Raw genomic sequence first — 44,392 nt, forward strand, 5'->3', positions numbered from 1 at the left:
AGGTGACGGTCTTCCCCGTGATCTCCGGGACGACCGGCGTGGACCGGATCTTCGACGGTGCCGACGACTTCGACCTCGAACTGCTCGACGCCCGGACCTTCGACGGCCACACGCAGGTGCTGACCTACCGGCCGACCCGACACGGTTGATCGACGACGGGCCGGCGTTGAGTCAAGCCGGGATCGCCATCCTCGCCGCGTGCGTGGTGTACACGGGGCTGTGCTCCTGACGTCGACACGTCGCTGCCCGAGACCGGCGGATTCAGATCCCAGTTATTCATGAAGAGCCGCTTTCGGCACCACTCCTCCCTTCTGCTGCCTGCGGCTCCGAAATCTCGTGCTGTCCGCCCACGCCCGCGCCACCGCGGATCACGATCAACGGCTCAAGCATTGAGCCACTCCCTGATGCCCAGGCCGGTCCGCTTGGCGTACCAGCCGGACCACGCCACCAACGCCGGGACCGCGACGACGAGCAGCACTTGGGCCGGCACGACGGCGACATCGACCGGCAGCAGATAGACGATCAGCACCCGGACCACGGAGTCAGCCAGCAGACCCAGGCCCCAGCCGAGCGCGAGGATCCGCATCGCGTGCCGGAACGCCAGACCCTCACGCCAGGCCTGCCGCCAGAACGGCTCACTCGCCGGATTCTTCGCGGTGAGAACGGGCATCAAAAGAAAGTAGACGAGCGGCCGTCCGACCAGGGACACCAGGAACGCGACGCCGAACACGCCGGTAAGCAAGGAGTCCTTGACCAGCACGAAACGACCATCACCGGTCAACAACGACGTCAGCAGCCCCAGCGCGAAGAGTACGAGCACGATGAGCGCCACCGCGTCGACGCGGCGCCGGCGCACCACGCCGATGACGACGCCGATCCCCGAGACCGCGCCTCCAGCGCACAGCGCGAGCGCCGGCGCGACGCCGAAGCCCTGCAGCACGTAGTACACGATGATCGGCAGCGCGATGTCCACGAGCACCGTCACGGTGATGCTCGAACGCTCACGCATCGCGCGCCGCCCGCGCCCGATCGAGGTAGTCGACGAGCTCGGCGTACGCGCTGCCACCATGCCGCAGCCACACGGCGCGGACGCCCGCGTGCGGCCGCGGCTCCCCCTCGTTGAACAGCGCGCTCAGCTCATCCATGCGATCGACGATGGCGCGCACCTCCGGCGCTTCCGCCGGGGTGCCGGCTTCCATCTCAGCCTGCGCCCTGGCGTAGAGCTGCGGCCACTCCACGCCGATGGCGTGCTGCCCGACCACACCCAGGCTCGCGGTGTGCCGGCTCAGCCTGGCGACTTCCTCCTCGCCCAGATGTTCATGGAGCGCCTCCTGACTGAAGGTAGTCTCCTTGATCAGCGGCACCACGTCGATCGTTTCACCGGCGTCGAGCCGCGCCAGCGCGGATACCAGTGTCTCGCGCAGTTGCCTTCCGACCGCGAGCCGGCGCTCGACCTGCCGGAGTTGCTCGGCGAGCACATCCCGCGCGTCGGGCGGCGAGGCGCCGAAGTCCTTGATCTGGTCGAGCCGGAGCCCGAGCCCGCGCAGCGAGATGATCCGGTACAGGGCGACGACATCGGCCTCAAGGTAGACCCGGTGGCCACCGGTGTTGCGCGCCGACGGCTTCAGCAGGCCGATGTGGTCGTAGTGGTGCAGCGTGCGCACGGTCAGTCCGGTTGCCTGCGCGAGCTCGCCGACCCTCCAGCCTCGGTCGTTGGTCATGGAACCACGATGGCACCTGACGTAACGTCAGGTTCAAGCCCGGTCTCTCTTTCGGTACTGCGATATCCCCGAGAACTTCGGGCTGTCACAAGGGCGGGACCCGCCACAGGCGCGCGTCCCCAACGCGCTACACCTAAGTCCCGATCATCCCGAAAGCGGTGAGCATCGATGGACATCTTCGCAAGATCAAGCATGAGAAGCGGCGGCTACCGACTCCTCGCGAGGTCGTTGATCAAGAACGACGGGAACGCGTGGCGGTGGAACGCACCGCTCAGTATCACCCAGACAGCGCCGACCCAGGCGAGCAAGCGTCTGGGGCCTTGCTGTCAGCCTGGGAATCACAGGGACCTTGTCTCGTAGGGGCGATGTCCTGCGGCTAAGGCCGGTCGTGAGTGACCGCGGTTGACCCTTCGTGACCGCCCTTAATAGGACGCTAATGGCACGACAATCAGCCCGCGACCTGGTGTTGCCCGCACGACGCGCGCACAATGACCGCCTTAACCCTCCATAGCCCTCAGGACTGTACGGCGATCATCCCGGAGCCGCCCACTGGAGGCGTAGGTTTGTCTGCCGCTTCCACTAACGTCTAGGCCGTGGCACAGAACCCCGCGCCCCTGAATCAGCTCGTCGCCCTGGTTCCTCCGCCCTCCTCACCGCACTTCGGCACTCGCGGATGGGATGAGCTCTTCGCCGATATCGGGATCCGGCTTCCAGACGACTACGTCGCTTTCATCGAACGCTACGGTAGCTGTCAGTTTGCTCGCTGGCTGGGCGTCGTCGATATGCGTGTGCTCAGCAAAGAGGCCTGGGCTCAACTACCTCACGAGATGGACTATTACCGAGAATGGCGAGAGGACTCCCCCGAAGAGTATTCGCTGGCCATGTGGCCTGAGCCTGGCGGATTCTTCCAGTGGGGTAGCACGATCGACGGTGATGCGATCGGCTGGTTGACCATAGATGGACCTGAAGAGTGGCCTGTGATCGTCGTCCCTCACGACTCTGATCAAGGGCCGGCCATCGCGGAGACCATGACCGAGTGGCTGGTGGGATGGGCCTCCGGTAACCGATATGACAGTAGCGGATTCGCCGAAGGCCACCCGCTGGTGTGCGAAAGATGGTGAGGAGCCTTCTCAATCGCGGCCCGAGTGGCGGGTGCGCGCGAGCACGGCCCCGGACCGCATGCGCAGCGTGCGGCCTGCAAGTTCGAGCCGCGCGGCGGGGCTGGCGCCGCCGCTTTGATCCTTATGAGTGCTAGTCGGCAGCGATCGGCCGAGCCGAATCCGCCCTGGTGCTGCACGATCTCCCTTGCCCACGGATTGCGGTCGCGGTTCGGGGGACGCGCACCTGTGGACGGCGCTTCAAAGCCAGGATTGCAGAGCCGGGTGACCCCTGCCGTCAGTTCCTGCGCTCGTACTTGGCAGACCGAGCACGCCTATCCCGCCCACACTGCTTATTACTGACGGAGGAACCCAGGCTCACCCATGGGCAAGGAGTCCAATCCCCTTACCGCTCCCAGGGTTGGAGCTGCAGTTGGCGGCTTGATTTTGCGGATGTCGGCGATATTGCCCAGGTGGACGATCGGCGCCGCTCAAGGACACCACCCACTGCTCGCCACGTGGTAGATGTTGCCGTCCGCTAGCGCGGTAACCAGGTAGCAGGCGGGTGCGACAGCGCCGTAGGCGCGGGGGGTGCGACAGCGCAGCGGGCGCGGGGGGCGCGGGGGGTGCGCCGTAGGCGCCTAAACGAGAACGCCTGAGCCCCGTGCGCGAAGCGCTTCCGTGTGAAGACCTTTGTTCGGGCCGAAGGCACGCCCCAAGAAGAACGCCCGAGCGGAGCGAGGACCGCTCGGGGCGGGATCCCGCCAGGCAACCACCCAGACGGGCAACGGGTGGGCGGAGCCCGGCCCACCTACACGCGCGAAGGAAGAGGTGGAGCCTAGGAGATTCGAACTCATGACTTCCTGCCTGCAAAGACGCGTGGCGATCTTGACGGCCTGCGAAGACGCAGCTCTACACACTGATCGCGTCCCCCGTGACTCCCCGCAGTTCCCCCATGTTCCCCGCCCCATCGGGCACGTGACGGGCACGACTACAACCGACAGCCCCTGTCTCAGGGGCCTTTCTGACCTTGATCGGCTCCGGTACGCTCCGGCCATGGAAGTCCGCTCCGGGTTCATGAAGGTCATCGCCGGTCTGACGGTAGCGGCTCTGCTGCTGGGCGGGCTCGCGTACATGACCCTGATGACATTCACCGGTCCAGAGTGCACTTCTGAAGAGGAAGACCTGATCACGGTGCTGGCAGCACAGGAGATCCTCACCGCCCACCCGCAAGAGGCCGTGGCCCACGACGCTTACACCGGGTGCTTCCAGGACGACCCGTTCCCCTACGCGGGCACGTTCTACGAGTTCCCCGGCACATGGGAGGAGTACACCTCCTTCTACGAGACGGCGGCCAAAGCGGACGGATGGCGGCCGGTCGTCACCGAAGAACCCGCAACGGACATCTGCTACACCAAGAAGATCGGAAGAGCCAAGGCCTTCCTCACGGTCGGAGGGCACCGCGTGGACGACATCGAGGGATACGGCATCGACATTTCCGCCTCCTATAGTGACGTCCCTGAGAACGGCGGGCTCCTGTGCTGAAGCCGCCTCATGAAAGTGGAGCGACGTCTATACCTTGCGCGGGGTTCTGACCTGCGGCCTTTGGACGCGCACCCGCATGCTCCTCCCCTGCCGGATGCAGCTTGAGCGGTCACCGCGACGGCCAGGCGACTCATGTGCGGCGGCGTGGCGCTGGGGCCAGCGAGTTCGTGCGGTACGGCGGGCGCGGTGGTCGGCGTGGCGGCCCGGTGCTGCTGCCGCCCGGGACCAGCCCCCAGGCCGCACGCCCGGGCGGCGGTAAGCGCCGGGCCACTGTACGGCGACACGGCGCGCCGCCTCTTGACAAGCCATCGGGCACGCAACGGCGCGAGGCCCTGAACAGCCCCACTGAAGATCAAAAGCCCAGGTCGATGACCTGGGCTTTTGTATGCGTGGAGCCTAGGAGATTCGAACTCCTGACTTCCTGCTTGCAAAGCAGGCGCTCTGCCAACTGAGCTAAGGCCCCTTCGACGAAGATAGCTTACCGGGCCGAAGAGGCTATCTGCGTCGTCCCCAGGTCGTCGCTCAGCACCAGGCTCGGGAAGTCGGCGATCGAGTCGAGGATGTGGGTCGCGCCGCCCTTGAGTAGGCGCTCCCTGCTGTGGACGCCGGTCATCACGCCCGCCACGATCGATGCGCCGGCGCGTTTGCCGCAGAGCATGTCGCTTTCCGAGTCGCCGATGACCGCCACGTTGCGTACGTCCTCCACGCCGAGCCGGAGCACCGCGTGCAGGACCATGTCCGGCCAGGGGCGGCCGCGGCCGCCGGCGTCCTCTGGGCAGATGGCCAGGTCGATCTTGTCGTGCCAGCCGAGCATGCTCAGGACGCGGCTCAGGGTGGTCCGGCTGAAGCCGGTGATCAGGGCGAGCTTGATGCCGGTGCCGCGGAGTTTGTCGAGGACCTCCAGGACTCCGGGCACGGGGACGAGACCTGCACGCTCCAGCGCACCTTCATAGGAGCGCTCGAACGTCAGGTTCGCCGCCTGGGCCTGGGCTTCGTTTCCAGGGAAGATCCCGCGGAAGACATCGATCTTGGGGCAGCCCCGGGACCGGTGCACGTGAACCATGGCACGTGCGTACGCTCCGGTCCCGGGCACTATGCCCTGAGTCGCGATCGCCTCGGCGAATGCGCGCTCGACCATGGCGATGTCACCGACTGTGGTGCCTGCCAGGTCCAGGCACGCCAGCTTGATGGGGATGATGTCACTCATCGCCTCGCCGGTCGGTTAGTTCTCGCTGCCGGTCGCCTCGGTCCAGAGATCGAGCTCTGCGCGGTCGGCCTGCACCTTACGCCAGATCAGCAACCCCCCAAGGGCGATCAGCGCCAGAACGAGCAGCTTCTTCACGGTGTGACCCCACTTCTTCGACGGCCTCACCTGCCGGGGTGAGACCCAACGGTTGACATGCAGCCTAGCAAGGGTTGGCTGCGGTCCCTGTGTTGTGCACGGACCAGATGTGCGGAATGTGCGGAGAACGAGCGATGGACGAGCGTTCCGCCCCTGGTGGGGGCGCTATACCCGTCCGATCTTGGACAGCGAGCCCGGCTTTCAGGCTCCGGTGCGAAGTACGTTTGGCTTCGGTGCGTTCCGGTTCGAGGCCGGGGTTGTTCAAGGGTCGTAAGGGCTTCAGGTGTTGGGTTGATTGTTGTGTTCCAGGTGGCCGGTCGGTTCGTGGCGGTTGCCGACGTCCCCGACCTCATCTGGACAACATCTCGATCATGCCGCATATCCCGCCGAGATGCGTGAAGGCGAGGGTTTGGTTTCGGGAGGTCAGGGCGTCCGGAGTCTTCTGGAAGTGCAGGTTTGTTCTGGAGGTGCGGGTTTGTTCCGATGCGCAGGGTCGCCGTGCTCGCTGCTGTTCGGTGAACGTTCTCCGTGCGACCCGCGTACCTGGACGTGTGAGCTTAATCTCATCGGTGGCTGAGGAGATCGGCGAGGTGGCGGGGGTGACTTCCGTGGAGGTGGAGGTGGAGGTGGAGGTGGACGTGGAGGTGGAGGTGGACGTGGAGGTGGAGGTGGACGTGGCCGATGTCGGCGCCGCCGTTCAAGAGGCCGGGCCGGCGGGCCGGTCATGAATGCGGCTGCCAGGCTTGGCACCTATGCCCTGGGGCTGGCCGTGATCTTCGGGGGCGCCGTGGGGGCGGGGCGGATCGCGAATCCGGCGCAAGAGCCCGCGCAGCAGGCCAGTGGCGAACAAGCGGCAGGGGTAGGGGCGGCGGGGCACGGTGACCACAGCGGGCATGCCGCACAACCGGTGAAGGCCGTTACACCCGGTGGGCTCCAGGTGTCGCAGGACGGCTACACGCTTAATCCGCTCACCACGATGGTCAGCACCGGGACCCCCTCGGACTTCAAGTTCACCGTGACGGGCCCCGACGGCAAGCCGGTCACCGCCTATCAGGTCGAGCACGACAAGAAGCTCCACTTCATCGTCGCCTCCCGCGACCTGACGAGCTTCCAGCACGTACACCCCGCCATGGCTCCCGACGGCACCTGGTCGGTACGGCTGACGCTGCCGAAGCCGGGCACGTACCGCGCGTTCGCCGACTTCATCCCCACCGGCGGCGGGAAGCTGACGCTCGGCGCGGATCTGCAGGTCGCGGGTGACTTCCGGCCCGAGCCGCTGCCCCATGTCAGCCGTACGGCCACGGTCGGCGACTACACGGTCAACCTCGCGGGAGACCTGGTACCCGGTCGGGCCAGCAAGCTCACGCTCACGGTCAGCAAGGGCGGCGAGCCGGTGACGGACCTCCAGCCGTACCTCGGCGCCTTCGGCCACCTGGTCGCGTTGCGCGCCGGGGACCTCGCCTATCTGCACGTGCACCCGGAAGACGGCGGTAAGGCGGGACCGGAGATCACCTTCCAAGCGGAGGCGCCGAGTGGCGGCGACTACCGGCTGTTCCTCGACTTCCGGCACGATGACCAGGTGCGTACGGCGGGTTTCACCGCCACGGCCACCCTGTCCGACGGGCACGCTCCGTCCCCGACCCACGACCACAGCCACTGACACGCATTCCGGCCATCGTGGCTGAGGTGATCTACGAGGTGCCGGGCGAAGGACGTGCCGGGCGAAGGACGTGCCGGGCGAAGGAAGAAGGCTTAGGCATGTCCTTGCTGGGCAACAGGGCGTTCGCGTAGTGCCCATCGCACGGCCGGGGCCATCGCGGCGCCCGCCGTCGCGAACGCCGCCCCGAGCAGCAGCCAGCCCAGCGTCCCGCCCCCGAGCACGAGCGTGGTCAGGACGACGGGCCCGAGCATCCTGGCCACGGCCACGCCCGTACCGAAGAACGCCTGGTACTGGCCCTGCCTGTCGTCCGGCGCGAGCCCGAAGCTGATCTCCCAGGCCCCCGCGGCCAGCAGCAGCTCGCTGCCGACCTGCAGGAGTGCGGCCACGAGCAGGAACACCCACCCGTACGGGCTGAGCGCGAACACCGCGCAGGCCGCGAACATCACCAGCCCCGCATACCGTACGGACACCGACGCGTCGCGCAGGTTCTGCACCCGCCGGGCCACCCGTACCTGGAACAACACCACGCCGCCCGTGTTGACCAGCAGCAGGACGGAGACCATCCAGGTGGGAGCCGAGGTACGGGTGGCGATCCAGAGCGGCACGATCAGGCTGAGCAGCGGCATGTAGAACAGCAGCACCGCGTTGATCAGGGTGACGAGCGCGTAGGGGCGGTCCCTGAGCACCGCCAGCCTGGGCCCGGCGACGGAGGACACGGCCGGCACGGCGGGGAGTCTGAGCAGCAGGGCGGCGGCGGCGAGAAAGCTCAGTGCGTCGAGCGCGAACAGCGCCAGATACGCGGGCCGGCTGTCGAGGTGCAGCGCCAGGCCGCCCAGCGCGGCGCCGACGGCCAGGCCGCCGTTGAGCGTGGCCTGGAGGAGCGCCCGCACCGCGGTGCGCTGCGCCGGCTCGATCAGCCCGGCCAGCAGCGCCTGCCGGGCCGCCGCCAGGCCGGTCTGCGCGGTCCCGTAGAGGCAGGCGACCAGCACGAACAGCCCGAACGAGCGGACGAACATGAACGAGCCGACCGCCGTCGCCGTCGTCAGCGCGAGGAGCACGGCGACGCCACGCGGGCCGCGCCGGTCGGCCAGGTGCCCCAGCGGTACGCCGGCCACCGTGCCGACCGCCCAGCCCAGCGTGAGGCCGAGGCCGATCTCGGTGGCCGGCAGGCCGACGATCCTGGCGAAGTAGAACGCGGAGGTGACGAGGTAGACGCCGTCGCCGAGCGAGTTCACAAGCTGCGCTTGTACCAGGATCTGCCGATTTTTCATGACTTGTGGGACTCTGGGGTCATCCGTGTGGCGACACCCATCCGGTTCCAGGCGTTGATCGCGGCCACGGCCACGACGAGCGCGGCCAGCTCCACCTCGCTGAAGACGGCGGCGGCCCGCTCCCAGACCTCGTCCGTGACGTCGTCCGTGGTAAGCCTGGTGGCGGCCTCGGTGAAGGCCAGGGCGGCGCGCTCCTGCTCGGTGAAGAACGGCGCCTCGCGCCAGACCGCGACCCCGTGCAGGCGGGCGTCGCTCTCCCCCGCCTGCTTGGCGTCCGAGCTGTGCATGTCCACGCAGTAGACGCAGCCGTTGAGCTGGCTGGCGCGCAGCCGTACCAGCTCCAGAAGGGGCTTGGGCAGGGTGCTGCGGGCGACGAACCCGTCCAGCCCGGCCATCCCCTTGTACGCCTCGTGGGCCAGCGATCCGAGATCCATGCGTTCTGTCATGCACCCATCTTGGATCCCACCTTGTCCCGATATAAGCTCCAATTTCCGGCTAGATGATTGGGCCAAGATGGACGTTCACATCAGCCTCGGCGGCCGGGGTGACCTGGCCGCACAGGTCTACCGGCAACTGCTCGACGCCATACTCGACGGCCGGCTCAGGTCGGGCGAGCGGCTGCCCCCGACCAGAGAGCTGGCGAGCCGGCTGGAGATCTCCAGGAACACGGTCGCGCTCGCCTACGACCGCCTGGTCGCCGACGGGTTCCTGGTGGGGAGGGCGGGGGCGGGGACGTTCGTGTCGGCGGAGCCGGTGCGCGGCAGGGCCGCCCCGAAGGGCGTCGTACGGCCCAGAGCGGTCTGGCGGCAGATCGAGGAGCCGCGGCCGGTGCCGCCCGTCGCGTACGACTTCCGGGTCGGCGTGCCGGACCCGCGCCTGTTCCCGATGGAGACGTGGCGCCGGCTCGTGGCCCGCGAGCTGCGGGTGAGCGCCGCCGGGTACGGCGAGCCGTCCGGCTACGCACCCTTAAGAGAGGCTATTTCGCGGCATATCGGCATCAGTCGCTCGGTCCATGCCGGCCCCGACGACGTGCTGATCACAAACGGCGCCCAGCAGGCCCTCGACCTCGTCGGCCGCGTCCTGATCGAGCCGGGCGCCTGCGTGGCCGTCGAAGAGCCCGGCTACCCGCCCGCCCGCGAGCTGTTCCGCTCACTCGGCGCCCGCGTGGCCGGCGTCCCCGTGGACGCCGAGGGCCTGGTCGTCGAGGCCATCCCCGGCTCCGCCCGGATCGTGTACGTGACCCCTTCGCACCAGTTCCCCCTGGGCACGCCCATGTCGCTGGCCCGCCGCGCCGCCCTGCTGGCCTGGGCCGAGCGCCGCAACGCCGTCGTGATCGAGGACGACTACGACAGCGAGTTCCGGTTCGGCGAGCGCCCCCTCGAACCCCTCCAGAGCCTCGACCGCGCGGGCCGCGTCATCTACGTCGGCTCGTTCTCCAAGACCCTGCTCCCGATGCTCAGGCTCGGCTTCCTGGTCGCGCCCGCCTCGCTGGGACCCGCGCTGCGCGCGGCCAAGCGGCTCTCCGACTGGCACGGCGAGCTGCCCACGCAGGCGGCGCTGGCCCGTTTCATCGACGAAGGGCTGCTGGCCAGGCACATCAGGAAGGCGACCCGCGAGTACGCCGCCCGGCACGCCCTGATCGCCGAGACGCTGGCCGGTGACGACCGCCTGGACCTGATCCCCTCGACGGCCGGACTGCACCTGTGCGCCCGGCTCTGCCCCGGCGTGTCCGTACGGCCGATGCCGGGCCTGGCGGTGGAGCGGCTGGAGGCGTACTGCGGGGAGAACCCGGCGCAGCCCGGCATCGTCCTGGGCTACGGCGCGATCACGCAAGAGGCCATCCCCGGAGGACTCCGGCAGCTCAGGTCAGGGATGTCGGCGGGACCAGAACCGGCGCGCCCGCTCCCCTGACAGCTGCGGATCGTCGGGCGGCGACGGCTGTTGCACGATCACGACGGTGGTCCTCGCGTGACGCGCGCAGTACATGCTGGTGGAAGGCAGGAACATCCGGCTCATCACGCCGCGCCGCCCCCTCCCGAGCACCAGCAGGTCGCCTTCGCGGGCCAGATCCACGAGGTGGTAGCCGGGGTCGCCGACCTTGCCGACCATGGCCGTCGTCAGATCCTCCGGCACCCCGCCCGCCACGTCGTCGAACACACCGGTGATCACCTCGGTGCAGCGCGCCTCCTCGCCCAGCCTGACGGCGTGCTGCACGGGCAGCGCCTCGGGGAAGGGATGGACGGGCGCGCGACTGACATGCACGGCCACCAGAGCCATCCGGTGCAGCCTGGCCGCGCCGATGGCCCAGGCAAGCGCCCAGCGTGAGGCCGGGGACTCGTCCACCCCCACGATCAGCCTCACACCTCCGGGCAGTTCCTGTTCCACGGTGCCTCCTGTTGAGAAGTACGACCATAGTGCGCCCACCGGCCGGTTACCGGGAGGTGGCAATTTGCGAACTCTGGAGTCCCTCAGGCGGCCCGGCGTAGCATGCGGGGGTGGAACGAGGGTGGGTGCGCTCCCGTCCCGCCCTCGACCGGCGGCTCGACGGAGCGCTTACGCACAGGCTCACCTCACTGGTGGCCGCCACGGGCTACGGGAAGTCGACCGCGCTGGCCGGTTGGAGCGCGGACGTGGGCGCGGTGCTGCACCGGCTCGGGCCCGCCGACCGAGACCTCCCCACGCTGGCCGGAGCGGTGGCCGCCGCGCTGTCCGCCAAGGTGCCCGGGCTGCCCGCCGACCTGGTCACCACCGCGCAGGCGCCCCTCGGACCCGACGCGGACGAGCTGTCCAGGGCCGCGGCGCTGGCGGGCGCGCTGGCCGAGTCGCTGACCAGGCGGCTGCGGCGCGGGCTGGCGCTGGTGTTCGACGGCATCGACGCGATCGCGGGCGCGCCGGGCTCCGTACGATACGTGGAGACCCTGGTCCGCGTCGCGCCCCGGCATCTGCACCTGGTCATGGCCGCGCGGGCGCCGCTGCCGTTCCCGACCGCCCGGCTGCGCCAGGACCACGAGGTGCTCGACCTCGACGCCACCGACCTCGCCCTCACCCAGGAGGAGACCGCCGCCTGGGCGCGCGAGCTGCTCGGCGAGCCCGGCTCGGCGGTCGCGGGGGCGCTGCACGAGGCCTGTGGCGGCTGGCCCGCCGCCGTACGGGCCGCGCTGGACGCCCTGGCCCGCGAGGATCCCCGTACGTGGCGGCGCACGGCGGCCGGGCTGGCGGCGAACTCGGCCACCCTCGAACGCCTCACCCTGGCCGCCTTCAACGACCTGCCCGCCGGCATGCGCGACCTGCTGCGGGCCGCCACCGTGCTGCCCGTGCTGACCGCCGGGCTGAGCGCCACGCTCGGCGCGCCGCCCGGCACGCTCGGCTCGCTGACCAGCCGCGGTCTCTTCCTCGAAGCCGGGGCCCAGCCCTTCGGCCAGGACGAACAGGACGGCCATCGCCTGACGCAGACCAGCAGGCACGTGCTGGCCAGGCACGCCCCGCTCGACCGGCACGAGGCCCATGACATCGCGGCGGTCGCCGCCCGCTGGTACGTCGAGCACGACCAGCCCGAGCTGGCCCTGCGCGCGGCCGTCGCCACCGGGCACCCCGTGCTCGCGATCTCGCTCCTCGACGCCCACGGCCTGCGCCTGGCCGAGCGCGGTGACGTGATCGCCGCGCTGGAGCTGCTGCCCGAGGCCGCCAGACGCTCGCCGCCGATGCTCAAGCTGGCCGGCATCGCCGAGCAGAACCGCGGCGACTGGGGCCGCGCCCGCGACCTGCTCGCCCAGGCCGCCGAGGGCCCCGCCTTCGACGCGTTCGTGGCCAGACGGCTGGGTCTCATCCACCACCTGCGCGGCGACCTCGACGCGGCCATCGCCCTGTACGCCCGCGGCCACGAGTACGGCCTCCCGCCCGCCGACGCCGCCATGTGCGCCGCCTCCACCGCGTCCGTGCTCTGGCTCAAGGGCGACAGGGCGGCCTGCGCCGAGCTCGCGGACCAGGCGCTCGACCAGGCCAGGAGCATCGGCGACCCGAGTGCGCTGGCGATGGCGAACACGGTGCTGGCCATGCTCGCCGCCCTCGACGGCGACCGCCGCGCGAACGACGCCCACTACCTCAGAGCCTTGGAGTACGCCGACCGGGCCGGCGACGCCGTCCAGCTCATCCGGATCCACGCCAACCGGGCCTCCCACTACCTGGACGAGGGCGACTACACCAGCGCCCTGGCCGAGACGGAGATCGCGGGCCGGCTGTCGGACCTGGTGTCGTTCGCCCCCTACGCCGCCCTGAACATCGCCAACCGCGCCAAGGCCCTGATCGGCCTCGGCCGCCTGGAGGAGGCCGCCACCGAGGCCGCCGACGCGGTGGCCAGGTGGGAGGCGATGGGCTCCAGGCTGGTCGGCTCCGCCCTGAACAGGCTGGCCGCCATTCACGCGCTGCGCGGCGACCGCAGGGCGGCGGCGGCCATCTACCGGCGGGTGATCGCGGACGCGGCCCCCACCGGCGAGGTCCAGTCGCTGTCGAACGCGCTCAACGGGCTCGCCGAGCTGCTGGCCGGCGAGGATCCCGACGAGGCCGCGCGTGTCGCGGAGCAGGCGCTCAAGCACGCGGAGGGCATCGCGGGCGTGACCGCGAGAGTGGTGGGCGCCCGCGTGGCGCTGGCCGGGGGCCGGCCGGACGACGCCAGGGCGCTGCTCGACGAGACCGAGCCGGTCGCCGTGCGCCGCAGGGACCACGCGGCCCAGGCCGCCATCGCCGAGGTGCGGGCCGAGCTCGGCGGCGACGTCGCGGCGGCCGACGAGGCGGTGCGCCGGTGGACGCTGCTCGGCGACCCGATCGGGCAGGCCAGGGCCGAGCTGGTACGCGCCGCGCTGGCCGATCCCGGCACCGGCGGCGAGACGGCCGTCAGGGTGCGCGAGCACATGCACGCGATCGGCTGCCGGGCGCTGGACGGCAGGATCGACGCGCTGCTCGCCCGCGCCGCGCCCGCCCCGGGGACCGCGGTGGTCGTCGAGACCATGGGAACGTTCCGGTTGCTGCGGGGCACGGTGCCCGTCTCGCGTACGGCGTGGCAGTCGCGCAAGGCCCGTGACCTGCTGAAGATCCTCATCAGCCGCAGGGGCGCGGGGATCAGCAGGGAGCGCCTGGTCGAGATCCTCTGGCCCGACCAGGAGGGCGAGGCGGTCGGCCTGCGGCGGCTCAACGTCATGGTGTCCACGCTGCGTGCGGTGCTCGACCCCGGCCGCGAGCGGCCCGCGGACGCGATCGTGGTCTCAGACGAGGGCGCGTTGCGGCTCGACCTGTCCAACATCAACGTCGATGTCGAGAAATTTCTTGATCTGGTGGCTGGGGCCGCCCGGCTCGACCAGGCCGGCCGGACGGCCGAGGCGCTGGAACGGTGGGCGGCGGCCGAGAGCGCGTACGGCGGGGAGTTCTGCGAGGAGGACCCGTACGCGGACTGGGCCGTGGGGCTGCGCGAGCAGGCGCGGCTGGCGTACGTGCAGGCGGCGGCCAGGCTGGCCGGCGCGCGGACCGCCGAGGGCCGCCACGACGACGCCGCCCGCCTCTGGCTGCGGCTGCTCGAACGCGACCGTTACGACGAGCGCGCCCATCTCGGGCTGGTGCGGGTGCTCGACCTGGCGGGCCGCCGCGGCGACGCGCGCAGGCGCTATCAGCTGTACGCGGAACGCATGCGTGAGCTGGAGGTCGAGCCCGCGCCCTACCCCACCTGAACCAGACCTGAACCGACCGGCGAGATGGTGACCAGATGAGAACGGTCATCGTCCGGCTGGTCGAGCCCGAGCAATCCGGCGGCCAGCTCCGCGGGCTGCTCGAAGAGGTGGGCGGCGAGCCGGTCGCGTTCAGCGGGACCGAGGCGATCGTCGACCTGCTGCTCACCGCGGCGGGGCTGAAGCGAGATCCGGCCTGAACCTCCCGCGAACCTCCGTCGCCACCATGGGTGATGAGAGGAGGCGCGATGAGCGAGCAGGGGAGCTGTTGGCCGTTCGTCGGCCGTGGGGGGCCGCTCGGGACCGTGCGCCAGGCGTTGCGGTCGGGGGCGGGCGTGATGATCGCCGGCGCGGCGGGTGTGGGCAAGAGCAGGCTGGCGGCGCAGGCGCTGGCCGGGCTGGACGGCTACGAGGTCGTACGGGCGCTGGGCACGGAGACGGCGTCGATGATCCCGTTCGGCGCGTTCGCGCACGTGCTGACCGGGCCGCCGCAGGGCGGCGAGAACCTGCTGCGCTGGGCGGCCAGGCATCTGCGGGCCCGCGCTCGCGGCGCGGAGCTGCTGGTGAGCGTGGACGACGCGCACCGGCTGGACCCGGCCTCGGCGGCGCTGGTGCACTATCTGGCGGGCAGCGGCGCGGCCAGGCTGCTGGTGACGGTCGGGTCGGGCGAGCCGCAGCCGCCTCCCGTGGCCGCGCTGTGGAAGGACGAGCTGCTCGCCAGGATCGAGCTGCCGCCGCTGAACGGGCGCGAGGTCGGGCTGGTGCTCGCGGGGGCGCTCGGGGGCGAGGTGGCCGCGGCGACCGTACGGCATCTGGCTCGGGTCAGCGCGGGGAACGTGCTCTACCTGCGCGAGATCGTGCACGCGGGGCGGACCACGGGCCGGCTCGCCGAGCGGGACGGGCAGTGGCGGTGGCAGGGCGAGCTGGCCGTGACCACCAGGCTGCGCGAGCTGGTCGGCGCCCGGATCGGGCATCTCGACCAGGACGAGCGCGAGGTGCTGGAGCTGGTGGCGTTCGGGGAGCCGCTGGAGACCGAGCTGCTGGTGTCGCTGACGTCCGCGCAGGCGGTCGAACGGGTGGAGGAGCGCGGCCTGGTCACCGCTGTACCGGATGGTGAGCGGCCCGCCGCCGGCACGCGTGCGCACCTGCGTCTCGGGCATCCGCTCTACGGCGAGGTGGTTCGCGGCGACTGCGGGACGCTGCGGACGCGGCGGCGGCTGCGGATGCTGGCCGGCGCGCTGGAGTCGAGCGGGCTGCGGCGGCGCGAGGACGAGCTGCGGGCGGCCGTGTGGCTGCTGGACAGCGGCTCGGCCGCCGCGCCCGGCACGCTCGTCTCGGCCGCGCGGCTGGCCTGGGCCAGGCAGGATCCCCGGCTGGCCGAGCGGCTGGCCAGGGCCGCGATCGACGCGGGGGCGGGCGTGTCCGCGGTCGCGCTGCTCGGCGAGGTGCTCATGGTGCTGGGCGACGCGGACTCGGCGCTGGCCGCGCTGCGGCGCGCGGCCAGGGACGCGGTCACCGAGGGCGAACGTGCCCAGCACGCGCTCAGCCTGGGCATCAACCTCGCGTGGGCGGGCGCGGACGCCGAGGCGTGCCGGGTGCTCGACGTGGCCGCGCGTACGCTGACCGAGCCAGGATGGCGGCAGGAGGCGCACGTCTACCGTGCGGTCGCCGACAGTTTCGCCGGGCGGCTGACCGGTGCGGCGCGGTCGCTGGTGCGGGCCCGTTCGTCCGGGCCGATGACGGTACGCGGCGACGCGCACGCGGCGTCCATGGAGGCGTGGGTCGCGGCGTACTCGGGGCGGACCGAGCGCAGCCTGGAGATCTCCGAGCGGGCGCTGGCCGGCGTGGCGGACTGGCGGGACGAGGCGCCGCACGCGCTGCCGACGTTCCTGGACGCGTTGTGCGCGGCGCAGACGTTCTCCGGGCGGCTGGGGGCGGCGGCGCGGACCGCGGAGCGCGGCATGGGGCTGCCCGCGGCCGAGCTGTCGGTGTCCGGGTTCGGGGCGTATCGGGCGCTGGTCAGCAGGCTGCGCGGCGACGCCGAGGGCGCGCTGCGCTGGTGCGCGGACGACATGGCCAGGCTTCCGGTACGCGAGCCGTACCTGGGCCGGTGCGCGGCCGAGCAGGCGCACGCGCTGGCGCTGCTGGGCCGGACGGCGCAGGCCAGACAGGCGCTCGCCGAGGCCGGCGAGCTGGCGTCCAGGTGGGCGTTCACCCGCCAGGTCGCGTCGCAGGCCGCGGTCTGGGTCGCGGCGGCGGGCGGCGACCTTCCCGGGGCGCTGCGCCTGTGCCTGGCCTCTGCCGACCATGCGGAGCGGCACGAGCTGCTCGGCAATCTGATGTTCGCGCTGCACGATCTGGTGCGGCTCGGAGCGCCGGAGGCGGCGGCGGACCGGCTCTCCGCGCTGGCGGAGCGGATGGAGGGAACGCTGGCGCCGCTGCTGGCCAGGCACGCGCGGGCCATGGGGAGTCCGGACGAGCTGCGGGTCGTGGCGGGCGAGTTCGAGCGGAGGGGTCTGGTGCTGTACGCGGCCGAGGCCACCGCCCAGGAGGCGGCCGCCCATCGGGACGCGGGGCGCGGCACCCTGGCCAGGGGCGCGCAGACCAGGGCGTGGGCGCTGGCCAAGCTCTGCCCGGGGGTCTCGACTCCCGCGCTGGTCGAGCTGGCCACGCCCGCGCTCACGCCGCGCCAGCGGGAGATCGTCCAGCTCGCCGCCGCCGGGCTGACGAACAGGCAGATCGCCGACCGGCTGACGCTGTCCACCAGGACGGCGGCCAACCATCTGCAGGCCGCTTACGAGAAGCTCGGGGTGAACGACCGCACGCAGGTGGGCCGCCTGCTGACCGCCCTCTGAGCCGCTGTACAGGGGCCCGGCTGGAGGAATTTCCGCAGGCCGTCGTACAGGGCGGGCTAGATGAGTTTCAGCAAGCCGTCGTACAGGGTCTGGCGCTCTTCCGGCGTCAGCACCCCGTACGGCGCCGCGGCCCGCAGGTTCGTCCGCGTCTCGATCCTGGCGCGCTGCGGCCCGGCACGCAGGCCGACGATGGCGGCGGCCGACAGGCCCTCCGCCTGCCAGGCCGCGGCGTGCGCGTCGGCGCGGTGGTGGCGCAGCGCGGCGAGCCGGTTGAACAGCAGCAGCCCCGGCGCCGCGCCCGCCGGCTCGTAGGGCGGCGTGACGAGCTCGAACGCGCCGCCCGGCAGGCGCTCGGCCCCGTCGAGCACCCGGCCCGCCAGTCCGGCCAGGCCCGGCAGGTCGTGGCCCGGCCAGACGCGTTCGGTCGTGGCGGCGTGCAGGGCGTAGAGGGCGTCGACGAACGTCCTGCCCTTGGCCGTCAGGCGCAGCCTCCCGTCGCCGTCCGCTTCGAGGGCGCCTTCGCGTAGATGGTCGCGCAGGTCGGCGTCGCGTCCCGGCACGTCGCCGTAGCGGTAGATCGTGGCCAGCGCGGGCCTGGTCAGCGGGCGTAGCGGGAGGGTGAAGCGCAGGTCGGACAGGAGGCCCGGGGTCAGGCCCGACGTGACGGCGAGGTCGGTGGCCGCTCTGAGGGCGGCGGCGTGCACGTTGACGTGGGCCGCGTCGATGACCGGGGCGATCGCCGCCGCATATTCCGACAGGTCCTGAAATTTAGGCATCGGGGGCGATTATGCCGGTTATCCGTAGCGGACCCGCAGCGAATCATCACCTCCGGACTTCAGGGTGGGGTCAACCGCTCGGCGCCCGGCGGTGTTCTCCCACCGTCTTCTCGCTCAGCCCTCCCATTCGCCCTCCCGTTCGCCCTCCCCTTCGTCATGTCTGGAGTCCCCATGACTGCCCGCCGCTGGGTGGCTCTGCCTGTTCTGCTGGCCGCGGTCTTCGTGACCACGCTCGACTTCTTCGTGGCCAACCTGGCTGTGCCGTCGATCCGCGCCGACCTGCGCGCGGACGACGCCGGCGTCCAGCTCGTGATCGCCGGATACGGGCTGGCCTACGCCGCCGGTCTGATCGTGGCCGGGCGGCTCGGCGACCTCTACGGGCATCGCCGGGTGTTCGCGCTCGGGCTGGCCCTGTTCACGCTGGCCTCGGCGGGGTGCGGGCTGGCGTACGACATCGGGGTGCTGGTGGCGGCGCGGGTCGCGCAGGGCGCGGCGGCGGCGCTGCTCGCGCCGCAGGTCCTCACCCTGCTCGGCGCGTTGTACCAGGGGGCCGACCGGGCCAGGGCGTTCGGCTGGTACGGGGCCGCCGTCGGCCTGGCCGGGGTGAGCGGCCAGGTGGCGGGCGGGCTGCTGGTGGCGGCCGATCCGCTGGGGCTGGGCTGGCGGGCCTGCTTCCTGGTCAACGTGCCCGCCGGGGTGGCGGCACTGGCGCTGATCGGGCGGCTGCTGCCCCGTACCGGCAGGTCGGGCACGCGGCGGGACCTCGACCTGGTGGGGGCGGCGCTGGTCGCGGCCGGTCTCGCGGTCGTCGTGCTGACGCTGGTCGAGGGGCGGGAGCAGGGCTGGCCGCCGTGGACGTGGTGGTGCCTGGCCGCGTCGGGACCGATCCTGGGCGCGTTCGTACGACGGCAGCGGCGGCTGGCGGCCGACGGGCGGGTGCCGTTGCTGGATCTGGCGGTGTTCGGGGAGAAGGGGTTCGCGGGCGGGCTGGTGGCGGTGGCGCTGCTGTTCGGGACGTCGGCGGGGCTGTCGTTCGTGCTCGCCCTCTACGCGCAGGAAGGGCTCGGGCTCGGGCCGCTCGCCGCCGGGGTCATGTGCACCGCGCTGAACGCCGGGTTCCTGGTGGCTTCGCTGCGTCCCCGGCCGATGGGGGCTCCGGCGTTGCTGCTGGGGCTCGTGCTCCTGTACTGCGGGGTGGCGTGGGGCTGGGGGCCGTACGGGGTGGCGGCGGCCCTGCTGGTGACGGGGGCCGGGATGGGCTGGCTGATGTCGCCGCTGATCTCGTCGGTCCTGTCAGCCGTACGCGCTGAGCGAGCCGGAGCCGCGGCCGGGGTGCTCGGGACCGTGCAGGAGACCGGCGGGGTGCTGGGCGGGACGTTGACCGGAGCCGCGTTCTTCGGCGCGCTGGACGGCGGGTGGGACGCCGCCGCGCAGGCCGGGATCGTGGTGCTGATCGTGGGTGCGGGCGGCGTGCTGGCCCACTCCGCCCTGCGGCTCCGGCGTGACGCGGCAGCCTCGGCGGTGGCGAGGTTTCACGTGAAGCAGGAGTGCCCAGCCGACCGCCCGTAAGGCGTGGAATGCTATGCCCATGGCGCCGCCGTTCCGCTTAGCCCGCACCGCGGTTTTCGCCGTGGTCTGCCTGGGGCTCGGCGTGGCGGCGCACCTGCTCGCCGGTGCCACCGTCGCTCCCCCGGTCGCGCTGGGCGGCCTGGGGCTGGCGTTCGCGGCGGCGTTCCCGCTGTCGGGGCGTGAGCGTCCGCTGGCGGTGATCCTTTCGCTGCTCGCCGCGCTGCAGGTGGTCATGCACCTGCTGTTCTCGCTGTCCCACGCCACCTCTCCGCACCAGCTGGCCGGCCACCTGCACTCCGGTCTGATGCCCAGCGCGGGCATGCTCGTGGCCCACGGCTGGGCCATCGTGCTGACCGCGCTCTGGCTGGCGCGCGGCGAGGCCGCGCTCTGGGGGCTGCTGCGCCGCCTGGCCATCCGGCTGCTGGTCATCTGGCTGCCGCTCCTCACCACACCTTTTTCCACACCCCTGTGGACGGCGGAGCCGCGCGTGCTCCGCCCGGCCGTGCTGCGGCACGTCGTCAGCAGGAGGGGCCCTCCGCCGGTCGTCGCCGCCTGACCTGCGGGTCCAGGCAAGACGCTTCCCTCCATCTCGATGACCCCCGCGCCCGGCAGGGCCTGTTTCGGCATGCCGGGCGGAGAAAGGCCTTCCCGTGTTCTCTCGTCATGCCCTCATGCTCACCGCTGCGATGGTGGTGGCTCTGGCCGGTTGCGGCGGCTCCCCCACCTCCACTACTGCGGCGGTCCCGTCGCCCGCTCCTTCAGCCGCTGGGCTGTCCATCACCGACCCCTGGGTGAAGACCACCAAGAAGGGGATGACCGCCGCGTTCGGCACGCTGGTCAACGACGGCGACACCGCGGTGACCATCGTGTCCGGCGCGACGCCCCTCTCGCCGATGGTCGAGCTGCACGAGGTGGTCGAGTCCGGCGGCAAGATGGTCATGCGGCCGAAGGCGGGCGGCTTCGTCGTCCCGCCGCACGGCACGCACCAGCTCCAGCCGGGCGGCGACCACATCATGCTGATGGGGGTCGCGCAGGCGGTGCGGCCCGGGGCCAGGATCTCGTTCACGCTCCAGGTCAAGGACGGCAAGCCGTTCGAGTTCACCGCCGTCGGCAAGGACTTCGCCGGTGGCGAGGAGGACTACCAGCCGGGGCACAAGTGATCAGCCGCAGAGGGCTGTTCGCCGGGGGCGCCGCCACTGCGGCCGGCGCCCTCGCACGCCGCGACACCCCGCAGCCGAGCAGCACCCTGGTCGAGCCGTTTCATGGCGCGCACCAGGCCGGCGTGGCCACGGCGGCACAGGCGTACGCGGTGTTCCTCGGGTTCGACCTGCTGCCCGGCACGCGCAAGGAGGCGATCGTCCGGCTGCTCCAGCTGCTCACCGACGACGCGGCCCGGCTCACCCAGGGGCGGCCCGCCCTGGCCGACACCGAGCCTGAGCTGGCGGTGACCCCGGCCAGGCTGACGATCACGTTCGGGTTCGGCCCTGGGCTGTTCAAGGCGGCCAAGGCGGACTCGCCGGTGGCCGGGCTGCCCGCGTTCGCCACGGACAAGCTGGACAAGCGGTGGAGCGGCGGCGATCTGCTCGTACAGGTGTGCGCGGAGGACAGCCTGACGGTCGCGCACGCCGTACGCATGATCGTGAAGGACGCGCGGTCCTTCACGCGGGTGCGGTGGACCCAGCGCGGGTTCCGCGGGCAGACGGCGGGCAAGACGCAGCGCAACCTGATGGGCCAGGTGGACGGCACGGTCAATCCGACGGACCTGGACAGTGCCGTGTGGATCGGCCAGGCCGGCCCCGCCTGGCTGCGCGGCGGCACCACCATGGTGCTGCGCAGGATCCGCATGCAGCTGGAGACCTGGGACGCCGCCGATCGGGTGGCCAGGGAGTTCACGATCGGCCGCCGGCTGGACACCGGGGCGCCGCTGACCGGCCGGGCCGAGCACGACGAACCCGACTACAACCGCCTGAACCGGATCGGTTTCCCGGTCATCTCGGAGTTCGCGCACATCAGGCGGGCGCACGTGTCGGATCCGGCCCGGCGGATCCTGCGCCGCCCGTACAACTACGACGAGGGTCTCGCCCGGGACGGCACGTCGGACTCCGGGCTGCTGTTCGCCTCCTACCAGGCCGACATCGCCCGGCAGTTCGTGCCCGTCCAACGCAGTTTGGCCGAGGGCGACCTGCTCAACGAGTGGACGACCGCGATCGGCTCCGCCGTCTTCGCCCTGCCGCCGGGATGCGCGCCCGGCGGGTGGATCGGTGAGGGCCTGCTGTCCTGAACGCCCCCGCGCCGAGCGGACCGGTCAGCCGTACCGGCCGCTCGGCGCGGGACGCAGGGCGGCGGCGAGGTCGCCGGCGAGCGCCGGGATCTCGCCGGGGCTCAGGGACGACACGGTGAGGCGCAGCGCGGGCGGCGTACTGACGCGGTTGCGTGCGCCCGGCGCGGCGGCCCAGCCGCGGGCGAGCAGGCCGGTGATCGCGCTGGCCTCGTCCGCGACCGGGACCCACACGTTGAGCCCGCTGCGGCCGTGCGCGGGGACGCCGCGCTCGGCCAGCGCCGCCACCAGGCCGTCCCTGCGCATCCTGTACGCGGCCCCGACCTCGGCCCGGTCGACCGCTTCCGTCCGCCACAGGTGGGCGACGGCGCGTTGCAGCAGATGGCTGACCCAGCCCGAGGCCAGCCGCTGGCGGCCGCGCAGCCGCCCGAGCGTGACCGGGTCGCCGGTGATCAGGGCCAGGCGCAGGTCGGGCCCGAGGTCCTTGGCCGTCGAGCGGGTGTGGATCCAGCTCTCGGTCACGCCCGCCAGCGGATGGGCGGGAACGTCCACGAAACCCGCGCCGTGGTCGTCCTCGATGAACAGCACCTCAGGACGGGCGGCCAGCTCCGCGCGCAGCGCCCGCGCCCGCTCTGCGGTGATGGCGGCGCCGGTCGGGTTCTGCGCGCGGGAGGTGATCACCACGGCACGCACGCCTGTCCGCAGCGCCCGCCCGAGCTCGTCGGGTAGCGGCCCGTCGTCGTCGATCCGCACCGGCACCGGGCGCAGCCGCAGGGCGGCGACCAGGTCGAGCAGCGCCGTCCAGCCCGGGTCCTCCACCGCGATCGCGTCGCCCGGCCGTAGATAGGCGGCCAGCACGCGCTCCACCGCGTCCAAGGTGCCCGAGGTGATCGCCAGCGGCCCCGGGGCGATCCCGTCGGCCCGCAGCCGCGCGCCGGCCAGGTCGAGCAGCTCTTCGTCGTCGTCCGTGCCGTACATGGCGGGCCGCTCCGCATGCGCCCTGGCCGCCGCCGCCAGCGCCTCGTGCAGGGGCGGGAGCAGGGCGGGGTCCGGGTTGCCCTTGGCCAGGTCGCGCACCCCCGGCGGCACCTCGACGCGGATCTCCTCGCGGGACGTGCTGGCCGGACGTGCCCTGACCCGGGTCCCGCGCCGCCCAGCCGTCTCCACGATGCCGCGCTCACGCAGCAGCCGGTACGCCGCCGCCGCCGTGTTGGGGCTGACCCGCGCCTGCGTCGCCGCCTCGCGGACCGGGGGCAGCGACGCGCCGGGCGGCAGCCTGCCTCCCGACACCGCCGACTCGACCTCGGCCGCAATCTCGCTGGCAGTGCTACCGGCGATCAGGTATGTTTCTGGCACAATTTCCATTATGTACTAATACAAAGGGAGTGGCAAATGCTGATCCATCCTTGGGACGCGGCCCGGGACGAGCACGAATGGCGGGACTGGCTGCGTACCCGCGATTTCGGCCAGCTCGCGGCGAACGGCGTGAACGGCGGCCCGCCGGTCGTGGTGCCCACGCATTTCCTGTTCGACGGCGACCGGATCCTGCTGCACCTCGCCAGGCCGAACCCGATCTGGGCGGCGGTGGAGGCCGCCCCGCGGGTCGTGGTGAGCGTGTACGACGACTACGCCTACATCCCCTCGGGATGGCGCTCCGACGTTCCCGAGAACGGCGTGCCGACCAGCTATTACGCATCGGTGCAGCTCACCTGCGAGGCCCACGTCGTGGACGACAAGGAAGGTAAGGCGGAGATCCTGCGCAGGCAGCTGGCCCACCACGAGCCCGAGGGCGGGTACGGGGAGGTCGCCGCCGACGCGGGGCCGTACCACCGGAATCTGTCGGCCATCCGGGGGCTGCGGCTGGACGTGGTGGGGGTGCGGGCCAAGTTCAAGTACGACGACCGGCGACCGGTCGAGTTCCGCGAGCGGATCTCCGCCGGGCTCGCCGAGCGGGACCTTCCGGGGGACGCGAGCGCCAGGACGCAGCAGCGCCGGCGGATGCATTTCAGTTGAGGCTGAAATGACCAGTCAAGACGGTGGACGTTAGGATGTTCCACATGACTGCGCAGGACGGCCCCGATCGCGAGCAGGTGCTCGCCTGGGTCGAGCGGGTGGCGACGTTCGTCTCCGAGGAGTGGGGGCTCGCCCCGATCACCGGTCGCGTCCTGGGCTGGCTGATGGCCTGCGACCCGCCTGAGCAGACCGCCGGCGAGATCGCGGAGGCCATCGGCGCCAGCCGCGCCTCGCTGACGACGAACATGCACCTGCTGACGTCCATCCGGCTGATCCGCAGGTTCCGCAAGGCCGGCGAGCGGAACGTCTACTACCAGATCGAGGACGACGCCTGGTCCAAGGTCATCCGGCAGAAGCTCGCCGCGTTCACCGCGTTCGACGAGCTGGCGGCGGAGGGCCTGCGGCTCGGCTGGGGCGATGAGGCGCACACCGCGCGCATCCGCTCGGCCAGGACCTCCATCGCCGCCCTGGCCAACGTGCTCGACCAGGCCGCCGGCAGCCACGGCCCCGGAGACTCGATGTCCGATCGTCACTAGTCGGACCGGCCGCGCACCGGGAAGAGTGGGCGCATGCTCGCAGACGACGACGCCTACTCCGTGCTCAGGAGCCGTGACGGCCGTTTCGACGGCCGGTTCTTCGTCGCCGTCGTGACCACCGGTGTCTACTGCCGCCCGAGCTGCCCGGCCGCCCTGCCCAAGCGGGAGAACGTCCGCTTCTACCCCTCCTCCGCCGCCGCGCTGGAGGCGGGGTTCCGCGCCTGCAAGCGCTGCCGTCCCGACACCACCCCCGGCTCCCCCGAGTGGGACGTGCGCGCGGACGTCGCCGGTCGCGCCATGCGGCTGATCGCCGACGGTCTCGTGGACCGCGAAGGGGTCGCGGGCCTGGCCGCCCGGCTCGGCTACAGCGAGCGCCAGCTCCGCCGCCAGCTCGTCGCCGACCTGGGCGCGGGCCCGCAGGCACTGGCCAGGGCGCAGCGAGCGGCCAACGCCAGAACGCTCCTGGAGACCACCGACCTGCCGGCCGGCGAGATCGCGTTCGCGGCGGGGTTCGCCACGATCCGGCAGTTCAACGACACCTTGCGCCAGGTGTACGGCACGACGCCCACCGCGCTGCGCGGCTCCCGCCACACTCGCCGCTCTCCCGGGACGTTGTGCCTGCGCCTCACGTACCGGCCGCCTCTGGAGGCGGCCCGTCTGTTCGGGTTCCTCGCCGCACGCGCGGTCCCCGGGCTGGAGGAGGCGGGCGACGGCCGTTACCGCCGGGTCCTGGCGCTTCCGCACGGTCTGGGCGTCGTGGCGCTGCGGCCTGCTCATGGGTACGTGTCCTGCGAGCTGCGCCTGGAGGACCTGAAGGACCTCTCGGCGGCGGTGGGCCGGTGCCGACGGCTGCTCGACCTGGACGCCGATCCCCGGGACGTGGCCGACCGCCTCGGCCGGGACCCGGTGCTCGGGCCCGTGGTGGCGGCCGCTCCCGGCCTGCGGGTGCCCGGTCACGTGGATCCGGCCGAGATGGCGGTACGCGCGATCGCCCGGGAGGAGACCGCCGGCGGCCGGGCCCTGCTCGCCGGGCTGGTCCAGCGGTACGGCACGCCGTTGAGCGCGCCTGTGGACGGGCTCACCCACGCCTTCCCCCGCATGGAGGTCCTGGCCGAGGCGGACGTGCCCGCGCCAGTCGCCGCGCTGGCCGAAGCGGTTTCGGCCGGCCGGCTCGACCTGGGTTTCGGGGCCGGCCGTGAGCAGGCCGGACGTGAGCTGCTGGCGGTGCCGGGCGTCGATGCGGAGGTGGCGGGGCGGGTCCGGCTGCGGGCGCTCGGCGATCCCGACGTCTTCCTGCCCTCTGACCCGGCTGTGCGGGACGGGCTGAGCCGCCTCGGGCTGACGGTTGAGGACGCGCGACGGTGGCGGCCGTGGCGCTCGTACGCGATGAGCCACCTGACCGCGATCCGCCCCTAAGACGCGCGGAACCCCGCGCCTCCCCTGAGACGCCCGGCACCCCCCGCCCGCCCCTGAAACGCGCGCCCGCACTCCGAGGCGCGCCCCCTTCCGTTAAGGAACCCCTTTGTCCATCTACCTGTCCCTGCTCAGGACCAGGCGTGACTTCCGTCGCCTGTGGCTGGGCGCGTCCGTGTCCGTGATGGGCGACAGCATGACGTTCATCGCCCTGTCCTGGCTCGTCCTGGACCAACGGGACGGCACCGCGAAACTGGGTGTGCTGGCGGTCTGCTACACCGCTCCGGTGCTGGTCGGCGGCCTGGTCGCGGGCCCGCTGCTCGACCGGTTCGACAAGCGGGCGGCCCTGATCGCCGACAGCGTCCTGCGCGGCCTCGCCGTGGCGTCCGTCCCGCTCACGGCCGTGGCCGGTGGCGTGCCGTCGTGGCTGCCCTTCCTCGTCGCGGCACTCTACGGCCTGCTGAAGATGGTCCCGATGGCCGCCGTTCCCGCCGCCATCCCGGACCTCGTCGCCCCCGGCGAACGCGACGCCGCCAACGCCCTCGAATCCGTGAGCTACTCCCTGTCGGGGATCATCGGCTTCACCCTCGCCGCCCCGCTGCTCGGTGCCGTGGGCCCGGCGACGCTGCTGGCCGTGGACGCCGTCACCTACGCGTGCTTCGCGATCGCCGTGACCCTGATCCGCAGCCCGCTGCGCCCGCACGAGAGGCCACATTCGCCCGCCCCCTCGCGAACGGTCTTTCGCGACAAGGTCCTCATCGGCACGACGCTGGCCTTCATGGCCTTCAACATCGCCGAAGGCGCGATGACCATGGTGGTGGCTCCCTGGCTGGCCAAGGAGCAGCTTCCGGGCGACGGCGCCGCGCTGTCCCTGCTCATGGCCGCGCTGTCGGCCGGTGAGCTGCTGGGCGGGTTCGCGGCGGGAGCGTGGCGGCCCAGGATCGGCCGGCTGGCCGCCATCGCCGTGGTCGAGCTGGTGGCGGCGGCCGGTTTCCTGGCGGTGCTCGGCAGCCCTCATCTGGTCCCGGTGGCCGTGGGCTTCCTGATCATCGGCGCCTTCAGCGCACCCATGACGGTCTGGGCGCAGTCGCTGCGCATGGAACGCATCCCGCCGTCCCAGCGCGGCCGCGTCTTCGGCGTCTTCCGTACGATGATGCAAGCCACTCCGCCGATCGGCGCCGCCCTCATCACCCCGATGCTGGTGACCGGCGACCTGACGGAAGCGGTGATCCTGATGACCGCGCTGGCCGCTCTCCCCGCCCTCGCCCTCTTCCTGCTGCGCGAATCCCCCATCTCTGAGCAGACCCCCCAGCCCGAGCTGCGGCCGGCCGGCGACCCTTGACCCACAACCTGTGGATAACCGGCCCCTCCTGTGGATAACCCCTCCACCGGATCGGCCCATACCAGGCGCCGCGGTCACCCTCCGCAGGCACCTGGCCGACCGCCGCCCACCACCCTCGAACAGGCCCTGAACTGGGACTTCACCCTGCTGGTCGGCGATCGGGGAGCCGCCGCGTCACGGCGTGAGACCATCCCGTCGCGACGTGGTATCACTACGTGAGAAATCGTCACCAGCCTGTGGACGAAGCGGGCGCATTCCGCGCCCTGGATCACCAGTTCCAGTACGAGCGGGCCTCCGACTGCCAGCTCTTCGGGTAGTACTGCTGGATCTTGAACGCCATGCCGCGCCCGCGCGCGATGTACTGGTCGCGCTCCAGTCTCCTGGCGATCGGCTTGCCCGGGCTGCCCTGGTTGTCCCACCAGGACTCCCACTGCTTGATGCACGTCTGCGCGCCCAGATAGCGGTTGGAGCAGGCGGCGGGCGGCGTCCAGATCTGGGTGTGGCCGAAGTCGACGACCTTCCCCGAGGACTCCTCGGTGATCGTCCCCCATGCCTTCAGGCAGTATCCCGCCGCGGGAATGTCCCACTTCACGTAGTGCTGACGGCCGGACGTGGCGAGCGTCCGCAGATTTCCGCACTTGGCGTCACCGATCTGCTCCTTGGTGACCCTGACCGAGTAGTAGGTGCCGTTGTCCCGCCAGCCGTCCAGCATGAGCCAGCCGCCGTCGTGCACGAACTTCTCCGCGTACGACGGCGGCCACTTCTTCGGGTCGCCCCAGCTGATCTCCGAGGTCGTCGCCGACAACGGCTTCCACGTCCACTGACCGGCGGCCTGCCCGTCCGCCCAGTGCTGGCCGGCGCTGCGCGCCGCGAACTGGGAGTACTGGCCGTAGTTCTCCGCGGCCTGCGCGGGGCCGGTCATCCCCGCGAGCACCGTCACCATCGCCGCTCCCGACACGAGAACGGGCCGCAAGCTGGTCTTTTTCCTCATCACGGCAGGCACGTTACCCACGCCTGCCGGACGAGCCCGCTCAGATCAAGAAACTTGGAAACGTACCCGGCGGAGCTACTTCTTCTCCTCCATGACGACGGTGGCGGTCTCGGTCTTGCCGTCCCTCAGGTAGGCGATCTCCACCCGCTGCCCCACCTTGAAGCCGCGCACCTGGCCCACGACCGTGTCGCCGCCCTGGACCGCCGTGTCGCCGACCTTGGTGATCAGGTCACCCTGCTTCAGCCCCGCCTTCTCGGCCGGGCTGCCCGCGGTCACCTGGCGGATCAGCGCGCCGGGCACGTCGCCCGTGGCGTCGGTGACGCTCACCCCGAGGAAGGCATGGCTCACCTTGCCGCTGCTGATGAGCTGGTCGGACACCTGCTTGGCGGTGTTCACCGGGATGGCGAAGCCGAGGTTGACGCCGTCCGCGGCGATCGCGCTGTTGATGCCGATCAGCTCGCCGGCCGCGTTCACCAGGGCGCCGCCGGAGTTGCCGGGGTTGATCGCCGCGTCGGTCTGGATCATGCCGCCGATCGTGGTCGTCTCGGCCTGCTCCTGTTGCTGCTGCCCCTGGTTGCCCCAGCCCGGCGGGAGCTGCTGCTCGCTCTGGTTGCCCCCCGCGGTCACCGTACGGTCGAGCGCGCTGACGATGCCCGAGGTCACCGTGCCGTCGAGGCCGAGCGGGCTGCCGATGGCCAGCACGTCGTCACCGACCTTGAGCTGGTCGCTGTCGCCCAGCGTGACCTTGGCCAGGTCCGACACGCCCTCGGCCTTGATGACGGCGAGGTCGGTGGCCGGGTCGGTGCCCACCACGGTGGCCTTGGCGGTCTTGCCGTCGTTGAACTTCACCGTCAGCCCGCCGCTCTGCCCCTGCACGACGTGGTTGTTGGTGAGGATCAGCCCGTCCGCCGACAGCACGACGCCCGAGCCCTCTGCGGTCTGCCCCTGGATCATCACGACCGAGGGCTGCACCTTCTCCGCCACCTGAGCGACCGTGAGCTGGTCGGCCGCCGTGCGGAAGACCGGGCTCGCGGCGCTCGTGGTGGTAACGACAGGAGACGGGCTGTTGGCGCCGGCGATGTAGGCCCCCATGGCTCCGCCGCCGAGCGCCGCCGCCGACAAGGCGGCCACCGCCGCGATCGCCAGCCCCGCGATGGCCTTTCTTGTGAGCGTCAGACCTCGCCTGGCCGGCGGCGGAGGCGGGGGCAGCGTGGGCGGAAGCGCGCCCGGCCGGGTGAAACCGCCCACGGAGGGCGGCCGCTCGCCGAATTGGCTCCAACCGCCGGCATTCTGCTCGCGAGGCTCGTTCGCGTCCATGTCATCTCCTAGATCCCGATGACACAAGAGTGCTGAAAGGCAGGTAAATCCCGGCTAAGCCCCAGGTTGCGCCGGCTGGAAACCCCTGACACCGGCCTTATCACCGCTGGCTGTGGTCGATCATGGCCGCCGAAAATAAATTTCCCTTCCTACAGCGGGTGCTCCAGCCAGTGCCGCATGCGCTGTCGGCACCACGCGTTATCGGGCGGGTGGGCCGTAGGTCGCGGTCAGCAGGTCGCGGGCGAAGCCTTGGGGGTCGTGCAGCCCGGTGGCCGCCAGGGTGCGGGGGGCGTGGGCGAGCAGGTGCGGGAGCGCGCCGTGCAGGGCGAGCGTCACGGCGGTCGCGCGTTCGGGCGTGACCGGCAGCCCCGCCGCCCGTTGGGCCTGCTCGAAGGCGGCGAAATCGGCGGCCGCGATGCCGTCCACGATGGCGGCCAGCCAGGGCAGCCGGGCCGCCTCGGCCTGCAGCTCCAGGTAGGCCAGCAGCCGCGTACGGCCGGCGCCCGCGACGTCGGCCAGCAGCGCGCCCATCAGCGCCACCAGGCTCTCCCGATCGGCGGGCACCGGCCTGGGGACCTCGTCGTACAGCTCGACGCACCGCTCGGCCGCTGCGCGCAGCACGGCCTGCCGGGTCGGGAAGTAGTTCTTGGCCGTCCCGGGTGGCACGGCGGCGGCCGTGTCGACGGCGCGGTGCGTCAGCCCGCGCCCGCCCTGGTCGGCCAGCACCTCGATGGCCGCGTCCTGCAGCCGTTGCCGCCGGTCCTGATTGCGCACGAAGGCAATGCTACCGTAAGTGTGGTACCACAGTTGTGGTGGTTAAGGTCGAGGAGGGGAACGTCGTGGCCGGATCGGCGGTAGTGGTGGGCGCGGGCGTGGGCGGGCTGGCGACGGCGATCGGGCTGCGCCGGGCGGGCTGGCGGGTGACGATCCTCGATCGGCGGGCCGAGCTGGAGCGGTACGGCACGGCGTTCGGCATCCATCCCACCGCACAGGCCGCGCTCGACCGCCTCGGCGTCGGTGACGCCTTTCGCGCGCGGGCGGTGCCGTACCGCGACGGGCGCATCCGCACGCCGGACGGGCGCGTGCTGGCGAGCCTCCCGCTGGAGCGCATCGAGCGCAGAGCGGGCCGGCCCGAGCTGCTGATCTCACGTCCCTACCTGCTCGACGTGCTGCAAGCGGCGCTGGACGTGCCGGTGACCTACCTGGAGAACGTCTCGGACGCCACCTCCCTGGCCGGCGCGCACGACCTGGTGGTCGGCGCCGACGGCATCAACAGCGCCGTACGGGCCACGCTGTTCGGCAGCCGCGGCGAGGTCCGGCGCGTCGGCACCGTCACCTGGATCGGCGTCGCCGACTTCGAGTCGGCGGTGCACGGCGAGACCTGGGGCCGCGGGCGCTTCTTCGGCCTGACCCCGATCGAGCCAGGCCGCACCAATTGGTACGCCGCGGTGCCCGAGGCGACCGACGCCGGCGACCTGCGCGCGCTCTTCGCGGGATGGCACGACCCGATCCCGCGCATCCTGTCCGGGACCGACCCCGATTCGTGGATCCGGTACGAGATGCGGCACCTGTTCCCGGCCCTGCCGACGTTCGTCCACGGCGGCAAGGTCGCCCTGGTCGGTGACGCCGCCCACGCCATGACGCCGAACCTCGGGCAGGGCGCCTGCACGGCGATCCTCGACGCGGAGGCGCTCACCCGCGCCGTCGCCCGCCACGGCGTGTCCGGCCTGCCGCCGGCCCTGCGCGCCTACGACGCCGAGCGCCGCCGCAGCGCCCAGCGGGTCGCGTTCGGCTCGCGTACCCTGCACCGCTTCGTCCGCACCGAGCGCTCCGGGCTGCGTGACTCGCTCGTCCGCCTGCTTCCGTCCTGAGCGATCGGGCCCCGCACGGCGGCAAACGATAAATTACTATCGTTTCCAGAAAGGTCGGCAGTCGATCCCTCTCCAGGAGATGACATGAGCGATCCCATGACGTTGCCCCTGCACATGCGGCGCACCATGTTCGATCCCGATCCTGAGCTCATGACGGCGCGCGACGAGGAAGGCGTCCGGCAGGTTCGTACGGCGTTCGGCATCGACGCCTGGCTGGTCACCCGCTACGCCGACGTGCGCGAGGTGCTCGGGGACGCCGAGCGGTTCAGCAACGCCCGCGGGATCGGCATCCAATTCCCCGGCATGCCGCAGGCCAGCGTGGAGCAGCGCAAGAAGATGCGGGCGGGCAACCTGCTGACGTTCGACCCGCCCGAGCACACGCGGCTGCGCCGGATGCTGACGCCGGAGTTCACCATGCGCAGGATGCGCCGGCTGGAGCCGCGTATCCACGACATCGTCACCGATCACCTCGACGCCATGGAGCGCACCGGGCCGCCGGCCGACCTGGTCACGGCCTTCGCCCTGCCGATCCCGTCCCTGGTGATCAGCGAGCTGCTCGGCGTCCCGTACGAGGACAGGGACGACTTCCAGCGGCGTACCAACCGGCTGCTGGACATCTCCCAGCCGCCGGAAGTGCGGCTCGCGGCGCAGCTGGAGTCCCGCGCGTACATGACCGAACTGGTCGGCCGCACCAGGGCCGAGCCCGGCGACGACATGCTGGGCATGCTCGTCCGCGAGCACGGCCACGACCTGTCGACCGACGAGCTGAGCGGCGTCGCCAACCTGCTGCTGCTGGCCGGCCACGAGACCACCTCGAACATGCTCGGCCTCGGCACCCTCACCCTCCTGCGCCATCCCGACCAGCTCGACCTGCTCAGGAAGGAGCCCGAGCGGATCGGCGCCGCGGTGGAGGAGCTGATGCGCTGGCTCAGCATCATCCACTCGGGCATGTCCAAGGTCACCACCACCGAGGTCGAGCTGTCGGGCACGCGCATCCCCGCGGGCGAGGTGCTGGTCTGCTCGCTGCCGGCGGCGAACCGCGACCCGGAGTTCATCCAGAACCCCGAACGCTTCGACATCGGCCGCGGCGATCTGGGGCACCTCGCGTTCGGCCACGGCGTGCACCACTGCCTGGGCGCGCCCCTGGCCAGGATGGAGATGCGGATCGCCTTCCCCGCCCTGTTCGAGCGCTTCCCGGGCCTGCGCGAGACGGAGACCCCGGCGGAGTTCCGTTCCTTCCACATCGTGTACGGCCTGACCAGCTTCCCGGTGACCTGGTGACTACCGTGCGCCCTTGCCTGCGGGGAGCCGGCTGCTAGCGTTCAGCCTGTGCACGAGCAGCGACAGAGAGCCGACGCGCTGCGCAATGCCGACAAAATCATCCGGGCCGCGATCGCCGTCTTGCGCGAGAGCGGCCCCGAGGTTTCCCTTGACGAGATCGCCCGGCACGCGGGGATCGGGATCGCCACCGTCTACCGGCGGTTCGGCGACCGCGACGGGGTGATCAGGGCGGCCTTCCAGACGTACTTCGCCGAAGAGGTCGAACCGCTCGTGCTCGCCACGAGCGGCGCCACCGACGCGGGCCGCGCGCTGGCCGAGGCGCTCAGCGGGACGGTCGACACCCTGGTCACCCACCACGGGCTGCTGAAGGCGGCCAGGGAGTCGGGCGCGTTCACGGTGGACATCGCCGAGCGCTTCATCGGGCCGCTCGGCATCGTGCTGGACAGGGCTCAACGACACGGCCAGGTACGCGCCGACCTGGTCGTCAGGGATCTGGCGGCGATCCTGGTCATGGTGCTGGCCACCGTGCATCCGTCGGACCCCGGCCACGACGACTCCCGCCGCTACCTGGCCCTGCTGCTGTCGGGCCTGCGCCCGTCGGCCGACGAGCTGCCCCCGCCCTCCGCCCACCGGCTGCGTCCGGGCGGCGCGCCCGCGCAGGGCCCGCCCTGGCCGGCCTGAAGCTGCGCGGGGCCGGGTGAGCCCTGGAGTGCCCAGACCTCGGTCAGGGCCGCTACTCCCCGGTGAGGCCGTCCACCGACTCCCGGATGAGGTCGGCATGACCGTTGTGCCGGGAGTATTCCTCGATCATGTGGACCAGGATCCAGCGCAGACTGGGCGCCCGGCCGTCGGCCCACGTGCGCCGGGCGAGCTGGTCCAGGCCCCCGTCGGCCAGCGCCTTGTCGACCAGATCGCGGGAGCGGGCCACGGTGTCCCGCCAGAGCGTGCGGAGCTGCTCGGGCGAGTCGCCGGCCGCCGAGTGCCAGTCCCAGTCGGGGTCCGCGGCCCAGTCCACCGTGTCCCACGGGGGCTGGCGGTCCTGCCCGTGCAGGAAGTGCGAGAACCAGTGGTCCTCGACGTAGGACAGGTGCTTGAGCATCCCGCCCAGGGTCAGCGACGAGCCGCCGACCGTCGCCGCCAGCCCGGCCGCGTCCAGTCCCGCGCTCTTCCACTCCAGGGTCGCGCGATGGAACTCCAGGAAGCCCAGGAGCGTGGCGGTCTCGTCGGCGGAAACGGGCGGCTCGGGACGGCCCTGCTCGTCTAGGTCGGTCATGGACGGTGAGTCTAGAGGCCCTACCGGTAACCTCAGCCGATCGTGAAAACCCGGCACTCCATCCGGACACGCAAAAGCGCGCGCCCTCGAAAGGGCGCGCGCTTCCAGGTGTTCCCGGTCAGGCGGCGTAGTGGGGGTAGCCGTAGCCGACGACCTGCGAGGTCGGACGGACCCGCTGCTCGACCTTGCCGTTGCCGGTGTTGCCCTCGATCGTGGAGATCGTGCCGTCGCCGTTGTCCTTGACCACGAAGCCGACGTGGTTGATGGCGCTCAGGCTCTTGCTGCCGCTCCACGAGAAGAAGACCACGGCGCCGGGCTTGGCCTCGGTGCCCCAGCGGTCGTTGGCGGCGAACCACTTCGCGTGCGCGACGGTGTAGGCGTCCCAGCCGACCTGCGGACGGGCGCCGCTCTCCTCGCCGACCCACGAGACGAACATCGAGCACCAGGCGGCGTTCAGGTAGTCCTGCCTGCTGCCGCCGTCACGCTGGGCGGTCTCGGCGCCACGCTGCGAACCGGCGTACCACTGCTGGAACTTGGTGCCGCCACCGGCGGCGTTCTCGGACGTGCCGACCTGGGCCTTGGCCAGGCTCAGCACCTGCTGGGCGGTGACGTTCACCTTGGCCTCGTGGCCCTTGGCGGCGCGCTGCTCGGGCCCGCCATTGGCCTGTACGGCCTGGGTCTCGGCGCTGTGCTGCGCGGAGGCGTACACGGCGGCGTTGGCGCCCAGGGCGGCGGCGACGACGGTCGCGCCGAGCGCGATCTTGGCGATCTTCGGGGCGTTGATGAAACGGTGCTCAGCCATCAGGCGATCTACTCCTTGCTTCCATACCGCTTACCGGGTTAGCTGACGGATTCGGGCGTGGAAGCTGCCCTACGGCACGTTGACGTGCCGATTCACCCCGTTGAGACATGGGTCCCCGGTTCCGCGCACAGGCGGATTCAGCGGTCACAGGCGATTTCCCTGTGATGCGTGTGATGGGTGTGACGTCCGCAGACTGCGTGACGTCGGTAGCGCGGTCCGGTGTAGATACTCGCTGCGATGGCTGCGGCCTCGGCTCCGCGTACGGGATGTACAACAAGCCCCTGACCTGGGTAATTCCCAGGTCACGAAATTTCCACGCCAGGCACTCAGAACGCCGCGAAAGCCCATGGAATCCCCCAGCCGGGAGCGTCCTGGGGTCAGGCCGGCGGGATGCCCGATTCGGCGTGATCGGCGTCGATGAGGTCGTCGAACGGGCGGCGGGCCTGCGCTCCAGCGGCAACCCGGTGGACGTACCCCCTGTCCGTCTTCGCCCGGTACGAGGCCAAGCACCGTACCCTGGTCGACCCCAGGCAGGGCAACGTCGCGCTGATGGTCCCCGCGACCCGTACCGGAATCGCGGCCAGGAACCTGGCCACCCGCCTGTGGCCCGCCGCCGCCACTGCAGGCCGGCTGCGCAACCTCCTGACGAGTACGGCTACGGCGTCCCCGTGACCGCCGGCCGGTCGCCGGCCACGGCCGGCGAGGGCAGCCGGAGCAGGAGGGGCAGCGCCGCGGCGGTCAGCAGCCCACCGGCGAGGAACGCGCCCCGCACCCCCAGGAGAGGCAGGATGACCCCTCCGGCGAGGGCGCCCACGGCGACCCCCACGTTGAAGGCGGCCGAGTTCGCCGCGAGGGCGATCTCCGTCCGGCCCGGCGCCAGCCGCAGGACCTGGTTCTGGGTGGCCATGAAGACCGGCCCCACCGAGGCCCCGAGGAGCGCCAGCATGGCGACCGCCACGGCCCGCACGCCACCGGCCGCGGACAGCGCGAGCAGCGCCACCGCCTGCCCGGCCACCGGGACCGCCAGCGTCGCGAGGGGGAACCGGTCGAGCAGCGGCCCGGTGAGGGTGACCGCCACGATCCCCGCGACCCCGAACACCAGCAGCAGGGCACTGACCGAGTCGCCGGAGAAGCCGCTCACCTGCCCGAGGAACGTCACGACATAGGTGAATCCCGCGAACGCCCCCGTCACCGACAGACCCGTGATCGCCAGCACGATCGCGAACCGGCGGGCGTCCGGGGTGACGCCACGGGCGGCGTGCCTATCCTCGGGACGCGAGGCGGGCAGCAGCGCGGCGATGAGGACGAGCGATACCAGGGCGAGCCCGCCCACCACCAGGAAGGGGGCCTGCCAGCCGGCGTGGCGGCCCAGCCACGTACCGGCCGGGACGCCGAGCACGGAGGCGAGCGACCCGCCGACGGACAGCACGCCGATGATCCGGCCGCGCATCCGCGGCGGGAACAGTCCCACCGCCACCGGCCCCATCACCGCCCAGAAGAGTGCCTGGGCCGCCGCGGTCGCCACCCGGAGCGCGAGCAGCAGCTCGTAGGAGGACACCAGCGTGGACGCCAGGCTGGCGAGGACGAGCACCGCCAGCACGCCCGGCAGCAGGTACCGGCGCGGGATCCCCCGGGTGAGCCGCGCGACGGGCAGGGACAGGACCGCCACCGTCAGGCCGTACCCGGTCACGAGGTGGCCGACGGCCGTCGGGGTCACGCGCAGGTCCGCCGAGAGGAGTTCGAGCAGCCCGATCGGCAGGTTCTCGGTGGTGTTGAAGGTGAACGCGGCCAGCATGAGCGCCGCGACCACGACGACCGCGCGCCAGGAGGCCAGGAAGGGTGGTGGCACCCGGCAAGGATGCCGAGCCGGTCACACCGTCTTCTACTCTTTCGGATGAGGACGAATCAGGCTGGGAGGCAGAGTGCCGCTGCGGATGCGTCTCGGCGTCGATGATCTGCTGCGTTGCCGGTTCGCGGTCTCACCGCTCTGCCAGACGCACGAGGCGCTGCGGATGTTGCGGCGGCCGGAGCGGCACGGCTATCACCGTTCGTGGCTGCGGCGCATGCGTGCCGCCGTGGCGGGACTCGACCTGGCCCCCATGTGGCTCTTCCTGCCGCCGCGTGGCGGTTACACCCCTGATTTCCTCGGGGCGCCGCCCGGCGAACCGTCCCCTGCCTTCGCCGACGAGCTGGCGCGCATGCGGTCCACCGACCCCGCCATGGCGCGGCGGGAGATGGCCCGCTCGCTGGCGTGCACGCCGGGCGCCGCGGAATCCCCGGCCGGGCGGCGGGTGCTCGCCGACCCGGCGCGAGCCGTACAAGAGCTGGCCGATCTCACCGAACGTGCCTGGCATGCCCTGCTGGCCCCGGACTGGGCGAGGGTGCGGGCCCTGCTGGAGGCGGACATCGCCCACCGGACGAGCCGGCTGGCGGCGGGCGGGTGGGAGGCGCTCTTCACCGACCTGCACCCGGACCTGGCCTGGGCGGACCGCACGCTCATCCACCGCACCCCGCACCACTCTCCCGCCGCCCAGGAGGTCGACGGGCGCGGCGTGCTGCTGATGCCCAGCGTCTTCGTCTGGCCGGACGTGGTGAGCGGCTTCGCCGCGCCGTGGCAGCCCACGGTGATCTACCCGGCCCGGGCGATGGGCACGCTCTGGCAGGAGCCCGCCGCGGGCGCGCCCGACGCGCTCGTCCGGCTCGTCGGCCGGACCAGGGCCGCCATCCTCGCCGCCCTGGACGGGCCCGCCTCGACGACGACGCTCGCCCAGCGTCACGGCCTGGCGCCCTCCTCGGTGTCGGCCCACCTGTCGGTGCTGCGCGACGCCGGTCTCCTGACCTCGCGCCGGCACGGCTACCGGGTCCTGTACGAACGCCTGCCGCTCGCGGTGGCGCTGCTGGACGGCCGCACCGGGTAGACGGCCGAGTGCAAACTCTCGCGTCGATCTCGTATGGACGTCCTCAAACGAGGGTTGCGCCGGGCCACGCCTGGAGATCTACGCAGCACAGCGCGCTGTGATCACCTTCCGCGAGGAAGCCACGATCTCGGGGGGCAAGATGTGTGAATATCCACCGTCCGCGTTCGTCCGTAGTGCACCGGCCAGTCCCCGGCGAGCCCGTAATCCGCTCTGTATCGCGCTCGCCTTCGCCATCGGCATGGGGTTCAGCGCCGGTCTCGGCTTTTCGGTCGGCCATGCCGTACAGCCGGACCGGGCCATCGCCCAGCCGGTCGCGGCAAGACCGGCTCCTCTCCTGGAACCTGCGAAGCCGGCGGCATCGTCGGTCCAGCCGGTGAAGCAAGTCGCGGCGCCCAAGAAGAAGCGAATCGTGGTTCACCGGCCGGTGGCCGCCGCCAGGAAGCACATCCAGCACGTGGCCGCTCACCGGCCCGTGGCCGCCGCCAGGCAGCACGTCCGCGCTGAGCGTCCGCGCCACGGCGGGATCGGCGCGCTGCGCAGGCACCTCCGCAGAGCCATCCAGGTACGGGTGCTGAAGCAGCTGGGCGCGCGGTTCGGCGGGTAGCGCGAAGGTTGTCCGGGGCCCAAGATCCCTCCATACTGCTCTGATGGCGCGGTGGCGGTGATGGTGCTGGGACGCGCGTTCCGGCTTGCGGCGGCCGGGCTGGCCGTCGCGCTGGCCTCGGGCGGCAGCACATCTGCGCTGGTCAAGCCCGCGCCTGTGCTCACGGAGGCGACCGCGACCAGGATCACCCTTCAGGAAAAGGCCGGCTTCCTGTACGAGCACCCCTCCGACCCGGTGCGGCTCACCGCGTACCGGGTCGAGGACGATCCCTCCCACGACGACAAGACGCTCCGGCCGAGGTCCTACGCCCGCTGGGACTCCACCTTCACCAAGGTCGCCGAGGGCGATCAGGTGGCGACCGTCTCGCCCGACAGCGACCGGCTGGCGGTGATCGACGAGATGCCCTTCCGGCGGAACGCCGCCCCTGTCGTACGCGTCACCGACCGGATCACCGGTGAGACCCACTCCGTCCCGGTGGGACTGGCCGCATGGCAGGGTCTGTCGGACCCGCGCTGGTCCCCCGACGGCAGACGGCTGCTGTTCACCACCCGGGACCACGCACGTGGTACGGAGTCCCCCGTCACCGTGGGGTTCGTCATCGTGGACGTGGCCACCCGCCGGGCATCGATCGTCCGGACGTTCACGCCCGATGAAGACGAAGACCCGGACGGCAGCTACCGATGGAGTCCCGACGGCACGTCCGTGGCCACCATCTGGCACCATGACCTGAAATTTCGTGATCTGTCGGGTCGGCCGATTCGCGTCATCCCCGGAGTCGCCCAGGAGGCGGGACTCCTCGAATTCTCCCCCACGGGACAGTCGTTCATCACGAGCTGCGATATCGGGGACATGACGCCACAACCGTGTGTACGACTCCTCAGCACCGGCGAACGCCTGGCCATCGCGCACCTCAACCGCGATCCCGGCGACCGCTACGTCGCCGTCGTCGGCTGGTACGACAACGACCGCCTGGTCGCCGAGCGACGGGAGGGCCGGACCTACACCGTCTTCGTCCAGGACCTGAGCGGAAAGGACGTCAAAGTGCTCGCCAGGATCTCGCTCGGGTCCCCGGAGCATCAGGTGCGTGTCCACTACAGCCGCCGCTGACCGCTATTTCGTGCGCCAGAGCGCCCCTCGGTCACGCTGGTCGAACGAAGCGTTCGGATCTTCGGCCTCGCTGACGTAGCCGCTCACGTACACCTCGGCCTTTCCCGGGCGTTTGACCAGCTGTTCGGGGTGGGCGTACCGGCCCTGGGGCGCGGGCAGCCCTTCCTTGGTCCATCGCCCGTCCGACAGGTGCCACAGCTCGCTGGGCTTGGACCGCGTCTCGGCCACCACCCACAAGCCGCCCCTGCCGTCCGGCTCGGCCTGGCCGAAGGTCCGGTGCATCGGCCCCCAGACGCACCGCCAGCGCGAGCCGTTCCCATGCAGCGCCACGGGCCGGGCACGGACCGGCTCGCCCTCGTGCTCCTCGCTGTCGACGCCCCAGCCCACGTTGGCGATCGCCCAGACGTCGTCGGGACCGAGCACCGCCAGGCCCGTCATCCACGGCTCCGGCAGGCTGTCCAGCGCGGGCCCGCCCAGCTCGGGCAGCCGTACCTGCCGCCAGCCATCGCTTTGCCGGCGCATAGCTCCGCTTTCCCCGAGCCCCCACACGGTGTCGCCCTCGCCGCGCAGGATGGAGATCGGGCTGCTCAGCTCTTCGCGCCGCCACGTCTTGCCGGTCCAGCGCAGCAGGGTCGTCGGGCCGACCACCGCCCAGGCGCCCCGGGCGTCCATGGTCTCCGGGTCCAGCTCGAATTTCTCCTCGTCGGTGAAGACGACGTCGCGCCACCGATCGTCGTGCAGGGTGCCGAGGAACAGCCGGAGTTCTTCGCCGATCAAAGTGGTGCCGCCGAACACCCAGGCCTGCCGCGCCGAGGTGGCGCTGAGGGCAACCGCCTCGTCCTGGCTGCCGTACTCGATGGGCTCGCGGTCGAAGGTGCGCCAGGCACCCCGGTGCCACCTCCGCACCCCGGTCTCCTCCTCGTCCGGCCCCCACGTGGACCGCACCCAGACCGCCCCGTCCGCCGCCACGTCCAGATCCCAGAACCGCTGATCCCGCTCATCGACCCACAGCGTCCGCCAGCTCGGGCTTGTGCTCGGTACGGCGCGCATCTGGTCGGCCTCCGGTCCCGGCTGCACACAGGACGCCGGCTCGGCGGGAACGGCGGCCAGCCGTCGCCGGCCGGCGGCCTCGGGCATCGCGACCTGGGCGGCCCGCGACGCGGCGGAACGACTGGGCTCCGCACTCGGCGCCGGCCAGCCGGTGAGCTTGGGCTTGGGCGGTGACGCCACCGGCTCGGCCGTACAGGAGGAGAGAACGAGCACGAGTCCCACTACCGCCGCCAGCGATCTCTGCATAAGACATCGTAGGACCGGGCGCGTGCGCCGGGTCTCAGGACGGGTTGCAGTTAGCCGGGCAGAACGTGACCTCGGGGTAGCGTGCTGACGGCTTGTCCAGGATGGCCTGGCGCTTGGCCTTCAGGTGCTGGTCGAGGAAGGCCGCCACGTACGTGCGGGTGAGTTCGGAGGCGCGCGCCGCCGGCAGGACACCTGTGGCAGGCTTGATGCCGAGGGCGCCCGCCAGCAGCGAGGCGTCGGTGAAGGACTGGTGTTCGGCGCCCGTCAGCACGAGCCAGCGTTTCCACCCGGTCAGCAGCTTCCAGTCGCGGTCCCAGGTGGGGGCGCCACCGCCGGGAGTGTGCTGCGCCGAGCCCAGGAACATGAACGGCCGGGAGAACCCGCCCTTCGGGATCCGGGCGTAGGTGGTGCCGTCCATGTCGATCCCGGCCCGCACCCGGGGGTCCTTCACCATGGCCGCCATGGCGCTGGCCCCGCCGATCGACTGGCCGACCATCGCGATGCGGGAGCGGTCGATCGGCCACTTCTTGGGCAGCCGGTCGAGCACGAAGGAGACGTCGGCCGCCCGGCCCGCGACCACCCCCGTGCCGAAGCCCGTGTCGCTGTCGCTGTCGCAGGCCAGGCACTCGGCGACCCGCCCGTCGGCCAAGGTCGTCGCGAAGCTCTCGTAGGTGTGATCGATCCCGGCCACGACATACCCCCGGCTGGCCAGATCCTCGGCCAGGGACGTGAGGGTGCTCATCGGATTCGTGAAGCCGGGGGAGAGCACCACCAGCGGCAGCTTCTCCCCTGCGGATTCGGCGTCTTTGACGGCGTTCGTCCGCGTCTTGCTCAGCGTGTCGTCCGGCACGCCCGCGACCCCCAGGCGCCTGATGGCGAGCTCCGATTCCTTCGGCGTCATGTACGGCGCCCGCTCCCCGCCCCGCTGCCCGGCCGGATACCACAGGGTGACCTTCAGCTCTCTGGCCTTGACGTCGAGATTCCACGGGTCGGGGCGGGAGGTGTCCTTCAGGTACAGGACGGTGGTGCCCACCGGGTGGTCACCGGTGGGAGCGGGCAGGGTGGCGGGTCCTGTCGGGGTGGCCGACGGGCCGGCGTCGGCCCGAGGCGGCGCCGGTACGGAGCAGGCCGACGTGGCGAGGACGGCCAGTCCCGCGGCGGCTACCAGGATCTGTCTCATCGAGCGGTCCTCACTTGTGCAGCAGGGTCAGGGCCTTGGCCAGGGCGGGATCGCGCCCGGCCGCCGCGTCCTGCGGCGTCGAAGGCACGTGATGGTCGGGCGCCACGCCGATCCGGTTGATCTCCTCCCGGTTGGCCCCCAGGCCGTGCCTCGACGGGAAGCCCAGCATGGTGTTGTTGCTGAGCAGGTACGGCTGCGTCGGGCCGGCCATGAGCCCGGCGGTCCTGGTGCCGACCAGCCGGCCGATGCGCAGGTCCTTGACCGCGGAGCCGAAATGCTCGCAGGCCGAGGCGCAGCCGCGGTCGGTGAGCACGACCAGCGGCAGGCCGAGCAGCTCGACGGTGTCGTCGGTCCGCACGCTCTCGCACCTGCTGTCCGCGGTGCACAGGTAGTGGGTGTCCTTGCCGTGGACGAACGCGCTCAGCAGCCGGGCGGCCTCCGTGGGGCTGCCGCCGCCGTTGCCGCGCAGGTCCAGCACGACGCCGTTGAGCGTCCGTCCGGTACGGAGTCTGGAGATCGCCCGGAGTGCCCGGGTGGCGGAGTCGGGAGCGAACCCGCGCACCCGTACGTAGGCGGTGTCGTCCATCAGCTTCGACTGCACCACCTGCAAGGCGGCCAGATCCCGCTGGTAGAGGCCGGGCTTGAGCGTCACGCTCCAGCGGCGGCCGGTGGACTGGCGCAGCAGCCGCAGCTTGACCGGGCGCGCCTCCGGATACTGCGGGTAGAGGGCGGCGATCGCGGAAGTGGGTTTCCCGTCGATGAACGGCGCCGACCCGTTGACCGATTCGATGACGTCGCCCGGCCGCAGCCCGGCCGCCTTCACCGCGCCGCCCTGGACGGTGGTGACGAACAGCGGCGGTACGGCGACACCGGGGTTGCCGGTCGCCTGCGAGCCGGTGACGTTCGTCTGGAGGCCCAGACCCTCGCCGTCGCCGTCGTAGTAGCCGGGGTTCCGCTTGATGTCGTGCGCCCAGCTGGCGTGGTTGTCGTCGAGGGCGGCCACCATGGCCTCCAGGGTGACGACGGCCAGCTTGTCGCGCAGGCCGGGCACCTGATCGGTGGTCTTGCGGTAGACGGCCTCGAACGCGGCCCAGTCGGCTTTCCGATCGCCGGTCAGCGCGGGCATGGTCGCCTCAGGAACGTCGCGCCCGTTGCGGTTGAGCTCCTGCGTCAGGGCGATGAACCCGGCCGCCAGCAGCTGGCGGGCGTCCAAGGTGGCGGCGCTGTAGTAATTGCCGAGGATGCAGAAATAGGCCTGTTCGATCACGTCGATCGTGGTGGCGGTCTCCGGCCCGGGAGGTCCCGGCGGCGGCGCGCAGACCATGCCGGCTGCCGTGCCGGCCTGGCCGCGCGGCGGCGTCGGGACCGTGCAGGCCGCCGCCAGGAGCAGGGCGAGCCCGGCGGTCGCGATTCTGCTGACGGTCATGACAGGCGCCTGCGGATCCACCAGAAGCACAACCAGGTGAGGGCGAGGGTGAGCAGGGCGTAGAGGCCGGTCTCGATCCACTGGAAGGGCCAGAACCGCTCAAGAGGCTGGTACGTCACCTGCTGCCGGTAACCGAGCCGGTTGACCTCGACCATGCACCCGTCCCCGCCGCGTGCCCCCGAACCCGCAGCGCAGGGACCCGACGTGGTGGAGATCGGGATGGCGCCCTCCTCATCGTCGCCGGCGATAGTCCGTCCGGCCGGGTCGATGAGAACGCTGGACAGGACCCACGCGCCGGCGTCGCCGGGAACGGCGGATCTCAGCATAATCTGTACGGGTCCGCCGCCGTTCGGTGGTACGCCGAGGTGTTCGACATTCGCCTGGCCGAGCTCGAAGGCCGCGGTGACCGGAGCGTTGAGATGCGGCCGGACCAGCAGCGGCATGACCAGCTGGATCGCGGCGAAGGCGGCCAGGGTGAGCGCCATCGCGGGCAGCGTGCGGCGCACGATCATGCCCACGGTCACGCCCAGGACGAACGCGAAGGCCGCGTACCCCATCGGGGCGATGCCGCGCGCGCCGAACACCAGGGGAGCCATCAAAGCCAGGTTCTCCGGGGCGGACTTGTCCAGAGGGTCGGACCACCAGGTCACCGTGAGGCCGCAGACGCCGGCGGCGGCCATCGCGACCAGGCCGGTGAGCCCCAGCTTGACCGCCAGCCAGCGGCCCCGGGTGATGCTCTGGTTCCACACCAGCAGATGCGTGCCCGTCTCCAGCTCGCGGGTGATCAGCGGCGCTCCCCAGAAGAGCCCGACCAGGGCGGGCAGCAGCAGCACGACGAGATTGACGGCCAGGAAAGGGAGCTGGTACAGGTCGAAGAAGTTGTTGAAGAACTGGTTGCAGGTGTTGTCCGGGGTGCAGTCGGCGACCCCGGCCGAATAGCCGGACACCAGTCCCGGGCGGGTCAAGGCCAGGGTGGCGGCCAGGAGGACGAGCAGGGCGGCCACCATCAGGGCCGAGCCGCGGAACTGGCGCCAGGTCAGCCAGATCATCGCTGCACCTCCAGGGCTGTGCGGCGGTTCTCGGCGGTGCGCTGGTCCATGTAGGCCAGGACGAGGTCTTCCATGCTGAGCCGGCTGACCATCCAGGCGGGGTCGTGGATCGGGGCGTCGGTGCGGACGACGTAGGTGCTCTGCC

The 44,392-nt window shown here is 71.6% G+C and carries 42 protein-coding genes, 1 tRNA gene and 1 riboswitch; of the genes, 23 read left to right on the forward strand and 20 right to left on the reverse strand.

From position 1 onward, the window contains the following. Positions 1 to 382 precede the first annotated feature (382 nt). Complete coding sequence (locus tag ABEA43_RS64265; protein WP_345579578.1) at positions 383 to 985, reverse strand: VC0807 family protein; 603 nt, start codon at positions 983 to 985, stop codon at positions 383 to 385. A 16-nt stretch (positions 986 to 1,001) separates the two neighbouring features. Beyond that, positions 1,002 to 1,721, reverse strand: a complete 720-nt coding sequence (locus ABEA43_RS64270) for a MerR family transcriptional regulator (RefSeq protein WP_345579585.1) — start codon at positions 1,719 to 1,721, stop codon at positions 1,002 to 1,004. Between the two features lie 593 nt (positions 1,722 to 2,314). On the opposite strand from ABEA43_RS64270, the gene ABEA43_RS64275 reads away from it, so the two are divergent. Both ABEA43_RS64275 and ABEA43_RS64280 read left to right on the forward strand, forming a co-directional pair. Continuing rightward, positions 2,315 to 2,842 (forward strand): SMI1/KNR4 family protein, encoded by a 528-nt coding sequence (locus ABEA43_RS64275; protein ID WP_345579588.1) that lies wholly within the window; start codon positions 2,315 to 2,317, stop codon positions 2,840 to 2,842. A gap of 1,032 nt (positions 2,843 to 3,874) precedes the next feature. Continuing rightward, positions 3,875 to 4,363 (forward strand): hypothetical protein, encoded by a 489-nt coding sequence (locus tag ABEA43_RS64280; RefSeq protein ID WP_345579591.1) that lies wholly within the window; start codon positions 3,875 to 3,877, stop codon positions 4,361 to 4,363. A 390-nt stretch (positions 4,364 to 4,753) separates the two neighbouring features. Here the strand turns inward: ABEA43_RS64280 and ABEA43_RS64285 are convergent. The 3 genes from ABEA43_RS64285 to ABEA43_RS64295 form a co-directional block, all read right to left on the reverse strand. Next, positions 4,754 to 4,826 (reverse strand) — tRNA-Ala (locus ABEA43_RS64285). A gap of 15 nt (positions 4,827 to 4,841) precedes the next feature. Then, the gene (locus tag ABEA43_RS64290) at positions 4,842 to 5,570 is read right to left on the reverse strand and encodes an HAD-IA family hydrolase (protein WP_345579594.1); all 729 of its coding nucleotides are present in this window, start codon (positions 5,568 to 5,570) and stop codon (positions 4,842 to 4,844) included. A gap of 15 nt (positions 5,571 to 5,585) precedes the next feature. Next, positions 5,586 to 5,705, reverse strand: coding sequence for a DLW-39 family protein (locus ABEA43_RS64295; protein WP_020542320.1), 120 nt, complete (start codon positions 5,703 to 5,705; stop codon positions 5,586 to 5,588). 569 nt (positions 5,706 to 6,274) lie between these two features. Here ABEA43_RS64295 and ABEA43_RS64300 point away from each other — a divergent pair. After that, entirely contained in the window at positions 6,275 to 6,433 is a 159-nt protein-coding gene (locus tag ABEA43_RS64300; protein ID WP_345579597.1) for a hypothetical protein, read from the forward strand. Further along, positions 6,430 to 7,365 (forward strand): hypothetical protein, encoded by a 936-nt coding sequence (locus ABEA43_RS64305; RefSeq protein ID WP_345579600.1) that lies wholly within the window; start codon positions 6,430 to 6,432, stop codon positions 7,363 to 7,365. The genes ABEA43_RS64300 and ABEA43_RS64305 overlap by 4 nt, the downstream gene beginning before the upstream one ends. A 92-nt stretch (positions 7,366 to 7,457) precedes the next feature. Here the strand turns inward: ABEA43_RS64305 and ABEA43_RS64310 are convergent, their stop codons facing one another. After that, entirely contained in the window at positions 7,458 to 8,636 is a 1,179-nt protein-coding gene (locus ABEA43_RS64310) for an MFS transporter (RefSeq protein WP_345579603.1), read from the reverse strand. Next, complete coding sequence (locus tag ABEA43_RS64315) at positions 8,633 to 9,082, reverse strand: carboxymuconolactone decarboxylase family protein (protein WP_345579606.1); 450 nt, start codon at positions 9,080 to 9,082, stop codon at positions 8,633 to 8,635. The genes ABEA43_RS64310 and ABEA43_RS64315 overlap by 4 nt, the downstream gene beginning before the upstream one ends. 67 nt (positions 9,083 to 9,149) lie before the next feature. Between ABEA43_RS64315 and pdxR the strand changes: the two genes are divergently transcribed. Then, positions 9,150 to 10,547, forward strand: a complete 1,398-nt coding sequence (gene pdxR, locus ABEA43_RS64320; RefSeq protein WP_345579609.1) for a MocR-like pyridoxine biosynthesis transcription factor PdxR — start codon at positions 9,150 to 9,152, stop codon at positions 10,545 to 10,547. On the opposite strand, the gene ABEA43_RS64325 is transcribed toward pdxR, so the two are convergent. Continuing rightward, complete coding sequence (locus tag ABEA43_RS64325) at positions 10,503 to 11,021, reverse strand: universal stress protein (protein ID WP_345579612.1); 519 nt, start codon at positions 11,019 to 11,021, stop codon at positions 10,503 to 10,505. The genes pdxR and ABEA43_RS64325 overlap by 45 nt on opposite strands. A 110-nt stretch (positions 11,022 to 11,131) precedes the next feature. Between ABEA43_RS64325 and ABEA43_RS64330 the strand changes: the two genes are divergently transcribed. From ABEA43_RS64330 to ABEA43_RS64340, 3 genes are read left to right on the forward strand one after another with little or no spacing between them, the layout of a single operon-like run. Next, positions 11,132 to 14,353 carry an AfsR/SARP family transcriptional regulator gene (locus ABEA43_RS64330; RefSeq protein ID WP_345579615.1) on the forward strand — a complete coding sequence of 1,074 codons (3,222 nt, stop codon included), beginning with the start codon at positions 11,132 to 11,134 and terminating at the stop codon, positions 14,351 to 14,353. A gap of 35 nt (positions 14,354 to 14,388) precedes the next feature. Continuing rightward, the gene (locus ABEA43_RS64335) at positions 14,389 to 14,550 is read left to right on the forward strand and encodes a hypothetical protein (protein WP_345579618.1); all 162 of its coding nucleotides are present in this window, start codon (positions 14,389 to 14,391) and stop codon (positions 14,548 to 14,550) included. 48 nt (positions 14,551 to 14,598) lie between these two features. Next, a complete protein-coding gene (locus ABEA43_RS64340; RefSeq protein ID WP_345579621.1) occupies positions 14,599 to 17,205 on the forward strand; it encodes a LuxR C-terminal-related transcriptional regulator in 2,607 nt (868 codons plus the stop codon). A gap of 56 nt (positions 17,206 to 17,261) precedes the next feature. On the opposite strand, the gene ABEA43_RS64345 is transcribed toward ABEA43_RS64340, so the two are convergent. After that, entirely contained in the window at positions 17,262 to 17,981 is a 720-nt protein-coding gene (locus tag ABEA43_RS64345; protein ID WP_345579624.1) for a hypothetical protein, read from the reverse strand. A 171-nt stretch (positions 17,982 to 18,152) separates the two neighbouring features. Here ABEA43_RS64345 and ABEA43_RS64350 point away from each other — a divergent pair, with 171 nt between their 5' ends. The 4 genes from ABEA43_RS64350 (at position 18,153) to ABEA43_RS64365 (ending at position 21,831) form a co-directional block, all read left to right on the forward strand. Further along, entirely contained in the window at positions 18,153 to 19,550 is a 1,398-nt protein-coding gene (locus tag ABEA43_RS64350) for an MFS transporter (protein ID WP_345579627.1), read from the forward strand. Between the two features lie 19 nt (positions 19,551 to 19,569). Continuing rightward, a complete protein-coding gene (locus ABEA43_RS64355) occupies positions 19,570 to 20,106 on the forward strand; it encodes an MFS transporter (protein ID WP_345579630.1) in 537 nt (178 codons plus the stop codon). Positions 20,107 to 20,221: 115 nt separating this feature from the next. After that, positions 20,222 to 20,710 (forward strand): copper chaperone PCu(A)C, encoded by a 489-nt coding sequence (locus ABEA43_RS64360; protein WP_345579633.1) that lies wholly within the window; start codon positions 20,222 to 20,224, stop codon positions 20,708 to 20,710. Next, entirely contained in the window at positions 20,707 to 21,831 is a 1,125-nt protein-coding gene (locus ABEA43_RS64365) for a Dyp-type peroxidase (RefSeq protein WP_345579636.1), read from the forward strand. Before ABEA43_RS64360 ends, ABEA43_RS64365 begins: the two co-directional genes overlap by 4 nt. A gap of 24 nt (positions 21,832 to 21,855) precedes the next feature. Here the strand turns inward: ABEA43_RS64365 and ABEA43_RS64370 are convergent, their stop codons facing one another. Continuing rightward, entirely contained in the window at positions 21,856 to 23,184 is a 1,329-nt protein-coding gene (locus ABEA43_RS64370; RefSeq protein ID WP_345579639.1) for an aminotransferase class I/II-fold pyridoxal phosphate-dependent enzyme, read from the reverse strand. A gap of 36 nt (positions 23,185 to 23,220) precedes the next feature. On the opposite strand from ABEA43_RS64370, the gene ABEA43_RS64375 reads away from it, so the two are divergent. From ABEA43_RS64375 to ABEA43_RS64390, 4 genes are all read left to right on the forward strand, one after another. Beyond that, the gene (locus ABEA43_RS64375; protein WP_345579642.1) at positions 23,221 to 23,841 is read left to right on the forward strand and encodes an FMN-binding negative transcriptional regulator; all 621 of its coding nucleotides are present in this window, start codon (positions 23,221 to 23,223) and stop codon (positions 23,839 to 23,841) included. A gap of 44 nt (positions 23,842 to 23,885) precedes the next feature. After that, on the forward strand, positions 23,886 to 24,377 hold the full coding sequence (locus tag ABEA43_RS64380; RefSeq protein WP_345579645.1) for a GbsR/MarR family transcriptional regulator: 492 nt from the start codon (positions 23,886 to 23,888) through the stop codon (positions 24,375 to 24,377). A 33-nt stretch (positions 24,378 to 24,410) separates the two neighbouring features. Further along, a complete protein-coding gene (locus ABEA43_RS64385; RefSeq protein ID WP_345579648.1) occupies positions 24,411 to 25,793 on the forward strand; it encodes a DNA-3-methyladenine glycosylase 2 family protein in 1,383 nt (460 codons plus the stop codon). 106 nt (positions 25,794 to 25,899) lie between these two features. Then, positions 25,900 to 27,132, forward strand: coding sequence for an MFS transporter (locus ABEA43_RS64390; RefSeq protein WP_345579651.1), 1,233 nt, complete (start codon positions 25,900 to 25,902; stop codon positions 27,130 to 27,132). A 268-nt stretch (positions 27,133 to 27,400) separates the two neighbouring features. On the opposite strand, the gene ABEA43_RS64395 is transcribed toward ABEA43_RS64390, so the two are convergent. The 3 genes from ABEA43_RS64395 to ABEA43_RS64405 all read right to left on the reverse strand — a co-directional run bounded on the left by ABEA43_RS64395 (position 27,401) and on the right by ABEA43_RS64405 (position 30,214). Beyond that, positions 27,401 to 28,126 carry a hypothetical protein gene (locus ABEA43_RS64395; protein ID WP_345579654.1) on the reverse strand — a complete coding sequence of 242 codons (726 nt, stop codon included), beginning with the start codon at positions 28,124 to 28,126 and terminating at the stop codon, positions 27,401 to 27,403. A gap of 72 nt (positions 28,127 to 28,198) precedes the next feature. Beyond that, the gene (locus ABEA43_RS64400; protein WP_345579657.1) at positions 28,199 to 29,440 is read right to left on the reverse strand and encodes a S1C family serine protease; all 1,242 of its coding nucleotides are present in this window, start codon (positions 29,438 to 29,440) and stop codon (positions 28,199 to 28,201) included. Positions 29,441 to 29,638: 198 nt separating this feature from the next. Then, positions 29,639 to 30,214, reverse strand: coding sequence for a TetR/AcrR family transcriptional regulator (locus ABEA43_RS64405; protein WP_345579660.1), 576 nt, complete (start codon positions 30,212 to 30,214; stop codon positions 29,639 to 29,641). A gap of 38 nt (positions 30,215 to 30,252) precedes the next feature. Between ABEA43_RS64405 and ABEA43_RS64410 the strand changes: the two genes are divergently transcribed. The 3 genes from ABEA43_RS64410 to ABEA43_RS64420 all read left to right on the forward strand — a co-directional run bounded on the left by ABEA43_RS64410 (position 30,253) and on the right by ABEA43_RS64420 (position 33,273). Beyond that, complete coding sequence (locus ABEA43_RS64410; protein WP_345579663.1) at positions 30,253 to 31,311, forward strand: FAD-dependent oxidoreductase; 1,059 nt, start codon at positions 30,253 to 30,255, stop codon at positions 31,309 to 31,311. An 84-nt stretch (positions 31,312 to 31,395) separates the two neighbouring features. Further along, positions 31,396 to 32,592, forward strand: a complete 1,197-nt coding sequence (locus ABEA43_RS64415) for a cytochrome P450 (protein WP_345579666.1) — start codon at positions 31,396 to 31,398, stop codon at positions 32,590 to 32,592. 48 nt (positions 32,593 to 32,640) lie between these two features. Then, positions 32,641 to 33,273 carry a TetR/AcrR family transcriptional regulator gene (locus ABEA43_RS64420; RefSeq protein WP_345579669.1) on the forward strand — a complete coding sequence of 211 codons (633 nt, stop codon included), beginning with the start codon at positions 32,641 to 32,643 and terminating at the stop codon, positions 33,271 to 33,273. A 52-nt stretch (positions 33,274 to 33,325) separates the two neighbouring features. Here ABEA43_RS64420 and ABEA43_RS64425 read toward each other — a convergent pair whose 3' ends face one another. Next, on the reverse strand, positions 33,326 to 33,865 hold the full coding sequence (locus ABEA43_RS64425) for a DinB family protein (RefSeq protein ID WP_345579672.1): 540 nt from the start codon (positions 33,863 to 33,865) through the stop codon (positions 33,326 to 33,328). A 118-nt stretch (positions 33,866 to 33,983) separates the two neighbouring features. After that, positions 33,984 to 34,667 (reverse strand): CHAP domain-containing protein, encoded by a 684-nt coding sequence (locus ABEA43_RS64430; protein WP_345579675.1) that lies wholly within the window; start codon positions 34,665 to 34,667, stop codon positions 33,984 to 33,986. A gap of 12 nt (positions 34,668 to 34,679) precedes the next feature. Then, positions 34,680 to 34,820: riboswitch (cyclic di-AMP (ydaO/yuaA leader) on the reverse strand. A 264-nt stretch (positions 34,821 to 35,084) separates the two neighbouring features. Here ABEA43_RS64430 and ABEA43_RS64435 point away from each other — a divergent pair. Continuing rightward, positions 35,085 to 35,339 (forward strand): hypothetical protein, encoded by a 255-nt coding sequence (locus ABEA43_RS64435; RefSeq protein WP_345579678.1) that lies wholly within the window; start codon positions 35,085 to 35,087, stop codon positions 35,337 to 35,339. On the opposite strand, the gene ABEA43_RS64440 is transcribed toward ABEA43_RS64435, so the two are convergent. Continuing rightward, positions 35,323 to 36,516, reverse strand: a complete 1,194-nt coding sequence (locus ABEA43_RS64440) for an MFS transporter (RefSeq protein WP_345579681.1) — start codon at positions 36,514 to 36,516, stop codon at positions 35,323 to 35,325. The genes ABEA43_RS64435 and ABEA43_RS64440 overlap by 17 nt on opposite strands. A gap of 73 nt (positions 36,517 to 36,589) precedes the next feature. Between ABEA43_RS64440 and ABEA43_RS64445 the strand changes: the two genes are divergently transcribed. From ABEA43_RS64445 to ABEA43_RS64455, 3 genes are all read left to right on the forward strand, one after another. Then, positions 36,590 to 37,585 (forward strand): ArsR/SmtB family transcription factor, encoded by a 996-nt coding sequence (locus tag ABEA43_RS64445; RefSeq protein WP_345579684.1) that lies wholly within the window; start codon positions 36,590 to 36,592, stop codon positions 37,583 to 37,585. A 409-nt stretch (positions 37,586 to 37,994) separates the two neighbouring features. Then, positions 37,995 to 38,189, forward strand: a complete 195-nt coding sequence (locus ABEA43_RS64450; RefSeq protein ID WP_345579687.1) for a hypothetical protein — start codon at positions 37,995 to 37,997, stop codon at positions 38,187 to 38,189. Between the two features lie 51 nt (positions 38,190 to 38,240). After that, on the forward strand, positions 38,241 to 39,296 hold the full coding sequence (locus ABEA43_RS64455; RefSeq protein WP_345579690.1) for a hypothetical protein: 1,056 nt from the start codon (positions 38,241 to 38,243) through the stop codon (positions 39,294 to 39,296). 3 nt (positions 39,297 to 39,299) lie between these two features. Here ABEA43_RS64455 and ABEA43_RS64460 read toward each other — a convergent pair whose 3' ends face one another. The 4 genes from ABEA43_RS64460 to ABEA43_RS64475 all read right to left on the reverse strand — a co-directional run bounded on the left by ABEA43_RS64460 (position 39,300) and on the right by ABEA43_RS64475 (position 44,247). Further along, positions 39,300 to 40,559, reverse strand: coding sequence for a hypothetical protein (locus tag ABEA43_RS64460; RefSeq protein WP_345579693.1), 1,260 nt, complete (start codon positions 40,557 to 40,559; stop codon positions 39,300 to 39,302). A 67-nt stretch (positions 40,560 to 40,626) separates the two neighbouring features. Continuing rightward, complete coding sequence (locus ABEA43_RS64465) at positions 40,627 to 41,772, reverse strand: alpha/beta hydrolase family protein (RefSeq protein ID WP_345579696.1); 1,146 nt, start codon at positions 41,770 to 41,772, stop codon at positions 40,627 to 40,629. A 10-nt stretch (positions 41,773 to 41,782) separates the two neighbouring features. Further along, a complete protein-coding gene (locus ABEA43_RS64470; RefSeq protein ID WP_345579699.1) occupies positions 41,783 to 43,198 on the reverse strand; it encodes a S41 family peptidase in 1,416 nt (471 codons plus the stop codon). Then, positions 43,195 to 44,247: an ABC transporter permease gene (locus tag ABEA43_RS64475; RefSeq protein WP_345579703.1), complete on the reverse strand. Its 1,053-nt coding sequence runs from the start codon at positions 44,245 to 44,247 to the stop codon at positions 43,195 to 43,197. The genes ABEA43_RS64470 and ABEA43_RS64475 overlap by 4 nt, the downstream gene beginning before the upstream one ends. Between the last annotated feature and the right edge of the window lie 145 nt (positions 44,248 to 44,392).

It is taken from the genome of Nonomuraea rosea, from assembly GCF_039539705.1.
Taxonomy (GTDB): Bacteria; Actinomycetota; Actinomycetes; order Streptosporangiales; family Streptosporangiaceae; genus Nonomuraea; species Nonomuraea rosea.

Coding starts and splice junctions, on each gene's coding strand:
- ABEA43_RS64305 (WP_345579600.1), top strand. CDS start 6,430: ATGAATGCGGCTGCCAGGCTTGGCACCTATGCCCTGGGGCTGGCCGTG.
- ABEA43_RS64380 (WP_345579645.1), top strand. CDS start 23,886: ATGACTGCGCAGGACGGCCCCGATCGCGAGCAGGTGCTCGCCTGGGTC.
- ABEA43_RS64350 (WP_345579627.1), top strand. CDS start 18,153: ATGACTGCCCGCCGCTGGGTGGCTCTGCCTGTTCTGCTGGCCGCGGTC.
- ABEA43_RS64335 (WP_345579618.1), top strand. CDS start 14,389: ATGAGAACGGTCATCGTCCGGCTGGTCGAGCCCGAGCAATCCGGCGGC.
- ABEA43_RS64465 (WP_345579696.1), bottom strand. CDS start 41,772: ATGAGACAGATCCTGGTAGCCGCCGCGGGACTGGCCGTCCTCGCCACG.
- ABEA43_RS64430 (WP_345579675.1), bottom strand. CDS start 34,667: ATGGCTGAGCACCGTTTCATCAACGCCCCGAAGATCGCCAAGATCGCG.
- ABEA43_RS64435 (WP_345579678.1), top strand. CDS start 35,085: ATGAGGTCGTCGAACGGGCGGCGGGCCTGCGCTCCAGCGGCAACCCGG.
- ABEA43_RS64290 (WP_345579594.1), bottom strand. CDS start 5,570: ATGAGTGACATCATCCCCATCAAGCTGGCGTGCCTGGACCTGGCAGGC.
- pdxR (WP_345579609.1), top strand. CDS start 9,150: ATGGACGTTCACATCAGCCTCGGCGGCCGGGGTGACCTGGCCGCACAG.
- ABEA43_RS64425 (WP_345579672.1), bottom strand. CDS start 33,865: ATGACCGACCTAGACGAGCAGGGCCGTCCCGAGCCGCCCGTTTCCGCC.
- ABEA43_RS64270 (WP_345579585.1), bottom strand. CDS start 1,721: ATGACCAACGACCGAGGCTGGAGGGTCGGCGAGCTCGCGCAGGCAACC.
- ABEA43_RS64470 (WP_345579699.1), bottom strand. CDS start 43,198: ATGACCGTCAGCAGAATCGCGACCGCCGGGCTCGCCCTGCTCCTGGCG.
- ABEA43_RS64315 (WP_345579606.1), bottom strand. CDS start 9,082: ATGACAGAACGCATGGATCTCGGATCGCTGGCCCACGAGGCGTACAAG.
- ABEA43_RS64340 (WP_345579621.1), top strand. CDS start 14,599: ATGAGCGAGCAGGGGAGCTGTTGGCCGTTCGTCGGCCGTGGGGGGCCG.
- ABEA43_RS64345 (WP_345579624.1), bottom strand. CDS start 17,981: ATGCCTAAATTTCAGGACCTGTCGGAATATGCGGCGGCGATCGCCCCG.
- ABEA43_RS64385 (WP_345579648.1), top strand. CDS start 24,411: ATGCTCGCAGACGACGACGCCTACTCCGTGCTCAGGAGCCGTGACGGC.
- ABEA43_RS64355 (WP_345579630.1), top strand. CDS start 19,570: ATGGCGCCGCCGTTCCGCTTAGCCCGCACCGCGGTTTTCGCCGTGGTC.
- ABEA43_RS64280 (WP_345579591.1), top strand. CDS start 3,875: ATGGAAGTCCGCTCCGGGTTCATGAAGGTCATCGCCGGTCTGACGGTA.
- ABEA43_RS64360 (WP_345579633.1), top strand. CDS start 20,222: ATGCTCACCGCTGCGATGGTGGTGGCTCTGGCCGGTTGCGGCGGCTCC.
- ABEA43_RS64415 (WP_345579666.1), top strand. CDS start 31,396: ATGAGCGATCCCATGACGTTGCCCCTGCACATGCGGCGCACCATGTTC.
- ABEA43_RS64475 (WP_345579703.1), bottom strand. CDS start 44,247: ATGATCTGGCTGACCTGGCGCCAGTTCCGCGGCTCGGCCCTGATGGTG.
- ABEA43_RS64375 (WP_345579642.1), top strand. CDS start 23,221: ATGCTGATCCATCCTTGGGACGCGGCCCGGGACGAGCACGAATGGCGG.
- ABEA43_RS64310 (WP_345579603.1), bottom strand. CDS start 8,636: ATGAAAAATCGGCAGATCCTGGTACAAGCGCAGCTTGTGAACTCGCTC.
- ABEA43_RS64400 (WP_345579657.1), bottom strand. CDS start 29,440: ATGGACGCGAACGAGCCTCGCGAGCAGAATGCCGGCGGTTGGAGCCAA.